The 57671-nt window shown below is 42.9% G+C and carries 50 protein-coding genes, 1 tRNA gene and 1 pseudogene (1 of these 52 running past the window's edge); 22 read left to right on the top strand and 30 right to left on the bottom strand.

The window, feature by feature from the left end:
• Positions 1 to 90: 90 nt before the first annotated feature.
• The 8 genes from I2I13_RS14420 to I2I13_RS14385 all read right to left on the bottom strand — a co-directional run bounded on the left by I2I13_RS14420 (position 91) and on the right by I2I13_RS14385 (position 7200).
• A complete protein-coding gene (locus I2I13_RS14420) occupies positions 91 to 423 on the bottom strand; it encodes a helix-turn-helix domain-containing protein (RefSeq protein WP_195649781.1) in 333 nt (110 codons plus the stop codon).
• Positions 424 to 585: 162 nt separating this feature from the next.
• Entirely contained in the window at positions 586 to 1008 is a 423-nt protein-coding gene (locus I2I13_RS14415; protein ID WP_195649780.1) for a hypothetical protein, read from the bottom strand.
• Positions 983 to 1216: a hypothetical protein gene (locus I2I13_RS14410; RefSeq protein WP_195649779.1), complete on the bottom strand. Its 234-nt coding sequence runs from the start codon at positions 1214 to 1216 to the stop codon at positions 983 to 985. The genes I2I13_RS14415 and I2I13_RS14410 overlap by 26 nt, the downstream gene beginning before the upstream one ends.
• A 276-nt stretch (positions 1217 to 1492) precedes the next feature.
• Complete coding sequence (locus I2I13_RS14405) at positions 1493 to 2134, bottom strand: CatB-related O-acetyltransferase (protein ID WP_195649778.1); 642 nt, start codon at positions 2132 to 2134, stop codon at positions 1493 to 1495.
• Between the two features lie 13 nt (positions 2135 to 2147).
• The gene (locus I2I13_RS14400; protein WP_195649777.1) at positions 2148 to 3440 is read right to left on the bottom strand and encodes an MATE family efflux transporter; all 1293 of its coding nucleotides are present in this window, start codon (positions 3438 to 3440) and stop codon (positions 2148 to 2150) included.
• A gap of 237 nt (positions 3441 to 3677) precedes the next feature.
• Complete coding sequence (locus I2I13_RS14395) at positions 3678 to 4151, bottom strand: DinB family protein (protein WP_195649776.1); 474 nt, start codon at positions 4149 to 4151, stop codon at positions 3678 to 3680.
• Between the two features lie 83 nt (positions 4152 to 4234).
• Entirely contained in the window at positions 4235 to 5068 is an 834-nt protein-coding gene (locus I2I13_RS14390) for a helix-turn-helix domain-containing protein (protein WP_195649775.1), read from the bottom strand.
• Positions 5069 to 5148: 80 nt separating this feature from the next.
• The gene (locus tag I2I13_RS14385) at positions 5149 to 7200 is read right to left on the bottom strand and encodes a 3'-5' exonuclease (RefSeq protein ID WP_195649774.1); all 2052 of its coding nucleotides are present in this window, start codon (positions 7198 to 7200) and stop codon (positions 5149 to 5151) included.
• A gap of 127 nt (positions 7201 to 7327) precedes the next feature.
• Here I2I13_RS14385 and I2I13_RS14380 point away from each other — a divergent pair, with 127 nt between their 5' ends.
• Positions 7328 to 7921, top strand: a complete 594-nt coding sequence (locus I2I13_RS14380; RefSeq protein ID WP_195649773.1) for a phosphoglycerate mutase family protein — start codon at positions 7328 to 7330, stop codon at positions 7919 to 7921.
• A gap of 15 nt (positions 7922 to 7936) precedes the next feature.
• Complete coding sequence (locus I2I13_RS14375; protein ID WP_195649772.1) at positions 7937 to 8239, top strand: TIGR04076 family protein; 303 nt, start codon at positions 7937 to 7939, stop codon at positions 8237 to 8239.
• Positions 8240 to 8270: 31 nt separating this feature from the next.
• Here I2I13_RS14375 and I2I13_RS14370 read toward each other — a convergent pair whose 3' ends face one another.
• Entirely contained in the window at positions 8271 to 9035 is a 765-nt protein-coding gene (locus I2I13_RS14370) for a LuxR C-terminal-related transcriptional regulator (RefSeq protein ID WP_195649771.1), read from the bottom strand.
• Positions 9036 to 9262: 227 nt separating this feature from the next.
• Between I2I13_RS14370 and I2I13_RS14365 the strand changes: the two genes are divergently transcribed.
• The 4 genes from I2I13_RS14365 to I2I13_RS14350 all read left to right on the top strand — a co-directional run bounded on the left by I2I13_RS14365 (position 9263) and on the right by I2I13_RS14350 (position 10824).
• Positions 9263 to 9577 carry a helix-turn-helix domain-containing protein gene (locus I2I13_RS14365; protein ID WP_195649770.1) on the top strand — a complete coding sequence of 105 codons (315 nt, stop codon included), beginning with the start codon at positions 9263 to 9265 and terminating at the stop codon, positions 9575 to 9577.
• The gene (locus I2I13_RS14360; RefSeq protein ID WP_195649769.1) at positions 9564 to 9857 is read left to right on the top strand and encodes a DUF3876 domain-containing protein; all 294 of its coding nucleotides are present in this window, start codon (positions 9564 to 9566) and stop codon (positions 9855 to 9857) included. Before I2I13_RS14365 ends, I2I13_RS14360 begins: the two co-directional genes overlap by 14 nt.
• A 53-nt stretch (positions 9858 to 9910) precedes the next feature.
• On the top strand, positions 9911 to 10204 hold the full coding sequence (locus I2I13_RS14355) for a helix-turn-helix domain-containing protein (RefSeq protein ID WP_004293696.1): 294 nt from the start codon (positions 9911 to 9913) through the stop codon (positions 10202 to 10204).
• 92 nt (positions 10205 to 10296) lie between these two features.
• Positions 10297 to 10824 (top strand): GNAT family N-acetyltransferase, encoded by a 528-nt coding sequence (locus tag I2I13_RS14350; RefSeq protein WP_195649768.1) that lies wholly within the window; start codon positions 10297 to 10299, stop codon positions 10822 to 10824.
• Positions 10825 to 11269: 445 nt separating this feature from the next.
• Here I2I13_RS14350 and I2I13_RS14345 read toward each other — a convergent pair whose 3' ends face one another.
• Positions 11270 to 12490 carry a site-specific integrase gene (locus I2I13_RS14345; RefSeq protein ID WP_195649767.1) on the bottom strand — a complete coding sequence of 407 codons (1221 nt, stop codon included), beginning with the start codon at positions 12488 to 12490 and terminating at the stop codon, positions 11270 to 11272.
• A gap of 242 nt (positions 12491 to 12732) precedes the next feature.
• Positions 12733 to 12805: transfer RNA gene (locus I2I13_RS14340), tRNA-Lys, on the bottom strand.
• A gap of 120 nt (positions 12806 to 12925) precedes the next feature.
• Between I2I13_RS14340 and ettA the strand changes: the two genes are divergently transcribed.
• Both ettA and I2I13_RS14330 read left to right on the top strand, forming a co-directional pair.
• The gene (gene ettA, locus I2I13_RS14335; protein WP_148367308.1) at positions 12926 to 14617 is read left to right on the top strand and encodes an energy-dependent translational throttle protein EttA; all 1692 of its coding nucleotides are present in this window, start codon (positions 12926 to 12928) and stop codon (positions 14615 to 14617) included.
• A 216-nt stretch (positions 14618 to 14833) separates the two neighbouring features.
• On the top strand, positions 14834 to 18130 hold the full coding sequence (locus I2I13_RS14330; RefSeq protein WP_195649766.1) for a TonB-dependent receptor domain-containing protein: 3297 nt from the start codon (positions 14834 to 14836) through the stop codon (positions 18128 to 18130).
• A 175-nt stretch (positions 18131 to 18305) separates the two neighbouring features.
• Here the strand turns inward: I2I13_RS14330 and I2I13_RS14325 are convergent, their stop codons facing one another.
• The 10 genes from I2I13_RS14325 to I2I13_RS14280 all read right to left on the bottom strand — a co-directional run bounded on the left by I2I13_RS14325 (position 18306) and on the right by I2I13_RS14280 (position 31634).
• Complete coding sequence (locus I2I13_RS14325) at positions 18306 to 19406, bottom strand: endonuclease/exonuclease/phosphatase family protein (protein ID WP_195649765.1); 1101 nt, start codon at positions 19404 to 19406, stop codon at positions 18306 to 18308.
• 77 nt (positions 19407 to 19483) lie between these two features.
• On the bottom strand, positions 19484 to 22105 hold the full coding sequence (locus I2I13_RS14320; RefSeq protein ID WP_195649764.1) for an ATP-binding protein: 2622 nt from the start codon (positions 22103 to 22105) through the stop codon (positions 19484 to 19486).
• Positions 22106 to 22125: 20 nt separating this feature from the next.
• Positions 22126 to 23340: a glycosyltransferase family 2 protein gene (locus I2I13_RS14315; RefSeq protein WP_195649763.1), complete on the bottom strand. Its 1215-nt coding sequence runs from the start codon at positions 23338 to 23340 to the stop codon at positions 22126 to 22128.
• A 64-nt stretch (positions 23341 to 23404) separates the two neighbouring features.
• Positions 23405 to 24904 carry a hypothetical protein gene (locus I2I13_RS14310; RefSeq protein WP_195649762.1) on the bottom strand — a complete coding sequence of 500 codons (1500 nt, stop codon included), beginning with the start codon at positions 24902 to 24904 and terminating at the stop codon, positions 23405 to 23407.
• A gap of 13 nt (positions 24905 to 24917) precedes the next feature.
• Positions 24918 to 25772 (bottom strand): glycosyltransferase family A protein, encoded by an 855-nt coding sequence (locus I2I13_RS14305; RefSeq protein ID WP_195649761.1) that lies wholly within the window; start codon positions 25770 to 25772, stop codon positions 24918 to 24920.
• Between the two features lie 14 nt (positions 25773 to 25786).
• The gene (locus I2I13_RS14300; protein WP_195649760.1) at positions 25787 to 26944 is read right to left on the bottom strand and encodes a glycosyltransferase family 4 protein; all 1158 of its coding nucleotides are present in this window, start codon (positions 26942 to 26944) and stop codon (positions 25787 to 25789) included.
• A gap of 39 nt (positions 26945 to 26983) precedes the next feature.
• The gene (locus I2I13_RS14295; protein WP_195649759.1) at positions 26984 to 28111 is read right to left on the bottom strand and encodes a glycosyltransferase family 1 protein; all 1128 of its coding nucleotides are present in this window, start codon (positions 28109 to 28111) and stop codon (positions 26984 to 26986) included.
• A gap of 46 nt (positions 28112 to 28157) precedes the next feature.
• On the bottom strand, positions 28158 to 29069 hold the full coding sequence (locus I2I13_RS14290) for an SP_1767 family glycosyltransferase (protein WP_195649758.1): 912 nt from the start codon (positions 29067 to 29069) through the stop codon (positions 28158 to 28160).
• A gap of 2 nt (positions 29070 to 29071) precedes the next feature.
• On the bottom strand, positions 29072 to 30526 hold the full coding sequence (locus I2I13_RS14285) for a lipopolysaccharide biosynthesis protein (RefSeq protein WP_195649757.1): 1455 nt from the start codon (positions 30524 to 30526) through the stop codon (positions 29072 to 29074).
• Complete coding sequence (locus tag I2I13_RS14280; protein WP_195649756.1) at positions 30519 to 31634, bottom strand: glycosyltransferase family 1 protein; 1116 nt, start codon at positions 31632 to 31634, stop codon at positions 30519 to 30521. Before I2I13_RS14280 ends, I2I13_RS14285 begins: the two co-directional genes overlap by 8 nt.
• Before the next feature lie 570 nt (positions 31635 to 32204).
• Between I2I13_RS14280 and I2I13_RS14275 the strand changes: the two genes are divergently transcribed.
• Both I2I13_RS14275 and I2I13_RS14270 read left to right on the top strand, forming a co-directional pair.
• Positions 32205 to 33269, top strand: coding sequence for a Lin1244/Lin1753 domain-containing protein (locus I2I13_RS14275; RefSeq protein WP_195649755.1), 1065 nt, complete (start codon positions 32205 to 32207; stop codon positions 33267 to 33269).
• Between the two features lie 199 nt (positions 33270 to 33468).
• Positions 33469 to 35264, top strand: a pseudogene (locus tag I2I13_RS14270) (bifunctional DNA primase/helicase).
• A 70-nt stretch (positions 35265 to 35334) separates the two neighbouring features.
• Here the strand turns inward: I2I13_RS14270 and I2I13_RS14265 are convergent.
• Complete coding sequence (locus I2I13_RS14265) at positions 35335 to 35592, bottom strand: DUF4248 domain-containing protein (protein ID WP_004311607.1); 258 nt, start codon at positions 35590 to 35592, stop codon at positions 35335 to 35337.
• Positions 35593 to 35772: 180 nt separating this feature from the next.
• Here I2I13_RS14265 and I2I13_RS14260 point away from each other — a divergent pair, with 180 nt between their 5' ends.
• The 3 genes from I2I13_RS14260 to I2I13_RS14250 all read left to right on the top strand — a co-directional run bounded on the left by I2I13_RS14260 (position 35773) and on the right by I2I13_RS14250 (position 38691).
• Positions 35773 to 37332: an ATP-binding protein gene (locus I2I13_RS14260; RefSeq protein ID WP_195649754.1), complete on the top strand. Its 1560-nt coding sequence runs from the start codon at positions 35773 to 35775 to the stop codon at positions 37330 to 37332.
• Positions 37333 to 37495: 163 nt separating this feature from the next.
• Positions 37496 to 38032, top strand: a complete 537-nt coding sequence (locus I2I13_RS14255; RefSeq protein WP_195649753.1) for a DNA-binding protein — start codon at positions 37496 to 37498, stop codon at positions 38030 to 38032.
• A gap of 212 nt (positions 38033 to 38244) precedes the next feature.
• The gene (locus I2I13_RS14250) at positions 38245 to 38691 is read left to right on the top strand and encodes an N-acetylmuramoyl-L-alanine amidase (RefSeq protein WP_195649790.1); all 447 of its coding nucleotides are present in this window, start codon (positions 38245 to 38247) and stop codon (positions 38689 to 38691) included.
• A gap of 103 nt (positions 38692 to 38794) precedes the next feature.
• On the opposite strand, the gene I2I13_RS14245 is transcribed toward I2I13_RS14250, so the two are convergent.
• The 8 genes from I2I13_RS14245 to I2I13_RS14210 all read right to left on the bottom strand — a co-directional run bounded on the left by I2I13_RS14245 (position 38795) and on the right by I2I13_RS14210 (position 48866).
• Entirely contained in the window at positions 38795 to 39913 is a 1119-nt protein-coding gene (locus tag I2I13_RS14245; protein ID WP_195649752.1) for a glycosyltransferase family 1 protein, read from the bottom strand.
• A 26-nt stretch (positions 39914 to 39939) separates the two neighbouring features.
• Positions 39940 to 41133, bottom strand: coding sequence for a glycosyltransferase family 2 protein (locus I2I13_RS14240; protein ID WP_195649751.1), 1194 nt, complete (start codon positions 41131 to 41133; stop codon positions 39940 to 39942).
• 14 nt (positions 41134 to 41147) lie between these two features.
• Positions 41148 to 42065, bottom strand: coding sequence for a glycosyltransferase family 2 protein (locus I2I13_RS14235; RefSeq protein ID WP_195649750.1), 918 nt, complete (start codon positions 42063 to 42065; stop codon positions 41148 to 41150).
• Complete coding sequence (locus I2I13_RS14230; protein WP_195649749.1) at positions 42062 to 43408, bottom strand: O-antigen ligase; 1347 nt, start codon at positions 43406 to 43408, stop codon at positions 42062 to 42064. The genes I2I13_RS14235 and I2I13_RS14230 overlap by 4 nt, the downstream gene beginning before the upstream one ends.
• Entirely contained in the window at positions 43398 to 45623 is a 2226-nt protein-coding gene (locus I2I13_RS14225) for a hypothetical protein (protein WP_195649748.1), read from the bottom strand. Before I2I13_RS14225 ends, I2I13_RS14230 begins: the two co-directional genes overlap by 11 nt.
• Positions 45624 to 45634: 11 nt before the next feature.
• Entirely contained in the window at positions 45635 to 46381 is a 747-nt protein-coding gene (locus I2I13_RS14220) for a TolC family protein (protein ID WP_195649747.1), read from the bottom strand.
• A 137-nt stretch (positions 46382 to 46518) separates the two neighbouring features.
• Complete coding sequence (locus I2I13_RS14215; protein WP_195649746.1) at positions 46519 to 47748, bottom strand: BamA/TamA family outer membrane protein; 1230 nt, start codon at positions 47746 to 47748, stop codon at positions 46519 to 46521.
• Between the two features lie 107 nt (positions 47749 to 47855).
• Positions 47856 to 48866: an acyltransferase family protein gene (locus I2I13_RS14210; RefSeq protein ID WP_195649745.1), complete on the bottom strand. Its 1011-nt coding sequence runs from the start codon at positions 48864 to 48866 to the stop codon at positions 47856 to 47858.
• Between the two features lie 213 nt (positions 48867 to 49079).
• Between I2I13_RS14210 and I2I13_RS14205 the strand changes: the two genes are divergently transcribed.
• The 9 genes from I2I13_RS14205 to I2I13_RS14165 all read left to right on the top strand — a co-directional run.
• Entirely contained in the window at positions 49080 to 50480 is a 1401-nt protein-coding gene (locus tag I2I13_RS14205) for a C1 family peptidase (protein ID WP_195649744.1), read from the top strand.
• 204 nt (positions 50481 to 50684) lie between these two features.
• The gene (locus I2I13_RS14200; RefSeq protein WP_195649743.1) at positions 50685 to 52034 is read left to right on the top strand and encodes a Na(+)-translocating NADH-quinone reductase subunit A; all 1350 of its coding nucleotides are present in this window, start codon (positions 50685 to 50687) and stop codon (positions 52032 to 52034) included.
• A gap of 121 nt (positions 52035 to 52155) precedes the next feature.
• A complete protein-coding gene (locus tag I2I13_RS14195) occupies positions 52156 to 53328 on the top strand; it encodes an NADH:ubiquinone reductase (Na(+)-transporting) subunit B (protein WP_004306321.1) in 1173 nt (390 codons plus the stop codon).
• A gap of 13 nt (positions 53329 to 53341) precedes the next feature.
• On the top strand, positions 53342 to 54016 hold the full coding sequence (locus tag I2I13_RS14190; protein WP_148367254.1) for a Na(+)-translocating NADH-quinone reductase subunit C: 675 nt from the start codon (positions 53342 to 53344) through the stop codon (positions 54014 to 54016).
• A 21-nt stretch (positions 54017 to 54037) separates the two neighbouring features.
• Positions 54038 to 54679: an NADH:ubiquinone reductase (Na(+)-transporting) subunit D gene (locus I2I13_RS14185; RefSeq protein ID WP_148367252.1), complete on the top strand. Its 642-nt coding sequence runs from the start codon at positions 54038 to 54040 to the stop codon at positions 54677 to 54679.
• A gap of 30 nt (positions 54680 to 54709) precedes the next feature.
• Positions 54710 to 55336, top strand: a complete 627-nt coding sequence (gene nqrE / locus I2I13_RS14180) for an NADH:ubiquinone reductase (Na(+)-transporting) subunit E (protein WP_148367250.1) — start codon at positions 54710 to 54712, stop codon at positions 55334 to 55336.
• 18 nt (positions 55337 to 55354) lie between these two features.
• On the top strand, positions 55355 to 56629 hold the full coding sequence (nqrF, locus tag I2I13_RS14175; protein WP_148367248.1) for an NADH:ubiquinone reductase (Na(+)-transporting) subunit F: 1275 nt from the start codon (positions 55355 to 55357) through the stop codon (positions 56627 to 56629).
• 247 nt (positions 56630 to 56876) lie between these two features.
• Positions 56877 to 57056: a hypothetical protein gene (locus tag I2I13_RS14170; protein ID WP_148367246.1), complete on the top strand. Its 180-nt coding sequence runs from the start codon at positions 56877 to 56879 to the stop codon at positions 57054 to 57056.
• A gap of 4 nt (positions 57057 to 57060) precedes the next feature.
• Positions 57061 to 57671, top strand: partial view of a DEAD/DEAH box helicase gene (locus tag I2I13_RS14165; RefSeq protein ID WP_195649742.1) — the 5' end (the start) only. The gene runs 718 nt beyond the window's last position; only the first 611 of its 1329 coding nucleotides appear in the window; it begins with the start codon at positions 57061 to 57063; its stop codon lies off the right edge, out of view.

Raw genomic sequence — 57671 nt, 5'->3', positions numbered from 1 at the left:
CCGATAGGTGATGCAGTTTGTGCTAAATCGGGGTGGTGGCACAGAGAAATAGCCTGAACACAGGCTTCTTTCCTCTGCTACCTTTTGCTTTCAGGGCTGGTTTGCTAACTGATTGGCTTTTTCAAACTGTTTGTAGGTTTGAGAATCAGCATATTCACGGACGAAAGCCCGAATATCACTTGCTCTGTAGTATGTTTTCCGTCCGATGGTAAAGTAGGGAAGTTTCCCTTTTGCCCGATAGCGTTGTAGGGTTCTGAAAGATGCTTTTAGCAGAAAGGCCAAATCTTGATTATCCAATAGCTTCTCATTTTCATCCAATACGGTATCAGTATTGATTAGGGATTTTAGATCTTGCCCAATTTCGGTGAGTTTCTTTGAAAGTGTTGCCATCCACTTCTCGAAGTTTTCATTGTCTATATACATTTTGCTTCAATTTTTAGTTCAACATTATTATTATCAATCGATTGATGAAGCAAAGTTCTGCAAAACAAGGTTGTAGAAAAAGAGGAGTAGTTACCTACTCCCCGAAAAATGGTTTATAAAACACTATAAATAAGCGACTTGAATAATCATCTTTTCTAATCTTTATTTATTCTTGCGTTTACGGTCTTCTTTGGCAATAGCATTTCGCAAAGCATCTAATGTTTTAGTAAGATTGTACGTCTTCCGATTAAATATCTCATCAACCTTATCATAGATACAACCAAATTTGAGATTGAAAAGCTGCTCGAAGCCACGGGCTAGACAAGCCTCTGAAACGGGCTTTCCATCCTTTCCGGTAATCTCGCCTTGAAGAAACAGCCCAAGCACAATTTCAGCAATACCAATAATTCCCAAGTCTTTTGATTTAGGAATTACATACAGGTCTGATTTAAACTCTGCATGAATGGGTAAATTAAATTTTTCAGGATGTTTGATTTTCAGGTTTAGTAACTCTAATTCTGCTTTAATTAAGGATAATACTTTGTGAATGTATCGATTTTTAGGCGCATTTTTCCCCCTGCCCATGCTGATACAACCCCTTTAAAGGGGCTATCTCAATACGGGTGAGATTCAGTATCCGAAAAATATGAGCGTAATCTTCCGAATTACTAATTGTAACTAATTGCTTCACAAAATCTTCATAAGCATCTTGCATTTCTGTGTTAATAACTTCTTGTGAGGTGTCAGCCAGTAAGATGAAAAACCTCGTTCTTAATAAATCATTCATAGGCATAAAATTTAATTGTGAATAAATTATATATATCAAAGCGTTAGCTTTGTATGCTGAATGATTTCTTGTTTTGTTTGTAGTTCCTCTATTAATTAGAATGATTCAAGGGTTCTTCAGCCTATTGGTCGCAATTCCAGAAATGTTGAATCTCAAGTTATATTTCGAGTTTCTTGTTTCTTACAAATATAATTATCTGGCATGAGTTCTAAAATAGCGAAATGTAGCTATATGGGGAACTGCGACCTACATCAATCCTTGTTAATATCACCTTTATATAGTTCATAATTTATCTTTCTTTGTGGTAAGTAATTCATTTATCTTTCCCTCTGCAATGTATGGCAAACACTGGCGGATCTTATCGTTAGACCAATCCCACCATTTCAGCATTAGTAATTGTTGAATAAGCTCTGCGTCAAAGCGTTTTCGTATTTCTTTGGCAGGAGTGCCGCCCACAATCGTATAGGGCGGGACATCTTTAGTCACTACGGCACGTGCGGCAATAATAGCACCATCACCGATATGAACCCCCGCCATAATCACAGCTTCGTAGCCGATCCATACGTCATTGCCGATCACAATATCGCCTTTATTATCCCATGCAGTAGTAATATTTGACTTCTCCAATTCCCATTCTTCGTAGAATATGGGAAAGGTGTAGGTCGATAACGATTTCAATGTGTGGTTGGCGCAATTGAACAGGAATTTCGCGCCACAGGCGATGGAGCAGAACTTGCCAATGATTAACTTCTCTCGGTGGATGGGGTAATGATAAAGCACATTGTTCTTCTCAAATAGCAAGGGATCAGCTACAAAGTCATTGTAAATAGTATAATCGCCTACCTCTATTTGCGGATCTTTAATCACGGCATTCAGATAGACTGTTTGCTTGTCTCCGGTGCGTGGATATATTTTTGTCATCATAACTTGATTCGTTTTAATAGTGTTTACTTTTCAGATATATAATAGATTGCAGAGCCAGCAGAATCACAAACAGATATTCTGCCGTCAAGTAGAGGGATAAAGATGCTTCTATACAGAAGCTCAGCCAGTAGAGATATACTAAATACACACAGGTGGTTGTCATCTGAAACAGAAAGGTGGTTTTGGTTTTTCCCGTTCCACCGACCGCATTAAGATATACATAACCGGGTAGTGCAAACGTGTAATTCAGTAGCATCACCACGAAAGGAGCAAATGCTAATTCTATCAATAGCTCACTATCTGTATAAAAGCCCACTATCCAACGATTACAGAGCAACGCAACTACTACCAATGGGAAGCCAATAGCATAGCCTAATTTCAGAATCTTGTGACAGATCGGAAAAAGCTCGTTTTTCGCTCCGGCTCCAATAGCATTGCTCACCAATGAACCCGTAGTGACAGCAAAGGAATTGGCTATTACAAAAAAGAGAGCCGATACGCTTCGGGTGATGTTGGAAATAGCTAACTCCGTTTTCCCTAAATGTTCGATTGCCACGAAAAATAGAAACCAAGGGGCTACGCTGATAAAAGCATGGAGCATACTCCACACAGACAGATTCAGGACTTTGACGAGTAACCGTCCATCATACACGGGTTTCAATCCGTATTTGTCTTTGTCAATCTTCACTCCTGTGTAGATACAAAGTACAATTAAGGATCCCATTTCCGCTAAAGATGAAGCGATGGCTGCTCCCGAAATACCTAATCCGAGTGTGAATATTAAGAAGTAGTTCAGCGGGATATTAATCGCCACCGCAGTAATAGCTGATCCCGATAAAGCTTTTGTGTGCGTTATTCCAACGAAGAAAGCCCGGATAGCCAGAAAAGGAAATGAGAATAACAGCCCGAAGCTGCGCCAGTCCAAATAGCGGACTACCGCCTGATAAATCTCCGGTGAGGAAATTAACCGTTTCAATAGATAAGGGGAAACGGCATGAATCAATAGGCAAAGGAAGGCGGCTAATCCCGATAAAAAGAATAGCCCCTGAAAGAAAGTCTTTCCGGTTGTTTTGTAATTCTGTTCCCCCTTTCTGCGGGCAATCATAACTTGGAGTCCAATGCTAAACCCGAACCCTAGCATATAGACTGCCAGATAATAAATTCCGGCAATAGCGGATACTCCTAACTCCACCTCGCCTACGTGACCTAAAAAAAGAGCGTCCGTAATATTGATTAACTGCTCCATGAGGATGCTCATCATCACCGGAAAGTTGATGAGCCATATTTGTTTATATGTATAATTCATTGCTCGACTGCAAAATAGCACGACACGAGCAGACTGCATAATATAGTCTGCCAGCTCGTAAATTCATAAATAAAAGGATATAAAATCTCTGTGGCAAATAAAACGTTATTTGTCAAATAGCTGAATAGCTTTCTTGAAGGGGGCTATTCGCAGGAGCGTAGCTATATACAGAGTTTCATAAGAAGTGAATACTATTTGTTAGTTGATATAGCACAAATGTATGAAAAATTAAGAAATTCAACCTATCAATTCATGAATTTCTTTTATATGCAGGTGCAAATGTCCTAAATATCCCTCTATCATTTCTCTTAATGAAACCTTTGCTCCTGTAAAGTCGCACCAGTAACTATCCAGCCTATTCTTATCTACCGAGTTAATTACTTGGATGATGTGCAGATTGTAACACTTCCACAACTGGATTAAGTTAGCCCAGTCTGCATTCTGATAATCTTGCAGAGCTATCCACAAGTCATTATCCTGTGTATAATCAGGGAAGAAAAGCAGATCTTTGCTATATTGCAACCGAACCATACGTTGATGATTATTGGATGCCGAATCAATCAAATGACCGAGTATCTGCTTGATAGTGCGATTCTGTGTATTTCGCTTTTGTGTGATAATCTCTACGGGTAAACTACTTAATAATTTCTCTTCTGTTTCAATAACCTGTGCAATGCTAGCGGTTATATGTATAAAATTACTTTCTTGCATAACTTTCTAATTTTAAGTACTTCTGCAAAAGTAAGTTCTTTGCCTATCATCCACTTGTAAAAAACTGACTTTATCATAAATGGCTACGCACGAATATGCGGTTTAATAACATTCAGCCTACAATCTTCGGAAAAGAATGTAGAATACGGAGAATGGGAAGATAGATATTGGGTTGGTGAACAGCCTGAAAACTCTCTAAAGTCTTTCACTAAGTGTGAAGGATCATAAAAACCACAAGTATAAGCCAGGTCTACCAATTCCATTCCCGGATTATTTTGCAATAGGTATAATGCCCGCTGAAAACGAACTACCCGATAATATCCTTTAGGGCTCATCCCTACATAACTGGTGAATACCCGTTTGAATTGTCTATATCCCAAACAAGCACTTTCTGCAAGAGCGCTCACTTCGATTTGCGGTTGATTGATTATTTGGCAGATAGTGTGCTGTGTTCTTTGGTAATTACAATTTGCATCAACAAACCGTTGCGTGAAAAAGCGTTCAATCAACTGGATGCAGGCTTCAACGGCTGGTTCGGCAGAAATATTTCGTTTCAGGTCATTCAATTCGATGTCTTCTAAATCTTCTACATCTATATAATGGTTGTAAAGTTCACTCATGGAGCATCGCACAAATGGATTCAGCCCCAAAGGGTGGAATATAACGGCAATCATATCAATGTTGCCTTCTGAAATCAAACTCCCATACGTTGAGAATTGTCCCCTGATAAAATTCTTTGGTTGCAAACCTTTTGATTGGATATTCAGATTCTCTCCTCGATGGAAAACAAGGTGTACGCACCCCGATGGAATAGTCTGTACCATTACTGGCTCTAATACATCGGTCTTTAGTACCCAATAGTATTTAATGTATTGGGAAAGTATAGGTGACGGATATAGAATTTTGCTTTCTTTCATCTCTACTAATTTTATCAGTTGTGCGCATGGCGGTAAATATAGGGGGTAATCTCCGCACGGCAATAAAGTAAGTAGAATATTTAGATGAATGGCGTGTGTTTTGTTCCGCTATATGTCAGCGTTAAACGGTGCATCGCTCTCGTGACCGCCACATATAGCATACTCCGGTCGATCTCTGAATGATAATTTCTATCGTCTGCCTGTGGGATAATCACCTCATCAAACTCTAAACCTTTTGCCATGTGTGCAGAGGTGATAATGATGCCTTGCACAAAAGCGGAGCTTTGGTTTGAAAGAAAATGAATATCATCGGCATACTTTTTCAATTCGTCTGCTATTACTTTGGCTTGCGTTTCCGTTTTGCAAATAATCCCCAGTGATTTATAGGTGGACTTCCGGTAAACGGAAATTAAATCCAGAATACCGGATAGCTCTTCTTTCTCATTTTTATAATGTATCACTTGCGGTTTCTCTCCGTGCCGCGCCACGGGTTCAAGGTCTGTATTCGTCCGTATCTTTTGTGCAAAATCGGTTATCTCATAAGTGGAACGGTAGCTCTTGCACAGCTTCATGACCTCTCCCGTGACCAGTGCTTTTTGAATCATATCCGCATTGGACGAGCCATAAGGATTTACCGACTGGCTGGCATCGCCTAAAACAGTTCTTCGGCACGGGTATAACTTTTGTATCACCTTGTACTGAATAGGAGAATAATCTTGCATTTCATACACCAGCAGATGCTTGACGCTGTTTTTCGTGCCACCTTCCAAAGCGATATACAGGTATGTTAATGGGGCTAAATCCGAATATTCAAGCGTGCGGTTCTTCCGCATTTTAAACATTTCCGGTTTACCCGTCCATGCGAAGAAATCTTTATAGACTTGCAGGTCGTTGTTTCCGGCAAACATTCGTTTTATCTCTTTCTTCAGGAAGTTTCTTGCAGCAGTAGTCACCGTAAAAGCATATTGTACTTTCATCATGTCGAGAATATAATCCGTCATTGCCTCGAACCGCTGGCGCATGGGGTAGCGGTTGAAACGGTGGAATTGCTCTTCGACGAATTCAGCCGGAACGGTGATGTGTTTCGTCAGCTTCACATCTTCCGCCTGGAAGTAGTGGTTTTCGATGTGCAGAATAAAACGATCCAGACTGGCGATGAAGTCGAAAGATGATTTATATTCGATTCGCTCGATAAAGTCCGGTGTTGGTTTTGTCAGCAATTCATTCACTTGCTCAAAGAAGCTCAGGTATTTGTATTTGTGATTCAGCACTTCGGAAAGTATCTGTTCCATGCTGGTTTCGGGTACGGTTTCTTCTCCGAGTTCGGGAAGGACGTTAGAAATATAATCAGCAAAGACTTTATTCGGGGAAATAATCAAGATATCCTGTGAAGAAATGTTACTCTTAAAAGCATAAAGCAAATAAGCTATGCGATGCAAAGCAATAGAGGTTTTACCCGAACCTGCCACTCCCTGAATGATGAGGGTGCGTGCTTCCTCATTACGAATAATCCGGTTTTGCTCCCGTTGAATGGTCGCAACGATGTTCTTCATTTTATCATCCGCATTAGCACTTAGTTCCTTTTGTAGAATATCATCGTGGACGGTCAGCGCACTTTCAATCATAAATTCCATCTTTCCGGTCCGGATTCGATATTGGCGTTTCAGGGAAATATCTCCGTTAATCTCTCCCGATGGTGATTGATAAGATGCTTCACCCAGTTCGTAATCATAGAACATACTTGAAATAGGCGCCCGCCAATCATAAATCAGGGTTGTCTTGCTTTCAGAATCATAGAAAGTATGGATGCCTATATAGATAGGTATCGCCTTACTGCTTCTTTCCCGAAAGTCAATTCGTCCGAAGTAGGGGATGGCTAGTATTTTAGTTAGTCGCTTGCGCTTATCTATTACGCTTTCGCCTATGGCAAAGTGATTTAGAATACTTTCACGCATCGAACGTATCTCGTGCGGATCAATATCTTTATTGCTCCAAAGGTAGTCTTTATACTCTGCCAATGTATCAATATGGTCTTTTACGGATGCATCGGTACTACCGATAGTCCTCCTTAAGAGAGTTATTATCTGCTCCAAATAGACTCTTTCTTGCTTCTCTGTTTGATTGAATACCATAGTAGTTTACTGCTAAATGATGAAAATAGATTCAAAAACGGTGCGCAAAATTACGGCAATCCATCGGGATAGGAAATGGCTATTTATAGCTATATCCCAATAAGTTTTATATCTTTGCACGCTCAAAATGAATGATATGGATATTCTTGAACTTGCCCTACATAATCAGCAAACCGCTTGGAAGATACTGGAACATACCGGTATTATTCCGGCATGGGAACGTATTGGGGCAACCGTTCATTTGGTAGGCTCGCTTAAATCTGGTCTGCTGGCAAAGAGCAAAGATATAGACCTGCATATCTATACTGATACGCTGGATATTGCAGCCAGCTTTTCTGTGATGCAGGAACTTGCCGAACGGATCTCTTTAAAGGAAGTCCAATATAAGAATTTGATTCAGACAGAAGAAGAGTGCATCGAATGGCACGCTACTTATGAAGACGAGGATATGAATACATGGAAGTTCGACATGATTCATATCCGAAAAGGTTCAAAATATGATGGTGTGGTAGAAAAAGTAACTGCTGCCATTATGAACCGTCTTACCCCTGAAATAAAGAAGACAATCCTTCAAATTAAATTCGATGTGCCTGATGGCGTAATGATATCGGGCATAGAAATATACCATGCTGTTTTTACAGGCGGCGTTCGTAGTTATGAAGAACTTGAACAGTATCGCAAAACCAATCCATTGACGAACAGTTTGGATTGGATGCCGTAATGTTAATTATTAGAAATGAAAAAGATTAGAATAACCGCTGTAAGAAAGGTGCAGCATAGCGATTTATCTGCTGTATACGAAAATCCTATTGAACACACTTGTGATATTGAGCAAGGTACAATCTTTATTTCAGTCGATGGGCAGCGACCGGATGGACTGTGTGAAAGCGCATGGGATTCAATGAGTTATTTTGTTACTGAGTTAGCCAATGGGGGTGGTAACTTTTATGATGGTTGGATGAGGAATCCGCACTCAGCAATGATTTCATGTAACGATGGTTTTCGTCCTGTTAGTTTTTATATTGAAGTGATTGAATAATGATGTAAATCAAGGCAAAGACAGCCTTTGGTTAATAGAGGATGCCGAAACTTTCTGCCCGGTTGATGGCTTCGATTACATTATCTACCTGTAGCTTTGCCAATATATTCTTCCGGTGATTGTTTACCGTGTAGATGCTAAGGTTCAGCTTAGAAGCAATTTCCTTGCTCAAAAATCCTTGTCGGATTAGGATCAGTATCTCTTTCTCCCGTTTGGTTAGTTGTTGGTCTGCCGGAACTATTGCCGATGCAAGTATTTCGCCCGTTTTCCGATTGATAACCGTCCGCTTGATTCGCTCCGTAGGCGTTTGATCGGGTGAAAGATCCATCACCCCCATAATCATCCATGCCTTTCCGTTCTTATCCTTCTGAATGACTTGATGACGACTGATTACATTTACATATTCCTGCCGGGCATTCAGCATACGAATTTGGAATATCTGCTGATAATCATTTCTTTGTTCCTGCGGAAGAGAGTAGATAAATTGCCCGTGCTCAAGCTGGTGTTCGATGATTTGCGCCCGGTCGTCTGGGTGAATCCGTTCCTCCAACAAATCCCCCTGTTTTCGGATTGTCTTTATCCACGTAGGGTTATATCCGAATATGTTAGCGAAATTGTCGGATGCAAAATCATACCTCTCTTTGAAAACATCCACCGTGAAGATACAACTTTGGCTCATTTGTGAGAATGCCTGTATGGATGCTCTGCGTTCATTCCACAAATCATAGTCCACATCAAGACTGCTAATCTGCTGTCTTGCCCATAATTCTTCGGGGGTTATCTTATTGGTAGTCATGCGGCAAAGATAAGAGATAAATCTTTTCGTATCTCTATTTTCATTTAACTTTCTATGTAAATGCGCTCAAAAAACGAATATCTCATTAGTCTATTCCAAATGAATTGAGCCAGAGGTAGACAGGATATACCACTTTCAGACAGTTTTGAAAACGGCTCTTGATTCTTCTTTTATTTGCCGATGTAAATAGAATCAATACGTTTTATAAACCATTAAAAATTAAAAGTATGGAAGTAGTAACCATTGAAAAGAGAACTTTTTCGTATGTCTGCGAACGGTTCACCGAGTTTGCCAAACGGGTAGAAAGTTTGTGCAGCACTCATACCCAGAAAGTAGAAAACTGGCTGGATAGTCAGGAAGTATGCCTGTTGTTAGGCTTTAGCAAACGAACGCTGCAATATTACCGAAGTAGTGGACGGCTGGCTTATTCCCAAATTGGGAGTAAAATTTATTATAAGTCTTCCGATATTGAAAGAATTATTATAGACAGTGAAATACAAAATCAATCACCCAAACAAATTACCCCTTATGAAAAGAACTAAAGAAGATTATCCGTCCTTCAACCTGTTTTCCATTGTCGGCACATGGGAAAGCATTAATCTAAATCCTACGGTTATTATCTACCGTAATGATAAAGAGTATCTTCTTTCTATTATATATGTATCGGAAACCACTAAACAAGCTTCTCCCGCTACTTATGAGATACAGCAAGATGGTAGCCAGTATTTTATTACCGCTGCATCCAAACGGCTCTATATAGATTATGATCCGGGAAAAGATGTACTTAGCGTTTCATCGCTGGGTGACTATCTGCGCAACTAACCAGCTATCTAGCAATCTTGAAATCAATATTTCAATAAAACAATCTTTCAAACATGGAATTAATAAATAAAGATACACCACAAGTCAAAGAGTTTATTTCTTCGCTCGATTCAATGCTGAACGGTATTGAATCCATTGTAAAGCATTACAAGCCCCACCTGAACGGGGAACGCTTTCTTTCTAACAATGAAGTTTCCAAGAAACTGAATGTCAGTCTGCGAACCCTGCAAGAGTGGCGAGATACAGGGCTAATCCCCTTTATCCAGATAAAAGGTAAAATCATCTATCGGCAAAGTGATATTGATAAACTGCTCCAAAAGCACTACTTTGAAAGCTGGAAAGAATAACTATCTAAAAAAGTATGATTTCCACTATCTTAAAAGGAAATCTCTTTTATTAAAGTGGAAATTATACCTTTGCATCCCAAACAGTTGAAGTTATGAAGTTTGTAATAGAATCCGGTACACCTGCCGACATTGACGAATTAGAAAAGTTGTATGATGATCTGAATGATTATTTATCAGCTACTACCAATTATCCCGGATGGATAAAAGGCATTTATCCTATCCGAGAAGATGCAGTTACTGGCATAGAAAATAATACTCTTTTTGTTGTCAGGCATGACGGAAAGATAGCTGGCTCTATTATCTTAGACCATCATCCCGATGAAGCCTATAATAATGTAAAGTGGAAAATAGAAGCTGACTACAGCCGTATTTTTGTAATACGCACTTTTGTGGTGCATCCCTCATTCTTGAAAATGGGTATTGGTCGTGCTTTGATGGACTATTCGTCCGAACTAGCTCAACAATCAGGCATAAAATCTATCCGTTTGGATGTGTATGAGAATAACCTTCCGGCAATCTCCCTCTATGAAAAATGTGGTTTTGAATACATTGATACCGTAGATTTAGGCTTTGGCAGTTATGGGCTGGATTGGTTCAAACTGTATGAGAAACTTGTTTAAACTCTATTCAAGTGAAAGACGTTTTCCTCATGCCAGCCCCGAAAATATTGTTTTTCGGAATTTAATTTGAATCATTGACTTTTCCAGTGAAGTATTTAGTCTGTGCAAGTCTTTAGATGAAAATACGCTCGAAATGTAATGAGAGGAAGATTTTCATATAAACCGAAGGCTCGGACTTGAACAGGCTAAATACGGAACTTACCTTTGTCAATGCTTCATATTAAGTTTTGGAAAATTCACAATAAAGGAATAGAAAAAAGCGGTTTTTTTATTCTAAACTGCACTATTATGGTTAAAATAGGTTTTCTAACTGCACTATTTCTGTAAGTTTAAATACCATTTTCTTGTTGAGATGCTGTATTATAAGAATATCCCGTTTTATCATTGTGACAGAACGGGATATTTCTTGTTGATATACTATCAGATTAATAATATTTGATTCTTACTATATAGCCAACTCTGACAAACAGCTATTTACTTTCTGCATATCCTTTAGAATATTCTGATCCAATACCCGTGCATAGTGTTTTGTTACGCTGGTATCTGCATGACCTAACATCTTAGCTACGTTCTCCATACTTACGCCATTCGCTAGGCAAATGCTTGTGGCATAGGAGTGTCGGGCTGAATGTGTGCATAGATTTTTCTGTAATCCGCATACATCTGCAATCTCTTTCAAATAACTGTTCATGCGTTGATTGCTTAATACTGGCAATAGCTTTCCGGTACATTCTGCCACATCCTTATACTTTTCAAGAATAGAAGCAGCCACAGGCAAGACAGGAATATTACACATGATTTTTGTCTTTTGACGGTTCTTCCTTATCCAAAGTTCCCCTTTATTGTCCCTTACTAAGTGTTCAGGAGATAAATCTTTCACGTCACTGAACGCCAAACCTGTAAAAATGCAAAAGACAAAAATGTCCCGTACCTGTTCTACTCGCTTAATAGTAAACTCTTTGGCGAGAATGATTTTAATCTCGTCCATCGTCAGGAATTCAGGATCAGTTTCTTCCAGCTTGAAGCGATAGTAAGCAAACGGATCTTTCTTTATCCAGTCGTTTTCCAAAGCAATGCGGATAATCTTCTTCAAATTCTTTAATCGGGTGATAGCGGAGTTCTGCGCACAACCTTTTTCAATCTTCAAGAAAGCGTCAAACTTAGAAATGAAGTTTGCTTCCAAGTTATTCAGGGGGATATCCGATAGCTGATATTCTTTCTTAATAAATTCCTCCAAATATCGGGTAGTGGTTTCATACCGCTGTACGGTCTTACTAACAAAGTCTTTGCCGATCAACTTACGGCTTTGCTCGTTATGTTCCCTGAATACCTGCAATAGCGTTTTGTTATCTTCATCCACACCATAAAATAACTTTCTCACAAGATCAACGGTGATAACCTTGTCGGAAGTTTCCAGTTCCCTATAAATTTGATGTATGCGTGAACGTGTGATTTCTAAGTAGTGGTTCAGTTCTACCGACATACGGTCTTTACCTTTTGAATTTTCTTTTGCCTGATTCCATAAGTTTACAGGACAGCTTCTTTTGATAGAAATATCTACCATACAGCCGTTTACAGTAATTCTCATGCACACGGGTGCTTCACCGTTCTTTAATAATTTGCCTTTCTTGATGAAGAACAAAACCGAAAATGATTTTCTAGCCATTTTTACATCGTTTTTAGAGTTACAAAACTATGTATTCTCTTCCAAAGTAGTGCTACGCAAAATACTATGAATCAGTGAGAAAGATACAAATTCGTGGGACTTTTTTCGATTAAATTTTAGTCCCACGATTTATCCACCGATAATATGCTTGAAACGGCTATTTTCTGCCACCTGCCAGAAAAAAGAAATCCCCGATAATGCTTGATTATCAGGGATTTGCTTGATTTTTCTTTTGTTTTCAGTGATCCGCCTGGGGCTCGAACCCAGGACCCCAACATTAAAAGTGTTGTGCTCTACCTGCTGAGCTAGCGAATCGGTCCTTCAGTGCTTTCTTTCGAATGCGGGTGCAAAGGTAGAACATTTTTTTATAACTCCAAAAGAATTCAAACATTTTTCTTATCTTTGTGCCATTATCAACAATATATAATCATACATATGGCTGCTGACGATAAAAAAATTATCTTCTCGATGGTGGGAGTGAGCAAGGCTTTCACCCCCAATAAGAATGTGCTGAAAGACATTTACCTGTCGTTTTTCTATGGAGCGAAAATCGGTATTATCGGTTTGAACGGTTCCGGTAAATCAACGTTATTGAAGATCATCGCCGGTTTGGAGAAATCCTATCAGGGAGAAGTGGTGTTCTCTCCGGGATATTCCGTGGGTTACCTGGCACAGGAACCTTATTTAGACAACACAAAGACAGTAAAAGAAGTAGTAATGGAAGGTGTGCAACCCATTGTTGACGCACTGACAGAATACGAAGAAATCAATCAGAAGTTCGGTTTACCGGAGTACTACGAGGATCAGGATAAGATGGATGCTCTTTTTGCCCGTCAGGGCGAACTGCAAGATATCATTGATGCGACTGATGCATGGAATCTGGATAGCAAACTGGAGCGTGCGATGGATGCTCTCCGTTGTCCGCCTGAAGATCAGCCGGTAGAAAACCTGTCCGGAGGTGAACGTCGTCGGGTAGCTTTATGTCGTTTGTTGTTGCAGAAACCGGATGTGCTCTTGCTGGACGAACCTACCAACCACTTGGATGCAGAATCTATCGACTGGTTGGAACAACATCTTCAGCAATATGAAGGTACGGTTATTGCCGTGACGCACGACCGTTACTTCCTCGATCATGTAGCCGGATGGATTCTCGAACTAGACCGTGGTGAAGGTATTCCCTGGAAAGGTAACTACTCTTCCTGGCTGGAACAGAAGACAAAACGCATGGAAATGGAAGAAAAGACCGTCAGCAAACGTCGCAAAACACTGGAACGTGAGTTGGAATGGGTGCGCATGGCTCCGAAAGCCCGTCAGGCAAAGGGTAAGGCACGTCTTAACTCTTATGACAAGTTGCTGAATGAAGACGTGAAAGAGAAAGAAGAAAAACTTGAAATCTTCATTCCGAATGGTCCGCGTCTGGGTAATAAAGTCATTGAAGCGAAACAGGTGGCTAAAGCATACGGCGATAAACTGTTGTTTGACGATTTGAACTTTATGCTTCCTCCTAATGGTATTGTCGGTGTGATCGGTCCCAATGGTGCGGGAAAGACGACACTGTTCCGTCTGATTATGGGATTGGAGACAGTAGATAAAGGAGAATTTGAAGTAGGAGAGACTGTAAAGGTGGCGTATGTAGACCAGCAACACAGAGACATTGATCCGAATAAGAGTGTTTACCAGATAATTTCCGGTGGCAATGAGTTGATCCGCATGGGAGGACGTGACATCAATGCGCGTGCATACCTTTCCCGTTTCAATTTCTCCGGAGGCGATCAGGAAAAACTTTGCGGTGTACTGTCCGGTGGTGAAAGAAACCGTTTACACTTGGCGATGGCTTTGAAAGAAGAAGGCAATGTACTGTTGCTCGATGAGCCTACCAATGATATTGACGTAAACACACTGCGTGCTTTGGAAGAAGGTCTGGAAGATTTTGCCGGCTGTGCCGTAGTTATCTCGCATGACCGTTGGTTCCTCGACCGTATCTGTACACACATTCTGGCTTTTGAAGGAGACTCCAATGTATTCTACTTCGAAGGGTCTTATTCAGAATACGAAGAAAACAAAATGAAACGTTTGGGAAATGAAGAGCCGAAGCGTGTTCGTTATAGAAAGTTAATGACTGACTAGTATAAAGTAATAGATTGAAGCATTTCTAATGCTTTCTGTTTCAAAATAAAAGGCTCTGCAAATATTGTAGAGCCTTTATCATTTTATAAGGTAGTGAAACGTTTATCTCTCTTAAAAAATTGTAGTATAATCGTAATGTAGTTCTAAATATTATTAATTATATTTGTGCACAGTTTTTAAAAGCAAACAATTTATATTAACTAATCAACTACATTTATGTTAAAGAGAATGCGATCTTTCTTAGTGCTAGTAATGTTGTTTATTGCTGTCACGATGAGCGCGCAGGTTACAACAGCCACGATGAGTGGTAAAGTGACCGCACAAGATGAACCAATCATTGGAGCAACAGTCGTTGCGGTTCACGAACCATCAGGCACTCGTTATGGTACAGTGACTAACGTCAGTGGTCAATTTAATCTGCAGGGTATGCGTACCGGCGGCCCTTACAAAGTAGAAATTTCTTATGTTGGTTATCAAACAGCAATTTACAAGGGAATTAATCTTTTATTGGGAGAGAATTATGTTTTAAATGTTTCTTTAAAAGAGAGTTCAGAACTGTTGGACGAAGTAGTAGTGACTGCTTCTAAAGAGAGTAATATGAAGTCTGACAGAGCAGGTGCTGTAACTAACCTTACCAGTGCAAAAATCGCTTCCATTCCTACAGTGAGCCGCAGCATGAATGATATCATGCGTTTATCTCCACAATCCAACACAACATCTAATGGTTTTGCAGCTGGTGGTGGTAACTATCGTCAGTCATTTGTAACAGTGGATGGTGCTTCATTTAATAACGCTTTCGGTATCGGTTCTAACTTACCGGCAGGTGGGGCTCCTATTTCTTTGGATGCACTGGAACAGCTTTCTGTTTCTATCACTCCGTATGATGTCCGTCAGAGTGGTTTTACTGGTGCAGCTATCAATGCTGTTACTAAATCCGGAACAAATGAACTGACAGGTTCTGCTTATACGTTCTTAACAAACAACAATTTGATAGGTGATAGAGTAGGTGATGGTTCAATTGAACTTGAAAAATCTCATCAATATACTTATGGTGCAACTTTAGGTGGTGCTATCATTAAAAATAAGTTATTTTTCTTCGTGAATGGAGAATATGAAGATGACTTGACAGCAGGTCCCGTTGCACGTGCACGTAATAATGATGGTGAGAAATATGGGGAGAACGGTATACATCGTCCTGTTGCTTCCAAAATGGATGAAATTCGTGATTATCTGATTAATACCTATGATTATGATCCGGGAGTATATCAAGGATATAATGTAAAGGTGCCATCATATAAGTTTCTGGCGCGTGTGGATTGGAATATTAATGAGAACAATAAAGTGAACGTTCGTTTCTCTAAAACTAATAATAGATATGACGCTTCTCCATCTTCTTCTGTCAATCCGATGGATGCAACTACAATCTTTCCTGGCGATAAAAACAAAGGTATGTCATCTGGGAAAGGAGCTAGTTCTGATGAGGGTTTATATTTTAGGAATACACGTTATCGTCAGGAACAGAGATTTACATCTATTGCCGCCGAGTGGAATTCAAAATGGGGAGTGTTGAATAACACTCTGCGTGGAACCTATTCATATCAGGATGAGCCTCGTTCTTATGATGGTGGTATCTTCCCAACTACTTATATATTGGAAGATGGTGCAGTATATGCTATGTTTGGTACCGAATTATTTACTGAAGGGAATATTCGTCAAGTGAAGTCATTTACTATTACTGATGAAGCTACTTGGACATGGGGCAAACATAATTTTATGGCTGGTTTACAGTTTGAATCCAATAAAGCTGTAAATGGCTATATGCAAGGTGCAAATGGTGCATATGTTTATAGCTCATGGGATGATTTTGTAACAGGAAAGAAGCCGTTTTCATTTTTGATTACCCACTCTAATTCTGAAGACTTGTCACAGTTTACCTCTAAGATGAAACAGATGCAATACTCTGCATATGTTCAAGATCAATGGAATATCAGTGAGAATTTTAAGTTAACCGCAGGTTTACGCTTTGAATTGCCAGTGTATCCATCTTTAAAAGATAACTATAATGCCGAATATGCCAAGTTGGATTTCGGTGGTCGTAAATTCACTACGGATCAGGTACCGGGCAATTCCTTGTCTGTTTCTCCCCGTATTGGTTTCAATTGGGATATTACAGGGGAACGTAAGTATGTGTTGCGTGGAGGTACAGGCTACTTTGTAGGGCGTATGCCGTTTGTGTGGTTAGTTTCGGCTGTAGGAAATTCAGGTGTAGGGCAGACACAATATGGCTATAATATTAGTGAGAAAGGTTCTACTCCAGGTGCAGTTGCTCCTAATTTCCATACAGATGCGAAAGATATTTTGGAGGATATTTATCAAGGCAACTTTACTCCACAAGTTAGTATTCCTGGCAGTCCTACTATTATTGATAAGGATTTGAAGATGCCTGCTACTTGGAAAACGTCATTAGCTTTTGATACCAAGTTACCAGGTGATATTGATTTTACCTTAGAGGGTATTTACAATCGCGACTTTAATCCGGCTGTTATTTCCAATGCTAATATTTATGCTGATGGAACAAAAACAATTAGCAAAAATGACATACGTACTGCTTATAAGAGCTATAATGCTGGTACAGGTGCTTATTTGATTGAAAATGGTGGTTCAAAAGCATACTATCTGTCGTTAACTGCTCAATTGCATAAGAATTTCGATTTTGGTTTGGATGCTTCATTCGCTTATACTTATTCTCGCGCACGTTCTTATGGTGACGGCATTGGTGACCAAGTAACTTCTGCATATAGAACCAATACTTATGCTGTCAATGGTATTAATGACCATGAATTGGGTTATGGTACTTATGTGGCACCTCACCGTATAATTGCATCATTAGGTTATTCAAAAGCTTATGCTAAACACTTTAGGTCAAGTGTTTCATTTATTTATGAGGGCGCTCCATTAGGATATGCAGGTGGAAGCTATTCTTATTCCCGCTATTCATATACTTACACTAAAAATATAGTAGGTGATGGTGGTGCTAATAATTTGCTGTATGTTCCTGCTACTAAAGATGAATTGACATTTAAAGATGTAACCTCAAAGACTGGTGAAGTGACTTATTCAGCTGAACAGCAGAAAGAAGATTTCTGGAACTTTGTTCAACAGGACAAATATTTGAAAAAACGTTTAGGCAAATATGCAGAGCGTGGTGGTGCAGTGATGCCTTGGCATCATCAGTTGGATTTCAAATTTAATCAAGATTTCTATATGATGATAGGTGGTAAGAAGAATCTATTGCAGTTTGGTATAGATATTCAGAATCTGGCTAACCTACTAAATAAGGACTGGGGATTGTATAAGACTGTAAATTCTATTACTCCGTTAGCAGATAATGGTGATGGAACATTTACCATGCAAAAAGCTAGTGGTCAAATATTAAACTCCACATATAAGAATTATGCAAGTACAGCTTCTACTTATCGTGTGATGTTTAGTTTGCGTTATATCTTCAATTAATATACTATTATTGAAGTTCTTAATATAAAAAAGCTGTCTCGTGAAAACGAGGCAGCTTTTTTTATTATCAGTAATTGATTATATACTTAGGGACATATTACAGAATATTCATAATTATATAGTAATCCCTTATCAACTTAGTTTTTAATATAACAGGTTAAAGCAGGAAGATAAATTATAACTTCACCCTCATCACCACCGGATTATGATCGCTATAATTAAGATCCGGAGAGAAGTAATCCGTACTATTCAGTTCCGGTGAATGGAGAATATAGTCGATTCTTAACAGATGCTTGAAAAACTTGAAAGTATACATATACCCATGACCGCTCGTCTGAAAACCATCCTGCAACTTATCACCTTTTACAGTGTGATAAACATACGAAGACGGCAGAGAGTTAAAGTCACCGCAGACGATAGTAGGATAGGGGGAGGCAGTTATCAGTTGCTTTAGGATATCAGCTTGTGCGGCACGTTTCCGGAAATTCTCATGCAATCCGTCAATCAATCCCAAAGCAGCACGTTCCACCCTTTGAGAATCATCCGTGCGGAGTCCCTTTTCCAGCTTGCGCTTGTTCTGGCTCACTTCCGTTGTTTGGAGATGATTGTTGAACAGGCGGATAGTACGGCCATTAATCTCAATATCACACCAGAGACTGCAATTTTTCGAATCAGGATAGACGATAAGATTCTCCTCCTTGATGGGGTAGCGGCTGAAAACAGCCAGCTGCAACAAATGTTTTCCCTCGGGAGAAATAGGAATAAAATGATACGGCCAATCAGAAAGAACCGCAGCTATACTGTCTACACCAAACTCATCGTTAATGCCAAACTCCTGAAAACAGAGAATATCTGCTTGCAGATTTCTCATGTAAGAGGCTATCTCTTTGCATGAATAACCGGTATGCTCATGATTAAAAGCATCAACGTTGTAAGTAGCAACAGTTAGAATACCAGGAGTATACGCGTTCATTTTGACCATTGGAGCCGAAGCCGGGCTGAAAAAAGGAGATTGAATCACACAACTAATATAGCTCCAGTTACTAAATATAGCAATCAGAGGGATGAAAACCCAACACCGCCAACGGATCGTCCAGTAAATGACAGAAGCAAGATTAGCCAACAAAAGTATCGGTAATATCAAACCGATGAAAGGCATAAATTTGAAACTATCCGGTGCGGTATTACCTACGAAGGCGCCCGCAATGGTAACTCCTGCCAAAATACTGGTCAGCACGATGGATATGTAATAAAACAGTCTGTAAAAGGCTTTCATCTAATCTGAATTATTGGGTGATTATATCACTATTAAATCGTTTTCTATATAATATGTACTCTACAATATGTGCCCTTTTACGGAGGCGACAGCCATTTATGAATCATAGCTTTCAGCTTATCATCCGCTATCGGTTTAGCTATAAAATCGTTGCATCCGGCCTCCTTCGCCGCTTTCCGGTCCTGCTCATAGGCAAAGGCACTTTGAGCAATGATAGGCACAGTGGCAGACAGCTCCCGAATGATCTTCGTAGCCTCCAATCCATCCAAATTCGGCATCTTGATATCCATCAGGATAAGATCGGGTTTCACCTCATCGAACATCGTGACAACCTCCATTCCGTCATGTGCACGTATAATCCGGTGCTCCTTACCTAAGATAGCCTCCAATAAATCAAAGTTACTGTCCGTATCTTCGGCAACCAAAATACAGGCATGCCGTGTATTTACAGCACTGCTCATACCTCCGCTCGTCTCATCACCATTCTTTTTCTCCGAATCTACGCTCACAGATTCTGCAACCGTATACGGCAAAGTAAATGTAAACGTCGTTCCCTTACCAAATTCGGAGCTGACGGAAATCTTGCCCCCGAGACGCTCAACGATAGATTTACAGATAGATAATCCCAATCCAGTGCCCTGTGCATGATTGTTCAGCTTGGCAAAACGTTCGAACACACGTCCCACTTTCTCCGGTTCAATTCCCGTTCCTGTATCCGTTACGTGGAAAACAATCTGGTTATCCACCAGCTTGTAACCATAACAGATACTTCCTTCTTTCGTAAACTTAACAGCATTCCCAATCAGATTCGAAATCACCTGGAACACCCGGTTCTTGTCCGTTTCAATCACCAGACTCTCGTCCGAAGGCTCATAGACAAGACTCACTCCCTGCGGAGTACGGAATATATGCGCATCGTGCACTTCCCGGCAGAGATTATGTAGACTGGCAGGTCCGAAAGAAAACTCAATAGTCCCCGATTCAATCTTCGAGAGATCGAGAATCTCGTTGATGAGTTGCAAAAGACGCTCGTTGTTCGCGTTTACGATGTTGTAGTACGTCTTTCGTTCTTCCGCATCATCACTTTCGGCAATGAGATGCGAGAACCCCACAATAGCATTCAGCGGAGTACGTATCTCATGACTCATATTGGCAAGGAAAGCCGATTTCAAACTATCAGACATTTCCGCTTTTTCCTTCGAAGACAGTAGCTCCCGCTTCATCATTTCCAGTTCCGTGACATCCCATTCGATACTGACGATCATAGGCGAAGACAATTCGTCTCCGTCCACCCGGATCTTCCGCTTGTCGAGGATAATCAGGTTTCCGTTCCGGTCCTTTCCTTCCACCGTCCAGTGCATACCTTTTCCGCTGGTGGCCACTTGAATATCCTCCTGTCTCTTCTTCTCGGCCACGATAGGCGGATAGAAATCGAAGTCATTCTTGCCGACAGGATCGTTCTTGTAAAGATCACGGTTGTAAGCCTCCCGATTCCGGTAAATGTACCGGAAATCATTATTGATCTCCTTTACAACAATCCCCGCGGGGAGATTGTTGATCGTCGTATCCATGATTTGGTTCAGCCGTTTGATTTGGGCCTCATACCGGATCCGTTCGGAAATATCATGGGCAAACGACCAGTAACTCTCTTCACCGGAATCATTGGTAACGTTGTACATTGTACATTCGTAAGCCAATATCTCTCTATTGATTTTCGACGGATGGTGAGCCATAAAGTTACTGCTGCCACCATGTATGACATCTTTGCAGCGTTTGTCCCAAGCCTCTTGCGTAGGCATATCTGCGGCGATGTTGTAGATTTTCAACTGACTGATATCCTCACTTTCGGGAATACCATGATTGTGCAGGAAACGACGGTTGGCGAAGATGATCGTGCCATCGGGCTTGGCGGCAAAGATACTTTCTTTGGCATTGTTGATAGCGTGCGTCAGCGTGTTGATGTCATTTCGGCGATGCTGTATGTCCGTGATGTTCTGAATATACCCTTCGATGTTGAAACTACCGTCGGAGCACTCTTCACGCAGATAAGTCTGGATACGCATATAGAAGATTTCCCCGTTCAGACGCACGCGATAGCTGATGCTCTCCATGTTGAGTTCCTTCCCGTTCATGCGACACCATTCCCTGAAACTCTGACGGTCTTCTTCTACAATCAGCTCCACATATTTTTCAATGGCGAGATTCTGCACACTTTCCTCACACAAAACGCCTGTATAACCCAAATAATGGAAAACGTTCTGATTCGTATTATATGTCCATTGTCCTATCTGGGCAACCTTCTGGATGGCCCTTAGAGTAAGATTCGCCTGCTCCAACTGACGTTTCACGTTACTTCTTTGCGTGATGTCACGATATTGGCAAAGCACCATGCCGTCATACGGAAACATGAGACATTTGAAGTAGAAAATTTCGTCATTCAGTACCAGCTTGAAGTTCTTGCTGATGCTTCGCTGCTCTTCGAGTACAATCTGAAAGATGGGTATCACCCTCTCTCTTGTATATTCCGGTAAAAGCTCAAATACATTTTTTCCTAAAAGTATATCCTCTTGCAGAAACCATAGATCACAATGAGGCTCAATGTCTACGCAGACGCCATGCCTGTCAACCAATAGCATTGTATCTGCCGTCAGTTTCAATATTCTTTGTGCGTTATTCGCATCATGTAATATTCTGTCCATGTCTGTTTTTTTATTTGTTCTTACTTTTCGGCACGCCTCGCCTTCTCCCAAGCTCCGCTTCCTTTTTTCTTCTTGAGATAGCGAATGCCTTTCAGCACATTGATATTCATGAATAAAAAGTAGTAGGGGATAAAGAGCAACTTGTTTTTTATCTGTTTCGTAGATAGGTAATATCCCCCATATCCTAACCCGTAAAAAAGAACCTGCATGGCAAGCAGCACTCCGTAAAAGATCGTGGAACCGCCTAACAGCAGAATCGCAATATTCAGTGGGAGGAGGGCAAACAACAGGAACGGAGTAATAGACCATCGCAATACCCGGTGCGACGTATATTGAAAGCTAAGTATTCCGTAACGGAAAGGATTCAGCAACGGACGAAGCCGCCAGATAGACTGCAATCCTCCCGCAGCAATGCGCACTTTCCGTTTTTCTTCTTCTCGCATATCTGCCGAACCACTTTCGATGGCATAAGCATTCGTACAATAAGCGATGGTGTAACCTTTCATTGTGATCCGGAGTGAAAGAATAAAATCGTCGAGCAACGTATCCGGCTCCATCGCTTCGAATAGCTCGTTACGCACGGCAAACAGTTCGCCTGCTGCTCCTACGGCAGAGTAGAGTCGTGCATCAAGTGCTTTCAGGGTTGATTCATATTTCCAGTAAATACCTTCACCACCGGCAGCCGCCCCGTCTTTGGTTTGCACGGCAATCCGTTTTTCACCAGCCACGCAGCCCACTTTCGGATCCTGAAAAGCAAGCACGATTTCCCGTATGGCCTCCCGGTTCACCATCGTGTTGGCATCCGTAAAGACAACGAGCGGAGTGTCCACTAACGTCATTCCACGTGTCATTGCAGCCGTCTTACCTTGCCGGAGCGGTTGGAAATATACGGTCGCTTTTCCCTGCCAACGGGTCTGCAGTCGTTCGTTCGTACCGTCATCGCTTCCGTCCGTCACCCATACGATGTGCAGCTTGTCCGCAGGATAATCCAGCTCAAGACTGTTTTCCATCTTTTCGTCCACTACATCTTCTTCGTTGAATGCCGTAATGAAGAGGGTAACTTCCGGCAGATCTGCGTCCGATGTCGGCAACGAACGCTTCACAGGCTTCACGAAAAGCTCTTTCAACTTGACAAGAATATAAAGCACAATTCCGTAGCCCAAATAGGTGTAGAACACAACGAACAGGGCAAGCCAGAAAATAATTTCAAGACAAAGGGAAATGGTTTCGTTCATAGCTATATTTATTTATTTTTCTTGTATCGTTTACATTCAGCTCTCATTAGCCTCTTATTTCATCTTATTCGGCTCGTTTCTTCAACTCCGTCTTTTTATCCGATTCTTTCAGCATATTCACAAAGTAGTTGGCGTCCGCTTTGGCAGAAGCATCTGTCGGATTCGCTTCATATCGTTTCACGAAATTCTCGGCGTGTTCCGCCAGGTATTTCCGGCAGTCGATGTTTAGCATAAAAATATCTTTATGGTCACCATAAGAGAGTCCTGTAACATCTTCATTTGATTCTATGCTTTCAATGTCCTCCATTTTAAGTCCCAGAATATTTACAGTCACAGAAGGATAATAGAAAGGAGCGGAATCCTCCCCATTCAGATTTAGCGTCAGTTTCCACGTGTGCGTATCTGTTTGTTGGATTTCCGGTTTGCTGTGTAGGCGGTAATAATAATACTCATAATATTCCTCTTGGTTGGTAAACCACATTGAGTCGTCACCATCCCGTCCGTATATATCGTTGAGCCATTTCAGGAAGTCCACCCAGCCGGTATCTGTATTATGAGCACCTATAGAGATAGCTGCCCGGTCTTCTTTCGGGAGCTCCAGTTCCTTGAGAATAGCCGCCTTAATCATATCCGGATTTGTTAGCCCGCTACCCTGGGGTGGGTCATAGAAAGCTCTTTCGATCACTACTTGTTCAATATCTCTTTTCTCCTGAAATGGATAGAGTTTTGTTGCTCCACTTTGTGCACACAGTGTTCTGATTTTATCATATCTCAAAGCCGCTTTGATATAATTTTTGTCTCCATTAGGTTCTGCCAGCATTTTACAAATTCGATTATTCAGTTTCTCACGTATCATGCTTTGAGCAACAGGAAATTGTGCCAGTAACTTATCTTCTGTTTTATCTTCGTCAGGTAGATTCAAGTCATGGAAAGCAATACTTACTCCGTAGTTCATCATTTCCTGCAAGTTGCCCCATACTAACATTGTTTTTTTATAAAAGCGAAAATAATCTCTTGTATATCCATTTTGTACCCATGTTTTTGTGTTCATTAAATCATCATCGGCAGCCACGGTAGTTCCAAAAGAGAAGCGCACTTCCTGTCCGGTACCATTGGTGGTAGCTAATGTTTTTCCCAATGAATAATAATCAGGAGGCAAATCACCGTTTTGCAGATGAGCCAGATCACAGTAGTAAATATAAGATAAGGGTTTCCCATGAATGGCAGCCCATGTATACGAAAAGGCTGAATGCATACAGTCGTCCTGTGTCATAAGAAACAGCCAATCTTTGTTATATTTCAATGTTGGTATTTCCGTATACAGATATCCTACCTGTCTGTCTGCTTTCAAATGAATGGTTATTTCTATTTCTTTATCGGTTGTTTCATTACCGAAAGGGTATATGAATTCCGTTTCGCAGATAACATCCCGCCTCTTTCCATTATCCTTATTTTCATCCCCATCTTTATCTCCTTGATATAGATTCAATTTGCGTACACAGCCCGACATAATCAGGCTAAGAATTAAAAATAAAACGATACCGATATTGAGATTCTTGCACATAGGCTTTCCTTTCTTACTTCTTTTTTACGAGATTACTCTCCTCATCCTTATATTCCTTTTTCTTGGTAAAAAGTCCTCCGATTCCTTTCAATCTGCTGACGACACGTACCTTGAAACTATTGAACAGAGTTCCGTCGGCTCCTACCGTCCCATACCCCGTCACAGCACGCGCACATCTTTTCCGTACAAATGCAATCTTTCCAAATTGCTTGAGCTGCAAAGCCAGATACCCGTCTTCGCCGCGGATAATATCCGTACGGATTCCCGTTTTCCTCGCATACTCCGTCCGGTAAGCAAATACCAATCCTCGCACACTAAGCTCCGGACGCTTGAAAGACTGCAACCATAAATGCAAGTCGCGTGCAGCCTCATAGATTTTCAGCCCCATCCAAGAATGATCCTTGTCGGGAATATAACTCCAAAGCGAGCTGACAGCCACTACACCCGGCTTTTCGAGTGCATCCACCATTGTTTCCACATACTTTGCCGGATACATCGTGTCAGAATCAATATTGATATGATATTTTCCACGGGCATGGTTCAGTCCGCAAAGACGGGCAAAACCACAACTATGTTGCGTTTCCGTGAAATAGGGCACACCGCAAGCCTCGTAAATCTCCGCTGTGCGATCCTTCGATTCGTTGTCCACACCAATGATTTCTACAGGATATTTACATTGCATCTCGCTCAACGACCAGAGACAGGCGAGCAGATGTTTTTCCTCATTGTATCCGATGAGCGATACAGTGACAAGCGGTTCGTTACTCTGCAATCCGGCCAGATTGCGGCGTACTTCCTCGATAACGGCTTGCGGAGCTTCCGCAAAAGGTTTCTCATATACCTGTAAATACTTAGAATACCACTCCATAGATATTGAATACTTTATTTGTTTTCATTAACCGGGATAATCAGACTTTCAAATAGTTGTTTCCATTGTTCGGCAATATTTTCTATCCGGAAACGCTGGACGTCCATACGCGCCTGCTGTCCCATTTTCTTGCGTATATCTTCATTTTCTATTAAATAAGATATTTTCTCTGCCAACTGTTTGATATTCCCATCTTCTACCAGCAGCCCGTCTTTTCCGTCGCTGATAATATCCCGCGGACCACAGGGGCAGGTGAATGATACGGGCGGTACACCACATGCCATTGCTTCTATAATAACCATTCCAAACCCTTCGAAACGTGATGAAAGGGCAAAAATTGAACTTTCACAGTACTTGTCAACAATATTGGAAACTGTAGGTTCCAATATACAACTGGCAGTAATTCCTAAAAAGTCAATCTGCTGTTGCAGTTGCTCACGCATACCGTCTCCGTAGATACGTAATATCCAGTCCGGATGTTTTTGGGCAACAAGTTGCCAGGCTGGTATCAGGCGGTCGAATCCTTTCTGTGGAACATATCGTCCTACTGCTATAACCTGCTTATGACTATCGTCAGACATTTGATCGGGAAAAAAAGGAAGAGGGTTATGAATCACTTCAACATTATCCAGTTCTGTCCATTCCCGGGCATCCTCGTGGCTCAATACGATGAAACGTTTTAACTGGCGAAGTTGCCGATATAATTGAGCTCTCCAATAATTGCTTACGATTGTCCGTAAGAATGCGGGCAGGCGATTATTGCTGAAATCTCGGTAATTAGATTTGTTAAAGTGTATTTCACCCAGTTTCGCGCTACCATCCGTCATACGGTTGATGAAATTGATGTCACGGCGGAGCAGAGAGATAGTAATGTCCGGACGAATCTGGTGCAGACATTCGTTGAGTTTCTTTTTAAAACATCCTTGTTTAGCAATATATTTAGGCAGCTTCTTATAGAATGACATTCCGTTTAATTCATCATAATCAATATCGAGTTGATGAATAATGATGGACGGATGCAGTTCATAGTACGGTTTCCTGCCCTTTCCGTCCGTAAGGATGATATGTATTTCATAACCAAATACTTCGGCAAAATAATTAGCTTTCAGTGTTAATACCCGTTCCATACCGCTAGGGTAGTAGAGGGCGGGGATGCAGTAGGCTATTTTCATGTTTATCAGAATATTGTTTGTTATTAATTGTGTTTTGTTTTATTTATCTTTGGTTTTTATGGCATCGATCACTTTCTGCATCTGCGCCTTCCATGATAGCGGGCAGACCGATTCGCGTATCTCGCCAGACGTTATTTTCAGGGTCTTCCGGAAGTCGATCAGTCCCTGAATATCCACCGGAGATTCGTCGGGCGCCACTTTCCATACATACGGCATGTGGTCGAAGTCCTCGTCGATTTCCGAGTAAGTGAACGCGAATCCGCGTGCGGCATACTCACGGTTTTTCAACGTTTTGATATACGTAATTCCGCTGCGGTGACGTCCCAGGCTGCCAATGGCAAAATCTGCTTTTTCGAACATCGCATCCAGTTCGTCGCCATGCAAAGGACCGTGCAGAAGAACATACGGTTCGAGATGGTTGTCACGGACAACAGGCAAGATCCCCGCCCGTTCCCGTTCGCCGGACAGCGGGCCTACAATATGGAAATATACTTTATATTCCGGATTGCTGCGGTAATAATCTGCCAATCCGCGCACAAGGCGGTCGAAGCCGTGCCAGTAGTGCACTTCCGCCACTCCGATCAAGTGCAACTCTTTCGAAGTGTCATTCTGCTGTTTCTTCATCGGAATCGCTTCAAAATCAATTCCGTTGGAGATGCGTATGGTGTTTCCGCCAAATATTTCTTCCGCATTGGAGAAAGTGACAATACCGTCCAGAGCCTTTGCGAGCTTGTGACGGAAACAGCGGTCGATGGCCAGATGAAATTTCATGGAACGGGTGACGTACTCCTGATCGTAAGGATAAGTAGGAATTTCCATCACCACTTTTGCGCCTGTACGTTTCAACGACTTCACCAGTCGGAGGGTGAACGGACTGGCATTATGAAAAGAGCGCATATATACAAAGTCGATTCCTTCGCGGCGTGCATAGTCGACAATAGGAGAGTAGTAGACACGTTTCCAAATCTTTGCGGCAAAGCCCGTGCCGAAATCGGCGATCACTTCGTCATCCACCATCCAACGCCGTTCGCCATAAGAGGTCACATCATAATGACACAAGCGAACATCCACTCCACAATCTTTGAGGGCTTTCACCTGATAACGTATCTTCTTACTAATTCCATTGGCCTCATTGAAGCCGTGAAATATAAGGAAAAGAGCTTTCATTCTTTTTTTCAGTATTCAATAATTGTTTATTCTGTTTTTTTCTTTCTCAAACGATTTGGGCGATGATTTGTTTCCGGTATTCTTCTCCGGCATCCGCCACTTCGCTGCCAATGGCAGTTTCGTTGACATATTTTCGTTCCAGTTTCACTTTTTTATGGGCTCCCATCCGCCACCATTCATACTCTACGTCCACATGACCAACGTCGATGGCCTGATAGCCGGCTTTAAACAAATCGTAGGCCAACACAGTGGCTGCGGGGCCGAGGGCAATCAGAAACAAGGCTTCTTTTTCCACTTTGCAGGCCTCCCGCTTGATGTCTTCCAGACGTTCGAATGCATTTCTGGGCGGACAAAGAATACGCCGGATGCTCCGGGCATTATCGAAAAGATCGTTGCCCACTCCGAGCCGGCTTTTCTCCCCTTCGATGAAGACGATGTTCCGGTTGTCCCAAATGCCTTTCATGTCGTGAAACCATCGGGCGGAATCTTCTTTGCGGGCGAAATCCATATACGGACGGGTGACGAATGTATTATAATATTTTCGTCCCGCTACCAGCAAACGGTCCCACCACGAACCGTACAGATAAAAATGAGTTCTCCAGAACCGGCGACTTTTGCGATTGTAGCGATACAAATCGCGGAATGCGTCGGAGATGCAGACAATATGTCCTTCTTCGTGACTTTGCAGCACTTCGGTCAGTCTTTTAGCCAATAACGGATCACCTTTCTGGAAACGGATTTCCTTTTCCGGACTGGTGAGCAACACTTCACCGTCGCCAAAACGGCTGACAGAGCAACGGTCGTCGATGATTTTGCGTATCGTTTCGTCAATGGAAGCTACTTGCGGTGTGATTTTTTTCTTTTTCCGCAAGACGATGTACCAAAAATTGTACCATTCCACAGTGCTACCATATTTTATTTTATAACGTAGCGTTATGAAAATGTCGCGTATATTCATAGCTATAGACTTTTTTTTCTTAACGACCGCACTTTACCGATAATGTCATACTCATGCGTCATCTGTATATAAATGCCAAAGATAATAAAACTAACGATACCTTTAGCAATAATTGTCACAAAAATGTTCATCCCTTCCAGCGCATACTGCATTGGAAGGAGGGCTGATGCTATCAAAATGCTAATCACCAACGGAGAAATAAGCTGACGGATGAACGGCCAGGCACTTTGCCGGAAGGTCACCCGGTACATCTGCCAATAACACTGTATGAAGTTGATGGTGAATGTCACCACAATGCAACTGGCCACTGCCGTCAGGGTTCCGAAATGGAAGATGCCGAGCAAGATGCCCGCCACGTTGAAAGCGGATGAAAACACTCCGCACACAAACAAACTCCGTGTGTCGCCTGCCGCCTGAAAGATGGAGCCGGACGAAGAGAGTATAATCTGAATCCCTACGGAGAGCGACAGTATCCGGAATACGGGTACGGACGGCATCCACTGATCGCCGAAAATAATAAGCGTCACTTCCTCTGCCGTGAAGAAAAGCAGCACACTAAGCGGCAGGCCGATAAAGGCAAGGAAACGGACGATACGTTCGTAGGAACTCAACAGTTTTCCCTTGTTATTCTGGAAATCGCTGAAAATAGGGTGCATCACCGGAGTGATTACCTGTGTGATATTCTGCAAAGGCAGCATCATCAAACGGTAAGATTTTTCGTAATATCCCAGATCGGACATACTCATATATTTACCAATCAGCAGTTTGTCCAGATTGCGGCTGAAATAATTGATGACGTTGAACAGGAATTGATAGGCGGAGTAGGAAAATATCTTCCGGAGTACCGTCAGTCCGAGTGTGAAACGCAGCCGTTGCGGGTAACGCTGAAAGGAAATCACGAAGATCAGTACACTGGATACAATTGGATTGATAATCAATGCGTACAATCCCGCTCCGCAGAGGGCGGCGGTTACCGCGGCTGCACCTGCCGAAATCTGGATGATGAAGCTACGGATGGCAATGAATTTAAATTCTTTGTTCCGGTAGAACATGGCTCCCGGCACGATGGTGGCGGAGGCGAAGAACAGGTTGACGGACAGCAGTTGGCACAGGATGCGCAGGGTGTCGCTTTGGTAATAATCGGCGATGATCCACGAAGAAGCGAAAAACAGGATGCTGATTCCGATGCCCGTCCATATGGTAAATGAGAAAATGTCCGACAAATCCTCTTTAGTCAGCGATTTGTGCTGCACGATGGCGGGAGACACTCCCATGTCGGTGAGAAGATTGAAGAAGGCGATGATTACGGTGGCAACAGCTACGATGCCGAAGTCGTCCGGTGATAGCAGACGGGCCAGAATTCCCGCCACAACAAGGGATATGACGACGCCACTGTATTTGGCCAGCGCTGTGTAAAATACCCCCGAAAATAATTGACTTTTAATGTTATTAGCCATTGATTGCTTGTTTATATGTTTGTGCGTATGCTTGTCCCACTTTGCGGATGCTCATGTTTTCCATACCGTATGCGTAATTCACCTCCCCTTGTCCCCATGCGGCAAGCCTGCGGGCTTCTTCGAGTGCCCGCAGGATGTCTTTCTTGTCGTCGGGATCGAAAGTCGGGTTACCGGTTTCGGAAAGCAGTTCGCCGATGTTTCCCACCTTGGGACCCACTACGACTTTGTGGTAGAGGAAGGCGAGGGGGACATTGCCTGAGTTCAGTATGTCTTTCCGCTGGATGAATATCACGTCTGAAGCAGCCATATAGTAGGGCAGATCGCAGTTGTCTATCAGTTCGTCGTTGGCTCCCGCCTGTAGTTTATACATACGGTTGAGCAGCGGTATGAGCAGATAGTATGCGGCTTTTGAAATCCATCGTTTGATGAAACTCCTGCCATAGCTGTTGCGTCTCGAAAAGGGGTAGAGGCGTGGAGCCAGCAGCATCTTGCGCCCCTCTTTCCAGGCACGGAAAGCTCCGAGCACCATGCGTATTTCTTCACGGTTGCGGAATTTTCCGAAAGCCGTGACGATGAATGCGTCTTGCGAGAGGTTGAGATACTGACGTGCACGCTCTACGCTGATATCTTCTTTGTAGGTATATTGGTAAATATGATGAGGAATGACAACATTCCGGCTGTCAGGATACTTCGTGAGAAATTCGTCCCGGCTAAACCGTCCCATGTGTACAACGATATCACTCTGCGATTCGATAATGTCATAAGCCCGGCTGATGATTCCGTTTGCGTAATGCGGACGGACATTGTGGCGTGTGTAGACAAAGCGCGCTCCCCCGGAACGAAAAAAACTAATTCGCTCTTCCAGACGCCTGATGATATCGGGATCGTTGCATGTCCATCCCACCACTTCTTCCGGCCACTGGAAATGTATGATGTCATAATGCCTATCTGAGTCCCAAAACTCTTTTGTAGAACATCGCACGTCAATGCCAGCCATCCTGATCGCATCGCACAAAATGGGGACGAACAAATTGTCCGTATCCCCGTTTTCTCTAAAGACAATGAGTGCTTTTACCGATGGATTGCTTGTGTCTTCACTCTCATTCATGTTTTTTCCTTTGGTTTTGAACAGCTACGCTGTGCTGCAAAGGTAATAAAAGATCTGATATTTATATCTTTTTCAGGACTTAAATTCATACTTTGTCGTTATTCTGTTGATGAGAAAATATATCAGTCTGTTTTATCATGTCATTAAGTTTCTCCGTGTAAGGGATTTTATGCTCTTCCATGTAATGTAGGCAGAAGTTACATGCGTATAAATACTTATTCATGCTGATGTGACTTGTGCTGTTTTTATACCTGTAAAAAGTGGATTCGTTAATGCCGATATGAACACACAAATCCCCGATGGTGAGATGACATGTATTAAGGAGCTCATTTATTAAAAAGATTCTATTTTTACACTGTTCTTCTACAAACTTAATTTCCTTGATCTCAGCTAATGTGTAATTACGATGTTCTTTCATTTCTTTTATAGTTTTATGTTTGAATATGTTGCAAATATCCGATAAAAAAAGAATACGTTGTCTCGCAAAAATGCGAGAGATGGAATAAAAAAGTTTCCACACCTTTGCAAACGGATTCTTTTATGTTGAATTTTAAATACTTAGCTGTTATAATGAAAAAAGACCAATATTTTAATTTGGAGGTAAATTTATTGAATGAAGATAATATTGCCGTTATGATGTCGGAATTGGATGCTGCGGAAGCGGTCGGGATTTATGTGATGTTGCTGCTGCATCTCCGGACAAAAGATAATTATGAATCATCCTGTCAGCCCTTTTTGCTAAAGGCGTTTGCCCGGCGTTATGATGTGGATCCGGAAATGCTGAAGCGGGTGCTGTATGAATTCAATCTTTTCGAGGTAGATGACGAACGGAAAACGTTTCGTTCTCCCTACCTCGACAGGGTGATGAAAAGGCTTGAAGAAAAGTGGAGATTGAATGCTGAAAACGGCAAAAAAGGAGGTCGCCCGAAGAAGTCTGCCCGGAGCGCTGAAACGCCCGCCGGCAAGGGGCAAAAACCGAACGAAACCCAAGAGAAGAGAGTAGAAGAGAACAAGGGTATTTCTTCTGTTGTAAACAACAGCAGCAATACCGGTGCGATGCCGCAGGTTGCTGCTGTTGGTGCTGGTGGTGGAAATGGAAGTTCTCCGGTGGCTTCTGCTATCGTTGATGCCGGGGTGGAGATTCGTCCGTCAACTCCTGCAACTACCGGAGGCGGGATGCGGATTCGTCCGATAGATGAAGAGAGTCAGCGTCCGTTGCAGCCCGTGGAATCTTGGGAAAACTTGGTCGACCAACTTGCTGCCTCCGAGTCGTACATGGAACTGGCAGGCCAACACTCCGGTCTGGGACGCCTTTTTATCGATCATCAGCCGCAGATCATCAGGCTGTTCAAAGATCATGTCCGTCTTTATGGCAAGACTGCCGAACTACTTTTCCCGGAAGATGTGAGACGGTATTTCTCTAATTATATTGCTGCCGGATCTACCAGTTGCCGTGTGTTGCGGGAAGCATTGGTGGCAGGAATCAGAGAGAAAAACGACCGGAATGACGGGCGTTTTGAAAACAGGATCGATGGGCAACGGAGCTATCTGGGGCACCCCATTCCGAATGACGCGCCACCACGACCGGATGCGTCGGCAGTATGGGACGATGTGAAAAAGAAATGGGGACATTGAGTCCGCACTTCATTTGCATTGTGCCCGCACCTCGTTCCATCTGTACCCACGTTTCACTGATATGATGCCCGCACTTCACCGATGTTTAGCCCACTTCCCGGACTTGACAAGTCCGGGGGTAATGATAATTAATTTCCGAATGGTGCTATTGCACTTTTTCGGTCAACCGTTTGAAACAATTTAAAGAAGAAAGAAAATTATGAGAAATTTTGCCAGTTATGATGTCGACATTCGCGGAAAATCGAGCGGTGTCCTCAAGACGATTTGTAAAAAATGTCTTCCTACCCGGAAGAACAAGCGCGACCGTTCACTGCGTGTCAACGTCGATACGGGACATTGCCACTGTTACCATTGTGGGGCCGACTTCTACGTCCCCGATGAGAATGATGAACGTGAAAAGGCCGAACGTGCGGCAGCCCGCAAACGTCGTGCGGCAGCCATTCCACAGCATTTCCAGCGTCCGGTGTTCGATGCCTCGAAAACCACGCTTTCCGAAGACACGGAGCGGTGGTTGGTGGAGACGCGTTGCATCCCGCAGTCCGTCATAGCAGCCCTGCGCATCACCGAACAGGAAGAATTCATGCCGCAATCCGGCAAAAAGGAACGTTGCATCTGCTTCAACTATTTTGAAGGGGAGCAACTGATAAACACCAAATTTCGCGCCCTCCCGAAACTCTTCAAAATGGTGCAAGGGGCCGAACTGATTCCCTACAACATTGATTCCATCGTAGGGCAAACCTCCTGCATCATCCACGAGGGCGAACTGGATGCCGCCTCTTCCATCGCCGCCGGATTTAAAAGCGTCATCTCCGTGCCGGCCGGAGCCAACTCGAACCTCTCTTGGCTCGACCGTTTTATGGAAACTCACTTCGAGGACCTGAAAGAAATCATCATCGCCGTAGATGCCGACTCTGCCGGGCTCAAGCTGCGTGACGAGCTCATCAACCGTCTGGGAGCCGAGCGTTGCCGGGTGGTCACCTACGGGCCGGAATGCAAGGATGCCAACGAACATCTTTGTAAATATGGAATCCAAAGTCTCCGCATCGCCATCGAACAAGCGGCAGAAGTGCCTCTTGAGGGAATCTTCACCGCTACCGATTTGCATGCCGATCTGCGTGCTCTTTTCGACAATGGCTTCGGTCCCGGTGCTGATACGGGTTGGGAAGAGATGGATAATATTTGTACCTACGAGCGCCGTCGTCTCCTCATTGTGACCGGAGTGCCCGGTGATGGAAAATCCGAATGGATTGATGAATTGGTGTTGCGCGTCATCAATGGAAGATTGCTTTCTTCAGCCCGGAAAATAACCCTATTGCCTATCATCTCCGAAAACTGATAGAGAAACTTACCGGCCGTCGTTTCCAGAATGGTTGTGGCATGACGGAGGGGCTTTTGATACGTTCGGAGGAATATCTGACTGAAAACGTTTCTCACATTGCTTTGAATGGCAATGTGACGCCCGACCGTGTGCTTGCCAAAGCTCGTGAACTGGTTGTCCGCCGGGGATGTCGCATCATTGTGATCGACCCGCTCAACCGTCTTGACCACAATCCTCTGCCGGGACAAACGGAAACGCAGTATCTTTCTAATTTACTGAATAAATTCTCGGAATTTGCAACGCAATATAACTGTCTGGTGGTGGTCGTTGCCCATCCCCGCAAAATGAACCGCAACCTCGTAACGAACACGACTCCCCGTGTGGAAATGTATGACATCAGCGGTTCTGCCGATTTTTACAACAAAGCCGACTACGGAATCGTAGTGGAACGGGACAAGGATGCGGGTGTCACCCGTGTGTATGTCGATAAGGTGAAATTCAAACATCTGGGCACGGGCGGAGTAGTCAGCTTTATCTACGACCCCGTGAACGGGCGTTACCTGCCTTGCCAAGAATCACACGATCCCGCCGTCCCTGTGGAAAAACGTATCTCCAACACGGTGTACGACAGTTCCTGCTGGCTACCGGAAAAAGATTTACTAGGTGATAAATGGTAGATGATAAATGATAGATGATAGATGATAAATGATAGTTCTGCCATCTATCATTTATCACCTATCAGCTAATTTAAGGTTCTTGGAGTACTTCGACGATGAGTCTTACTTGTGCGGGAGTGTAGTATCTGCTACGTGGATTCATGCCGGTGGCTAGGAGTCGTTCTTTTAATCCGGGTGCAGCTTCAATCCATTCGTTGAATCGGTCTACTGCGCTTTGTTGCAGGATATTGGGGAGGTACAACAGGGCGAGTTCGCCTTTCCCATAGGTGCGGTATTGGAATGTTTTTTCTTCTTCTTGTTCGGGGAGAATCTTGTTTTTTGTTTTCATTTATAGTTGTGCTTTTGGGTTACTGTATTTGAAGTAAAGTTACTCATTTTTAGTGGGATAGGCAAATTTTGAGAGCAGATGTTGGGGTGTATTCATGAAAGAATTGATAATAATAGAATACCGATTCTTGAAACTTATTGTATCTTTGTTTATGTTTCACGTTAAAAGCATAGAAAGAAGATGGAAGGAACATTCAGACGTTATCCGATAGGGATACAGAGTTTCGAGAGGCTATGCAATGATAATTGTGTGTATATTGATAAGACAGAGTTGATTTATCATTTGGCTAATTCGGTGAAGGCTTGTTTTCTTAGCCGCCCCCGACGCTTTGGAAAGAGTCTGTTAGTTTCCACTCTTGAAGCCTATTTCTCCGGTAAAAGAGACCTGTTTAAAGGCCTGATGATGGAACAGCTGGAGAAAGACTGGACGGTTTATCCCGTGTTGCATATTGATTTCAGTATCAGTAAGTATCTGAATGCGGGAATGCTGCGCTCTGCTATCAACAATCGCCTGGTGGAATGGGAACGGATTTACGGATGCGACACGAGCGAAGACACTTTCAGTCTTCGCCTGAAAGGTATTATAAAACGTGCTTACGAGCAGAGCGGGCGTCAGGTTGTGTTACTTGTAGACGAATATGATTCTCCTATGTTGGATAGTAATGACAATGAGGAGTTGCAAGCTGAAATACGTGGCATCATGCGCGACTTTTTCAGTCCGTTGAAAGCACAAGGGAAATATCTTCGTTTTCTCTTTTTGACCGGTATCAGTAAATTTAGTCAGATGAGCATCTTAAGTGAATTGAACAATCTTCAGAACATCAGTATGCAAGATGCTTATAGCACCATTTGCGGTATAACGGAAAATGAATTGCGTACACAGTTGGAAGAAGATATAAGAAGCATGGCCGAGGCGAACAGTGAAACGTATGATGAAGCCTGTATACATTTGAAGCAACAGTATGATGGGTATCATTTCAGTGAAAATAGTGAGGACATTTACAATCCGTTTAGCTTGTTTAATGCATTTGCGCAGAAAAGTTATGAGAATTTCTGGTTCTCTACCGGCACTCCCACTTTCCTGATAGACATCTTGCAGCAAAGCGATTTCGATATCCGTCAACTGGATGGCATTTCAGCTACTGCCGAGCAGTTTGATGCACCCACTAATGTTATTACAGACCCGCTTCCGGTGCTTTACCAAAGCGGTTATCTCACTATCAAAGAGTATGATCGGGATTTTCAGATCTATACGTTGGCTTATCCTAACAAAGAAGTTCGGAAAGGCTTTATCGAATCATTAATGCCGGTTTATGTACATTTGCCTGCTCGCGAGAATACATTTTATGTAGTATCGTTTATCAAAGACTTACGGGTCGGCAATCTGGAACAATGTATGGAGCGGATCAAATCTTTTTTCGCCTCTATCCCCAATGATATGAATAACAAGGAGGAGAAACACTATCAGACCATCTTTTATCTGTTGTTTCGGCTGATGGGGCAATATGTGGATGCAGAAGTAAAGAGCGCTGTTGGCAGGGCTGATGTCGTGATAAAGATGCAGGATGCTATCTATGTGTTCGAATTCAAAGTAGACGGTACTCCTGAAGAAGCATTGGCGCAGATCAATAGTAAGCAGTATGCGATTCCTTATCAGGCAGATCATCGAAAAGTCGTTAAAGTGGGAGTTAATTTCGACAGTAGTATGCGAACTATTGGAGAATGGATTATTGAAAACTAGGGAATAATCCTACATATTCCGGTATAATTCGGTGTAATCAGTTTTAATCCGGCATAAGCTGGTGTAGTCCGTTATAATCCGGCGGTCGCTGTTCTGTTGTCGTATCTTTGTTTCACTAACAGAAAGGGAGAATGTACTTCTTTTCGTAGAAACAACATTAAATATGGCAACAGTCACAGTTGTGCGCTACAAGCGCAGAAAACGAATTGGTGATGAGAAATCGCCGATGGTATTCGCCCTCAAACCCAAGTCGGGTGAGGCGAAAATCTATTCCATTGAGTTATTGGCACGAGAAATCGAAACGATTGGTTCGCTTTCGGTGGAAGATGTGTCGCACGTTATGAAATCCTTTGTCCGTGCGATGAAGAAAGTCCTGGTAGCAGGTAATAAAGTGAAAGTGGACGGGTTGGGTATCTTTTACACCACGCTGACCTGTCCCGGTGTGGAAGCGGAAAAGGATTGTAGTGTGAGAAACATCACTCGTGTCAATCTTCGTTTCAAAGTCGATAATTCCTTGCGGCTTGCCAATGATAGCACGGCAACCACTCGTGGCGGGGAGAATAATATGATTTTTGAATTGCTTACCGACAAGAAGAATGCCGCAGGGGGAACTGGCGGCGGTTCCGATGATTCCGGCAAGGGGGATGGCGGCTCCGGTGATGGCGGAGGTAGCGGAGAAGCTCCGGATCCGGCCGCTTAATAATTCTTTGCAGTGATGTACCCTCTCCAAACATAGACAATGTGCTTTTTCGGGAAGTTTGTGCACGACTTTCCGGAAGGGTTGAAAAAAACGTGAATAATAACCAGTAAAATGCAAAACAATGATTGACAAAATCTTAGAAGTTGTATTGGAAGTGCTGTTTTTCTTTCGCAGAAAGAGAAAAGCGAAAAGAGTGAAAGGACAGGTTGATGATGAGGAAGATTAACCTGATTGTGATCCACTGTTCCGCCACAAGGGCGGACAGGGATTTCACTGAAGACGATTTGGAAGTCTGCCATCGCCGGCGTGGTTTCAACGGGACGGGTTATCATTTTTATATCCGCAAAAATGGAGATATAAAGACCACCCGTGAGATTGAACGAATCGGTGCGCACGCAAAAGGACACAACCGGAACAGTATTGGCATCTGTTATGAGGGCGGACTTGACTGCCACGGTCATCCTGCCGATACCCGTACCGAATGGCAGGTTCATTCAATGCACGTACTGATTCTTACGCTCTTGCGTGATTATCCCGGCTGCCGGGTGTGCGGACATCGGGATTTGAGCCCCGATCTGAATGGAAACGGAGAGATTGAGCCCGAAGAGTGGATTAAGGCATGTCCGTGTTTCGAGGTGAAAGCCGAGTGGAATGGTTAGATAAAATCACCTTCGCTACAACTATCTGTGGCGAAGGTGATTTCGTTAAAAAGGGAAGTTTTGACACATTCTCTTTTTGATTTAGTTATTGCTTTTTGGTTTTTTACTTGGCAAATTCTTTATATATTTTCAGCAGCGATTCTGCCGTATTCCGCCATGAAAACAACTGGCTGCGTTGTATGCCATATTCCACTTGTTGCTGATAGAGTGTCTGGTCATTCTCCAGTTGCAGTATTTTTTCTGTAATATCATTGGAGTTGAACGGATCTGTCAGTAAAGCTCCCTCGCCTGCAATTTCGGGCATGGCTGATGTGTTTCCCGCAATGATGGGCGTTCCGCAAGCCATTGCCTCCAGCATCGGGATGCCGAAACTCTCGCGAAGCGATGGATAAAGGAATGCGAATGCACCGCAATAGAGTGCTGCAAGGTCGGTATTCGCAATATATCCCGGAGCGTGGATATAACTTTTGATTTCTGTAATATTTTCTTCTTCCAATATCCGGTCGATAACATCTCCCTTGAGGTCGGCAATGAGCAATGGCAACTTTTGGGTGGATTGTTTCAGATAGTCGCTATATGCTTTCAGCACTCTGGGAGTGTTCTTCTTAGGGTCGGTGTTTCCCAGAAAAAACAGATAATTGTCTGCATCAATATATTTTCGGGTGATCTCCGGAGCTTTGGGTTGTACATGGAAATGACTATTGAAACCGTTGTACACGGCTACTAATTGTTCTTCCGGCAGATGTAACGCTTCAAGAATTCGTTCACGCTCAAATTGCGAGACAGTGATAATCTTTTCACAGCTGGCAAGTACACGTGGAACTACCATCCGGCGGTAATACCAGCCCATTTCCTGATACCAGGTGAAGCTGGAAGAATGACGTTTTTCTAAATAAATAATGTCGTGTAGTGTCAGTATTAATGGTACGGGACATTGCAATGGGGCAGTGTTGCTTGTGCAGTGCAACAAATCGGGCATGATTTTTTTTACTGCGCGGGGAAGAGCCACTTGCTCCCAAAGGGGGTAAGTGGGGCATTTTAGTTCGATAATATGCATATTTTCCGATTCTTCCATGCATCTGTCTTCGCCAGAAGTAACGAAGATGAAATATTCGTTCTCATGGTCTATTTTTTGCAATTCCCGGATACTTTCAAGAGCAACGAAATCCATTCCGTGTTTATTAGTGCGGAAAATCCGTTGGGCTTCAATAGCGATTTTCATTGTTGTTTTCTTGTTATGTTTGATTTCTATTTATGGTATTCGCCATGCTCCGTATGGATAAACTTTTTATTGGCTCCTTTCAATTTAAATAAATTACCGATCATAGTAACAGCCAGCATAGGCATTTGGGTGATTGCTTTCCCTACCTGTTTGGTAAATAGTCTGCCGCCCGGTACGGGTAGCATCATGGCCGCTACTTGTGCAGCCGACAATATCCACCATTTGATGGCTATCATCCATTCGTTGCTGCCATTGCATAGGCTCAATATAAGGCCGGTAACGGTAAAGACGAAAGTCAGTCCGAAAACTCCTGCCAACTGAATCAATCGTGGCGGAAGCATCCATTGGCATATCTTGTCGCAATAGTCGAAATTTCCTTGTAAGAATGCTTTGGGTAAGTGAGGCAGCGAAGCACGGAGTGCGCCGAATTGTGCAGCTATCCAGCGTTTGCGCTGGTTGCTGATGGCTTCTTTCTTTTGTGTTTTTTCGTCAAACACAAGCAGGTCGGGCAGATAAACGGTATAGATGCGTTGTTGCAGGAGCATCGCTTCCAATTCTTTGTCTTCACCTGCCGTCTGGAGATATTTCACATTCTGATGAAACCATTCTGCTTCGAATGCCATTCCTGAACCGGATAGTCCGGCAGAAAGTCCTACTGCGTTATGTCCGCTGCGGAAGAAACCATTGTTTATTTCTTCGCTGGCGCTGTCAAGCACGGAAATGTCTGTGTTCAGATTCTTTCCTGTCCGGTGTGCCTGTACGGATTTTATGCCGCTGTCAAAAACGCGGTTGATGGTAGACAGGAAATCGGGCGTAGTCATGTTGTCGGCATCCATGATGACTATAATGTCGAATGCATTTGTATCAATGGAATCCATGGCCATTGCCAGTGCTTTGGCTTTCGAACTTTCCTTGTAATTTGCCATCAACAGGCGGATGGGAAGGGCTGCCAGAGCGTCGTTTGTTTCCGGTCGCATCTGATCGGAAATGACTATGATCTCATAGAGTTCCTTCGGATAGTCCTGTTCAAGAAAACTCTGTATGGAAGCAACAATCACGCGGTCTTCCTTGTAGGCGGGAAAGAGCACGACGATGCGTCGGAGCGTACGGGCTTCGGGGTATTGGGGAGCCCGGTAAAACTTGGAGGCAATAGCGTATAGCAATAGGTAGCATACGCAAAACACCAGGGGAATGTAGAGAATCCAGTCAATAATGTTCATAGTATCTAGAGTTTTTATGCGTTTTTACTGTTATTATTTGATGAGGACATGAATAGCCCTGTGCAGACCCCATAATAGGTGGCACAAAATAGGTCGAAACGGCCTTTGAAGGCGAATGACAGACTGTTTTTACCGGCTGCAATGGTGCTCTGGTAAAGTACGGACATCAATCGTTCCATGCCTTTCATATTACGGCGGGCATAGAGCAGGCGATTTCGTGTCAGGAAATAGGTGCGTAGTTTGCTTAGTTGCCCGGTGCTTTGACTTTCTTTATGAAAAACAGTGCAACGCGGCTCATACCATAGTTCGTATCCGGCACGGGTCATGCTTGTACTCCAATCGAGTTCTTCGTAGTAAAGGAAGAAGATTTCCGGCATCATTCCGATTTTTTCAATCACTTCGCGTTTGATAATCATGGCTGCCCCGTGTAGATAGGGGGTAGGATGGGGGGTATCGTAGCTTCCGTCATCGGGACAGTCGAAGCCCAGCATATTGTTGCGCAATGTTATCTTTGTCAGCGGGGTAAATCCTGCAAACTGTATGTGTTGCGGTGGAAAGGCGAAACGTATTTTAGGTGACACGCCTCCGATTTCCGGACGACTTTCCAGTCGTTCTACCAAGTAGGCGATTTCATCGGATTCGATATAGGTATCGTTATTGATAAGGAAAATGTATTTGCCTTTTGCTGCACGGATTCCAATGTTGTTGCCACCGGAAAAACCTCCGTTCTCATTGCTGCGGATGCTGATAACCGTTGGATATAATTCGTGTATTTTGGCTGCTTCATCTTCGCGTGAAGCATTGTCTACCACTATGATTTCATAGCTCACGGACTTCAGCTTTTTGTGCAGTGATTCTATCAGTTCACAGGTGTCTTTGAACCCGTTGTAACAGATGGTAATAAATGATATGTCGGGACTACTGTTTGTCATTCTTGTTCGTTGATTTCGTTATTAGATAACTGCCGTTCTTTTTCTTCGCTTTCTTCACTTTCTTCACTTTCTTCTTTCTCTTCACTGATACGCTTGTCGATATGTGGAGCCGCAAAACAGAGTGCAAAGCCTATGTATACGGGCAACTGGTTGGGATACTGCATAATGTCGTTGACATAGGTGGCGATAAAAAATCCGGCATCCATACAGAGCCATGCCGCGATAAGTCCGCGCAGACCTTTATTGCGTACTTTAAACATGAGTATCCAGGAGCACCAGGCAAAGAGAATACCGTGTATGGAAAGGTAGAGTATCAGTCCGACGATTCCCGTTTCTACCCATACGCTGACTAGCCACGAGTCGGGCGGGTAGGGCATCTGCTCTCGCGAATCGAAGTTGCCGGCTTTGGAGAGTCCAATGCCGTAGCCTAACGGTTTCTTTGCCATCAATTCTTTCATCCTTTGCCGGTTTTCGACACGCACCTGATAGGAAGCGTCTTCGGATGGATGGAAAGAGGAGCGCATTTTGTGGATATATTGGTTTCCGCTTCCGATATTGGTATAACTGAAAAACACGAAAACACTGATGGATATGAATATACCTGCCAATAACGCTTTCCAGTTTTTGGCAATGACGGTTATCATTAACATTCCTCCCATGATGACTCCCATAGCTGCACGGGTTCCCGAAATACCCATTCCGTAAAGTCCCCCGACGGCGATGCAGAGGAAGTAAATGCGGAGCCATTTGGACTTCACAAAAAAGGCGGAGATGGCAAAGACCACAGCGGACATAGCAGCGTGTACTCCGTAGTTTGCTGCATCGGAGAAGCAGGAGAAATAGCGGATGCCCGACCAGATGATGTGTGTACGCCATCCGCCCAGCACGTGCAGGAAATAGAGGTCTTTGGAACTGAAACCATAGTTTTTCTGCCAGTAACCTTTTATTGTAAAGATAAGGACGAATACCGACCAGATGATTAATAGCAGCTCGATGTCTTTTTTAGTGCGGACGACAAGCGGAACAACAAAGGCGCATATTAAAGGTATCAGCGCATAAGGGGTAAGGTTGATGTTCCATGCTGCCAGCACGTTGTTGGGATTCAGAATCTCAAGGAGATAGAAACACAACCAGGCTGTGAACATATAGGTCATGACGTTTTGACCTGCTTTCCAGTTGGTTTGCTCATCGTTGCTAAGTTGTATCAAACAGATGGTAGTGAATAACAAGATAATTATCATAGAGAATAACCCTACCTTGATATTTACTAACATACCTGCTGCCACCAACACAAATTGTAAAGCAAGCAGGATATGGAAAGTTACTATCTTATTATTCGTCATCGTCTTCTTCTTCAGTCTCTTTTGCTTTTCTGCTTAGATTGAATTTGATTTTTTCTGTAAGTGACAATTGGCTGAAACGATAGCTGGCTCTACGCAATAAGGTGTATGGCGGAAGTTGTCCTGTGAAGTCTTCCACTGCTTCACGCTTGGCGTTGGTCAGGCACACGCGGAACGGAACATCATTTTTACCCATTTGTGTCATGAGTTGCTCGCAAAGTTGTTTGTCGATGGTTTTCCATCCGCGGTCTGCCGGACTGACCAGAATGTTGACATTAGCGTCGTTCAACAGTGCAGTCGGGATATTGCTTGACGACAATGGCGGATAGGCAACGATCAGTATGTCTTCTCCTTGCAAGGTGTAAAAATCAGTAATGTTTTTTGCTAACAGATATTGAGTGGAATCTGTGTTGAAATCTTCTCCGTACGTGATGAATCTTGTATTTAACATCCGGCTTTGCATATATCCGCAGATCAGGTTTCCAACGATGTCCTCACCGGAGTTTTCGCTGGTACTGAACAGGTTGATGATAAACACGCCGGGTGATTTCCGTTTCGTTAGGAAGCGGAGTATGGAGTTGCTCAACTCTTTGATAGAAAGTTGGACGTAGGTTTTGGTTAGTCCGCCATAACGGGAGGAAGAGGGGGTGGGAACGGCTCCTATAACCTTAAATCCGGTCACTCGTTTGGTGCGGTTTGCATCACGCAGCGTTCTGTCAAGAATTTCAATTAGTAATAGTAAGGCGATGATTATTAGGAAACTACCTATACAAGCGGCAATGACAATTTGCTTGCGGTTGGTCGAGTTGGATGCAATTGGATAGGTAGGTTCATTGAGTACTTTCAATGTGGCAGAAGTCATTTCCAGATTTTTCTTTCTCAACAGAGCTTCGTTGTAGCTCTGCAACACGGTCAGGTAACTACGTTCCGTGAAGTTGATGGAGCGTTCCTTTTGCTTGATGGTGGTACCCACGGGGGCAAAAAATACGTAACGGTCGTTCAATTCCTGACGGGCATTTTGCACAATTAGTAGTTCGGCCTTAGCTTTTTCAAACAACAAAGTTTGTTCCAGCCATTGGTCGATGATATTGGTCCGGCTGGCACCTTCTTTGGTGTATTTATGACTTACGTAGGAGGTGGTTAAATCATTCAATTCTTGTTTAAGTTCGTTCAAACGTTTTTTGTCACCTGTCATAGATTCGGTATCTTTTTGCTTGGAGTCGCTCATCGCTTCCACTTCCGAGATTTTACTGGTGATATTGGATGCTTCTCTTAATTTGTCTACAAATTCCATGTTCTTGAGCACTTGCTTGGCATTGCTGTCCATGTGCTTTTCCAGTTCTTCGAGCATCGATTTGGTACTGTTGTATGCAAAAAGCGCATCTTGTTCCCGCAGCTCGAATTCTTTACTGATGGCCGCGATTTCTTTGGTCTCATCCAGATAGTTGATGATACGTTTTTCTACATTGTACTTGGTCAGGTCGTCTTCCTCCGAGTTAAGTTTTTTGCCGATGCGTTTCAACTCTTCCTCAAAGTATTTGATGACTTTGTCTGTTTCTCCGTAACGGATACGGCGGTATTCTTCCACAAACTCATCCATCAGGATGCTTACTGTGTTGTAGGCTATGCCGGGATCTCCGGAAGTATAACTGATGTCCAGCAAATCACTCGTGAGCCGGCGTTGCACTTTGATGTTTTTCAAAGCATTGTAGCTGTAGAATGGGTGATTGTAGTAGAACATTTCATAGATATAGTTACCTTTTTTCGGACGCATATATGCTTCCAGATTGGCAACTGTTTTATCTTCGCTCGATTTGTCGATCAGCTTTAATATTTCCGGTCCATGCGGACTGTTTATTAAGTGGTTGTAGGTGTAATTGTAGCTGGATGGAGTGATTCCGTCATTGTCGTTATCCGGATTTCCCTGGATAAGTACACGGGCAAATAATCGCAGGAATACTCTTTTCAGAGTGCTCTCGGCTTGCATGATACTAATCAGGTTGTCCATCGAATTTTGTACTGTCGCCCAGTCTGTGCGTTTATCGCTCTCCAAGTTATATCCCGAAGCTACTCCGGTATAAAGTGTTGCTTTCACATCGTATCCACCCCGCATGTGGCGTGTGTAGTAGAAAACGAGTAATGTGAAGATAGCAGTCCCTACCAGTATCAGCCAGCGGTGGCGAAAGAGGGTTCGTATGATAGAAATGATGAAGTTCATATCTTATTCTTTTATTTTCGTATTAGAGGAGTACGCGAAATAACCTCGAGTATCATCAAGCTTTTGGTCAATTCAAACTTGCTATTCTCATATGCTTCACGTGCAGTGGACTGTCTTTCTTTATCTACGGCCAAATCGGAAGATTCTATGGTTCCGTTGGCAAAATTCTTTTCAGAAATTTCATATTGCACATTAGCAAGTACCAAACTTTCACTTCTCATTTTAAGTACTCTTATCTGTGAGGTAGCCATCGCATACATCTCAATAATATTCTTCTTGATTTCGTCGTACTTCACTTCCCGTTCCAATTCTGCACTGCGTAATGTAAGCCTTTGTCGGCTGACTCGCCCTTTGAGGTCGAATAGGTCATCTAAAGGGATGCTTAGCCCTGCACCTACCGTGTAACCATTCTGTGCCTGGGTGGAGTAGGTGAGGTATGGAGCGACTGCCACGTCCGTAAAAGTGGACTCATTGCCGAACATTCCATATTGATAGCTTCCCCGTAAACTGAAGAAACCTAGAAATGACCATTTCTCTTTTTGGAGTAATTTGCGCTCGATTCTCGCTTTTACGTCCGCCATCTCATAAATAGGGCTGTTCTTGGCGTTTTCGAATAAAACGGATAGTGGGGGGAGAATTATTTTACTATAATCTTCTTCATTTAGTTGAGAATAGTCAGACACTTCTTGTGCAACTACACGGGTGGTAGAGATGAATAGAAGTAATAGCCCCGAAAAAAAACATATAAATTGCTTCATAAAAAAATCCTATTATTTGCTCTTGCTGTGTTATAGCTTGCGCAAATATAAGGATTAATTTCATTTATGTACAGTCTTTTATTATCTATTTTGCAGTCTTGCGTGTAAATTGTGCACAGATCGTTGCTAAAACGGTATTAGAAGGCTTCTGTCATGTTGAAGTAGAACAGATTCTGCTTGTTCACCATGTCCCTTCCGAAGTCGAGACGTACATTCATACGGGGTTGAACTTCAATGCGTAATCCCAGTCCGAGGTTGGGAAGCACACCTTCTATCTTGCCCGGAGTGGGGCCCATGAATCCGCATCCTCCCCAGGCTACATATCCTATATGACTTAACATCTTTTTCACCCAAGTGCTTTTGTCCGTATTTATCATCTGGCGGTATTCGGCCATCATGACATGCGAGGACTTGTCGCGAAACTGTCCCATGTAGTAACCGCGAAGATCGAAGGGGGTTCCGCTAAGTACATATTTTGTTAGGGGCACATTTCCGAATGCGTTTTTGCTTTGCACTGTCCAGGCTATCACCTTGCGGCGGCCTACTGTTTTGTATTGACGATAGTCGATTTCCAAACGGTAAAAGTTATTATCGCTTCCGAATACTTTATTATACATCATTCCCCGGAAGTCGAGGTAGGTTCCGTTATATGCATTTGCGGGAATATCACGTGTGTCATACGTCAGCAGGAAACCGAGTCCGGAGCTGAAATTTTCGTATCCGCTTTCTGTACCTCCTGCCGCCATATACGAGGGTTCATTAACCATTCCGGCAGCCGGCCTGGTAATTTTATCATAGTTCAAATCGACTTGGGGACCTGCAAAAATGTTGCTTTCTCCCAGACGGAACAGGAACCAGGGGTTTACTTGGATGCCACTGTAACGGTATTCGCTGGTATCTTCTCCACGTTCATAATCTTTATTAGTGGAATAGCCGATGCCATAAAAGTTCTCGATCGTATTTTTATAAGAAAAAGTTCCGAAGATACGGAAGCGGTCTCCTTTAAAAAAAAGTTGTGGTTTTGTCATCAAGTTCAGCCCACCTTTGAACATCAAGGCAATGGCCACTGGCACTACCGAACGTCGTTGGGTGGTATCACTCGGATTCATCCGGAACGTCATCAAGGCACTACCGCCTACCAATACACCGAAGTCCGGTGTGTAGCTGGGACCACCTAATATGTTATAGTGCAAATTTCGTTTTGCTACACGCTGGCGGCGCAACTCGTGCTTTGAAAGGGCAGGAATGGTATCTGACGGGATGTCTTCAATATCTACATCGCTCTTTACTGCCGTACTGTTAGCCGCGGCTGACATCATATTGATGGATGGAAGCATCATCAATATTCCTATTATATATTTCTTCATAATTTCTCTGTGAGGAATTTGACTGCAAAGAAAACTCTTTTATTTTGATTAGTTTTGAAGTTCTTAGATAATAAATCTAAAAAAGTCATTCTAAGGGCAAATAAAGGCTATTTTGGTATGCGGATTTTCCCTAACAGTAGAGGGATATGCTTCTTGCAGAATATAATGAGTGGATAATTGATTGCTGTAATAAGTAGACTTATAATAAAGGCTATGAATGTAGAGTAGGTAATATTATCGATATGCAGGTATTTTTCTATAGCAAAATTGAATACACCTATGAACATCCAATGTATACCTAAAATAACCATTGTTCCTATTGATACATTATAATTTATGGTGGATGTAATTTGATTGAGTATAAATCCGATTCCAAGAATCATACAGCTTCCGGTGAATCCCAGGAGGTAGAAATTTACCATTTCGGGCAGTGTTGTATAGTTACTGGTGTATCCCATCGAAAAAAATGTGGCAAATGAAACAATGGACAAAAGCAGCCAGATGATACTTTGATGCAAGGAATTTGCGATGTTTTTTATTTTTGTCCGTTTCAATGTTTGTCCTGTATAAAAGAATATTTGCAATGCGAAAAACCCATGTGTGGTATAGGTGCCATAAATGGAGTTTTGGTTGAGCCAATAACAAATGAGTATGGAGACTAGGCTGCTGATACCTGCCGTCAACCAGTATAATGATTGTTTTCTTTGTATAATGTAGGAGTATATTTTTATCATAAACAGGCAATATATAAACCATGTGGGACCGTTAATGGGGTCTGATGACAGTGATTGAATGAGGGGGTGTATGATGCTATTGTGTATATTGATGACTTGATGAGGTACTATAAGTTCTCTAACAAACCAATACGGGTAAAAAATGAATTGATAGATGAGATAGGGGAGCAGCAAAGTCTTGAGATCCTTATATAATTCTTCTTTTATTGTTCCTTTAGGGTTGTATAAGTAACCGGATATAAGAAAGAAAAGTGGCATGTGGAAGGAATAAATGATCGTGTGCGTCTCTGATTGCATCGGTACATGTCCCCAAATAACTAGGAATATAGCTATTGACTTACTCCAGTCAATCCAATTATATCGTACAGTTTTTACGCTTGTCATTTTGTTGTGTTTTAATTTTGCGTGCAAATATACGATTATTTATTCTAATTGCAGGTTTTTCTATAATAAGTTATTATTGTTTGCTAAAAAACATTATTCGTTTTTTAGGAGTTTGTTTGCATATATCTAAGAATTCAATAACCTTTGCAAAAGAGTAATATGTTTCATCTATTATAAGAAGGTGAAATATGACAACATTTTAATATCAAATCAATGAATAAACAGATTTTATCAATTTTTGTTTTCTGTGCTTTTTCTTATTCTACACAAGCGCAAGAAGTGAAAGGTGGCATCAGCGACTCCATGATGCAACAAATCAAGCAGAGTTACGCAAACACTCCTGCCGACAAGGCTATCCGCAACGCTATCGGCAGCAACGACATCCGTAAACTGGCTCTCAACCAGGATAACCTGAAGGGGATGGATACACATTTCTCCATCAAAGTGCCTTCCAAAGGTATTACCGATCAGAAATCTTCCGGCCGTTGCTGGCTTTTCACTGGTCTGAATGTGATGCGTGCCAAAGCGATTGCCAAACATAACCTCGGCTCGTTCGAATTCTCGCAAACTTATCCTTTCTTCTTCGATCAGCTGGAGAAAGCTAATCTCTTTCTACAAGGTATTATCGACACCAGCAGTAAGCCGATGGACGATAAAATGGTGGAATGGCTCTTCCGCAATCCTTTGAGTGACGGTGGAACATTCACCGGTGTAGCCGATATCGTCAGTAAATACGGGCTTGTTCCCAAAGATGTGATGCCGGAAACCAATAGCAGTGAAAATACCTCCCGCATGGCAGGTCTGATCGCCCTGAAACTTCGTGAGCAGGGGCTTCAACTCCGTGATCTCGCTGCGCAAGGTGCCAAACCTGCTGCCCTTGAGAAAACAAAAACAGAAATGTTGAGCACCATCTATCGCATGTTAGTGCTGAATCTCGGTGTTCCTCCCACTGAATTTACCTGGACTGAATGCAACGCTAAAGGCGAGCCTGTATCTACCGAAACTTACACTCCGCTTTCTTTCCTGAAGAAGTATGGTGACGAAAAACTGATTGACAATTATGTCATGTTAATGAACGATCCGAGCCGTGAATATTATAAATGTTATGAGATAGACTACGACCGCCACCGTTACGACGGCAAAAACTGGACGTATGTCAATCTCCCCATCGAGGACATCAAAGAAATGGCTATTTCTTCTCTCAGGGATAGCACAATGATGTATTTTTCTTGCGATGTAGGTAAATTCCTAAACTCCGATCGTGGTTTACTGGATGTCAAAAACTACGATTACGAATCCCTTATGGGTACTTCTTTTGGCATGAACAAGAAGCAACGCATCCAAAGTTTCGCCAGTGGCTCCAGTCACGCCATGACTCTTATGGCCGTCGATCTTGACAAAAACGGAAAACCGACGAAATGGATGGTTGAAAATAGTTGGGGAGCAACCTCCGGTTATCAAGGACATCTCATCATGACGGATGACTGGTTTGATGAATATATGTTCCGTCTGGTAGTAGAAACGAAATACGCATCGAAAAAAGCTCTTGAGGTGTTGAAACAGAAACCTATTCGACTTCCTGCCTGGGACCCTATGTTTGCCGGAGAGGAATAACCACTTTGCATAGACCTGTATGCCGCGAGGTCTCCAATTTTTCTTTGGTTCTTTCTTTTGCTTCAAAGAGGCAAAAGAAAGAACGTGCACGAACACGAAAGGAATTACGGATATTTTTCCGTAATTCCTTTCTTTTTTCCTCCCGAATCCCAATCTTATTTATTACTTTTGCGGCAAATTTATGAAACCATTATTTTATCTAGCATGGCAAATGTAATAAAGTTACGTAAAGGCCTTGACATAAACCTGAAAGGTAAAGCTGCTGAAACGTACGCAACAGTAAAAGAACCGGGGTTCTACGCACTCGTACCCGATGACTTTCCTGGAGTGACGCCTAAGGTAGTCGTGAAAGAGCAGGAGTATGTAATGGCTGGTGGACCCTTGTTTATCGACAAGTATCATCCTGAAGTGAAATTTGTTTCGCCGGTGAGCGGCGTGGTGACGAGTGTTGAACGTGGTGCTCGTCGTAAGGTGTTGAACATCGTAGTGGAAGCTGCTGCAGAGCAGGACTATGAAGATTTTGGAAAAAAGAATGTTGCTTCGATGGATGCTGAAGCTGTGAGAACCGCTTTGTTGGAAGCCGGACTTTTCGCGTTTATCAAACAGCGCCCTTATGACATCATTGCTGATCCGACGGTCACTCCGAAAGGAATCTTTGTATCCGCATTCGACACTAATCCGTTAGCTCCGGATTTTGAGTTTGCCCTCAAAGGTGAAGAAACAAACTTCCAGACAGGACTTGATGCTCTTGCCAAACTGGCAAAAACCTATCTGAATATCAGTGTGAAACAGAACGCTGCTGCACTGACACAGGCTAAGAATGTTACAATCACCGCTTTCGACGGACCGAACCCTGCGGGTAATGTAGGTGTTCAGATCAACCATCTCGATCCCGTATCCAAGGGAGAAACGGTATGGACTATTGATCCGCAAGCCGTAATCTTCATTGGCCGCCTTTTCAATACAGGTCGTGTAGATTTCACCCGTACAATAGCTGTGACAGGTTCCGAAGTGTTGAAACCTGCATACTGCAAACTCCGGGTAGGCGCATTGCTCACCAACGTGTTTGCCGGTAATGTAACAAAAGACAAAGACTTACGCTATATCAGCGGTAATGTGCTGACAGGAAAGCAAGTATCTCCGAACGGATTCTTGGGAGCATTCCACAGCCAACTGACTGTGATCCCCGAAGGTGACGACATTCACGAAATGCTCGGATGGATCATGCCGCGCTTCAACCAGTTCAGTGCCAACCATTCTTATTTCAGCTGGTTGATGGGTAAGAAGGAATATACGCTGGATGCCCGCATCAAAGGTGGCGAACGTCACATGATTATGTCGGGTGAATACGATAGGGTATTCCCGATGGATATCCTGCCCGAATATCTGATTAAAGCAATCATCGCCGGTGACATCGACCGTATGGAAGCACTTGGCATCTATGAAGTGGCTCCTGAAGATTTCGCTCTTTGCGAATTCGTCTGCTCTTCGAAGATGGAACTGCAACGCATCGTTCGTGCCGGACTTGATATGCTCCGTTCGGAAATGGCATAGGAGAATTAAGAATTAAAAATTAAAAATTAAAAAATGATAGTTGAGACTTTATGAAATTGTCTTCTGGTAAACACAGCGTAGCTATTTCTCAATTCTCAATTTTCAATTCTCAATTTAATAAATGAAAGCGTTAAGAAATTATCTCGATAAGATAAAGCCGAACTTTGAAGAGGGCGGCAAATTCCACGCATTCCAGTCGGTGTTTGACGGCTTCGAAACATTCCTGTTCGTGCCCAACAAGACTGCGAAAACGGGAACGCACATACATGACGCAATTGATAGCAAGCGCATCATGTCGATTGTGGTTATTTCGTTGGTACCGGCTTTGCTGTTCGGTATGTATAACGTAGGTTACCAGCATTTCACTCACACGGGTGCTACTGGCAGCTTTATCGAAATGTTTGCATACGGATTCCTGGCAGTACTGCCTAAAATTATCGTATCTTATGTAGTAGGTTTGGGTATTGAGTTCGTGGTAGCTCAATGGAAGAAAGAAGAAATACAGGAAGGATTCCTCGTTTCCGGTATCTTGATCCCGATGATCGTTCCGGTTGACTGTCCGCTGTGGATTCTTGCCGTAGCTACTGCATTCTCTGTTATCTTTGCAAAAGAAGTATTCGGTGGTACAGGTATGAACGTATTCAACGTTGCGTTGATTACGCGTGCATTCCTGTTTTTCGCATATCCGACTAAGATGTCCGGTGATGCCGTTTGGGTATCAGGCGACAGTATTTTCGGTCTGGGACAAAGCGTAGACGGACTTACCGTTGCCACTCCGCTGGGACAAGCTGCTACATCTGGTAGTGTTCCTGCATTCAACATGGATATGATTACAGGTCTGATTCCGGGTTCTATCGGTGAAACCAGCGTGATCGCTATTCTGATTGGTGCGGTTATCTTGCTTTGGACAGGCGTTGCTAGTTGGAAGACAATGATTTCCGTATTTGTCGGTGGTGCATTTATGGCATGGGTATTCAACTCAATCGGCATGGAAAACAACACAATGGCTCAAATGCCTTGGTACGAACACCTCGTTCTCGGTGGTTTCTGCTTCGGTGCCGTATTTATGGCTACTGACCCTGTGACTTCCGCTCGTACGGAAAGAGGTAAATATATCTTCGGATTCCTGATCGGTGTGATGGCTATCGTTATCCGCGTACTGAATCCGGGTTATCCGGAAGGTATGATGCTTGCCATCCTGCTGATGAACATCTTCGCTCCGCTGATCGACTACTGTGTAGTACAGGGTAACATCAGCCGTCGCGAAAAACGCGCTATCAAGTCTAACCAATAAATACCGAAAGAAAATGAATACGAATAGTAATAGTTATACTATCATTTATGCTTCGGTAATGGTTATTATCGTAGCATTCCTGCTGGCATTCGTTAGTTCTTCATTGAAATCTACACAAGATAAGAATGTGCAGTTGGACACTAAGAAACAGATACTCGCTGCATTGAACATTAAAAATGTGGAAGATGCGGATGCTGAATATAAGAAATATGTGAAAGGGGACATGCTGATGAACGTAGACGGTACGCTGACTGAAAATACAGGTGAATTTGCTACCAACTACGAGAAAGAAGCGAAAGAACAACAACGTCTGCACGTGTTTGTATGCGAAGTGGACGGTCAGACCAAATATGTGGTTCCTGTTTATGGTGCCGGTCTTTGGGGAGCTATCTGGGGATATGTTGCACTGAACGAGGATAAAGATACCGTTTACGGTACTTATTTCTCACACGCTAGTGAAACTCCGGGGTTGGGTGCTGAAATTGCAACCGAACATTTCCAGAATGAATTCGTTGGAAAGAAGACTTTGGAGGATGGCTCTATTGCTCTTGGAGTTGTGAAGAATGGCAAGGTGGAAAAACCTGAATATCAGGTGGACGGTATCTCTGGTGGTACAATCACTTCTGTAGGTGTAGATGCCATGCTGAAGACTTGCCTGAATAGTTACTTGAGTTTTTTAACTAAATAATAAGGAGGAGAAAGATAGAATATGGGACAACTGTTTTCAAAGAGAAATAAAGAAGTATTCTCTGCTCCGTTGGGAATTGATAACCCGGTAACCGTACAGGTGCTCGGTATCTGTTCTGCACTTGCTGTCACTGCAAAACTGGAGCCTGCTATTGTAATGGGACTTTCAGTAACAGTGATTACTGCATTTGCTAACGTCGTTATTTCATTGTTGCGCAAAACCATTCCTAACCGTATCCGTATTATCGTTCAGTTGGTAGTGGTAGCCGCTTTGGTAACTATTGTAAGTGAAGTTCTGAAAGCGTATGCTTATGATGTAAGTGTTCAGCTTTCTGTATATGTAGGTTTGATTATCACTAACTGTATCCTGATGGGGCGTCTGGAAGCATTTGCCATGCAGAATGGTCCTTGGGAGTCTTTCTTGGACGGTGTAGGTAATGGTTTGGGATATGCCAAAATTTTGATAATCGTCGCTTTCTTCCGCGAACTGCTTGGCTCGGGAACATTGCTCGGTTTCAATATCCTGAACTATGAGCCTATCCGGAATATCGGATACGTAAATAACGGTTTGATGTTGATGCCGCCGATGGCATTGATTATCGTAGCTTGCATTATATGGTATCAACGTGCACGTCACAAAGAACTGCAAGAAGAAAGTAATTAATTCTTCATTCTTAATTCTTAATTAAAAGATATGGAACATTTATTAAGTTTATTCGTCCGCTCTATCTTTGTGGACAATATGATATTCGCATTCTTCCTGGGTATGTGCTCATACCTGGCTGTTTCGAAGAATGTGAAGACTGCCGTAGGACTGGGTATTGCTGTGACTTTCGTGTTACTGGTAACGCTTCCGGTGAACTACTTGTTGCAAACCAAAGTGCTGGCTGCTAATGCTATCATTGAAGGTGTCGACCTTAGTTTCTTGAGCTTTATTCTTTTCATTGCCGTTATTGCCGGTATCGTGCAGTTGGTGGAGATGGTGGTAGAGCGTTTCAGTCCGTCGCTGTATGCTTCACTGGGTATCTTCCTGCCGTTGATTGCCGTTAACTGTGCTATCATGGGTGCTTCTCTGTTTATGCAGCAACGTATCAATCTCGCTCCAAGCGATCCGAAATACATTGGAGATATCTGGGATGCTCTCTCTTATGCATTGGGTTCCGGTATCGGTTGGTTACTGGCTATCGTAGGTCTGGCTGCTATCCGCGAGAAAATGGCTTACTCTGACGTACCTGCTCCGTTGAAAGGATTGGGGATCACATTTATCACAGTAGGTCTGATGGCAATCGCATTTATGTGTTTCTCTGGTTTGAACATCTAAAAAGAAAGGAATAAGACAATGGATATGAATTTAATATTAGCGAGCATTGGGGTATTCCTTGTGGTTATTCTGTTGCTTGTTGTAATCTTGTTGGTTGCCAAAAATTTCTTGGTGCCATCAGGAGACGTGAAACTGACAATCAACGGCGAAAAGGAATTGGAAGTGGCTTCCGGTTCTACTTTGCTCAATACGCTGTCTGTAAACGGAGTATTCCTGTCATCTGCTTGTGGTGGTAAGGGTTCTTGCGGACAGTGCAAATGCCAGGTACTCGAAGGTGGTGGAGAAATCCTGCCTTCTGAAGTTCCTCACTTCAGCCGTAAACAGCAACAAGACCACTGGCGTCTGGGCTGTCAGGTGAAAGTGAAAAGTGATATGGCTATCAAGATCGACGAATCTATCTTGGGTGTGAAGGAGTGGGAGTGCGAAGTAATCTCCAACAAGAACGTGGCTACGTTTATCAAAGAGTTTATCGTTGCTTTGCCTAAAGGCGAACACATGGACTTTATCCCGGGCTCTTACGCACAAATCAAGATTCCTAAATTCTCAATGGATTATGACAAGGACATTGATAAAAAATTGATCGGTGACGAATATCTGCCTGCATGGGAGAAATTCGGTTTGATGGGACTGAAATGTAAGAATGACGAAGAAACAATTCGTGCTTACTCTATGGCCAACTATCCTGCCGAAGGTGACCGTATCATGTTGACAGTACGTATCGCTACTCCGCCGTTCAAACCGAAAGAACAGGGTCCTGGATTTATGGACGTAATGCCGGGTATCGCTTCTTCTTATATTTTTACCCTGAAACCAGGTGATAAGGTAATAATGAGCGGTCCTTACGGAGACTTCCACCCGATTCTGGATTCTAACAAGGAAATGATGTGGATTGGTGGTGGTGCCGGTATGGCTCCGTTGCGTGCACAAATCATGCACTTGACCAAGACGCTGCACGTTACTGATCGTAAGATGTCATACTTCTACGGTGCTCGTGCATTGAATGAAGTGTTCTATCTGGAAGATTTCCTGCAGATCGAAAAGGATTTCCCGAACTTTACTTTCCATCTGGCACTCGACCGTCCGGATCCTGCTGCTGATGCTGCAGGCGTGAAGTATACTCCGGGATTCGTTCACAACGTAATCTACGAAACTTACCTGAAGAATCACGAAGCTCCTGAAGATATTGAATACTATATGTGTGGTCCTGGCCCGATGTCGAAAGCTGTTGAGAAGATGCTTGACGATCTTGGCGTTCCGGCACAGAACCTGATGTTCGATAACTTCGGAGGATAATTCGCGGAAGAGAACAATCGGTCGGTAAAATGACCGGAAAGAATATATAAAACAGAGCGGGAAATCTGAAAAGCAGTAGTGCTTCTTGGATTTCCCGCTTCTTTTTTAGGGTATTCCATGATGTCTTTCCGCTATGTTTTCTATCTATTTTATGTCTGTTTAAAAGATAGTTCTCCTTTTTTATCTGTACTTATCTATTATATTCGTATATTTGGCTACACAATAGAATTTTTAAACACAATAGGTTATGGAATATCATCGTATATCTTTCATCCACAATGATACAGAGTATTCATTTGTTAAAGCAATGAGTTCGAACTTAACGGGATATGCATTAGTAACAGCTTGTAGGACAGAAGTAACCATTTACATGAAAGAGAACAACCTGAAAGGTTATTATATATTGACCGGCATGGCTAAAGTTTAATTGTATGAAAAATGAAATTATACAGTCGGCTCTCCGCAATTTGAAGATTAAAGAGCTGAATCCGATGCAGGAAGCATCACTTGAACAAGCTACCGGAAGAAAAGACGTTATACTGTTGTCACCGACAGGATCGGGCAAGACATTGGCCTATCTGTTGCCTTTGCTTCTTACCCTAAAACCGAATGATGACAGCGTGCAGGTGCTGATTCTGGTTCCTTCACGTGAGTTGGCATTACAAATTGACTCTGTGTTCAAAGCAATGGGGACTCCCTGGAAAACCTGTTGTTGTTATGGTGGACATCCTATCGCTGAAGAAAAGAAGAGTATAGTGGGTAATCATCCTGCTATCATCATCGGTACTCCGGGACGTATCACCGACCATCTGTCGAAAGGAAATTTCAATCCTGAAACCATTGAGACTTTAATTATCGATGAATTTGACAAATCTTTGGAGTTTGGTTTCCATGATGAAATGGCAGAGATTATCACGCAGCTTCCGGGATTAAAAAAACGTATATTACTTTCGGCTACCGATGCTGAAGAGATTCCTGAATTTACAGGATTGAACCGCACGGTGAAGTTGGATTTTCTTTCGGACGCTTCTGAAGAACAGGG

This window comes from Bacteroides sp. D55t1_190419_B8 (assembly GCF_015558905.1).
Taxonomy (GTDB): Bacteria; Bacteroidota; Bacteroidia; order Bacteroidales; family Bacteroidaceae; genus Bacteroides; species Bacteroides vicugnae.
The sequence above is the reverse complement of the archived record's forward strand: the minus strand, read 5'-3'. Positions and strand labels throughout refer to the sequence as shown.

Bases quoted from the DNA above. Each gene is read 5' to 3' on its own strand.
- I2I13_RS14420 (WP_195649781.1), bottom strand. From the start codon at position 423: ATGTATATAGACAATGAAAACTTCGAGAAGTGGATGGCAACACTTTCA.
- I2I13_RS14415 (WP_195649780.1), bottom strand. From the start codon at position 1,008: ATGGGCAGGGGGAAAAATGCGCCTAAAAATCGATACATTCACAAAGTA.
- I2I13_RS14410 (WP_195649779.1), bottom strand. From the start codon at position 1,216: ATGCCTATGAATGATTTATTAAGAACGAGGTTTTTCATCTTACTGGCT.
- I2I13_RS14405 (WP_195649778.1), bottom strand. From the start codon at position 2,134: ATGATGACAAAAATATATCCACGCACCGGAGACAAGCAAACAGTCTAT.
- I2I13_RS14400 (WP_195649777.1), bottom strand. From the start codon at position 3,440: ATGAATTATACATATAAACAAATATGGCTCATCAACTTTCCGGTGATG.
- I2I13_RS14395 (WP_195649776.1), bottom strand. From the start codon at position 4,151: ATGCAAGAAAGTAATTTTATACATATAACCGCTAGCATTGCACAGGTT.
- I2I13_RS14390 (WP_195649775.1), bottom strand. From the start codon at position 5,068: ATGAAAGAAAGCAAAATTCTATATCCGTCACCTATACTTTCCCAATAC.
- I2I13_RS14385 (WP_195649774.1), bottom strand. From the start codon at position 7,200: ATGGTATTCAATCAAACAGAGAAGCAAGAAAGAGTCTATTTGGAGCAG.
- I2I13_RS14380 (WP_195649773.1), top strand. From the start codon at position 7,328: ATGAATGATATGGATATTCTTGAACTTGCCCTACATAATCAGCAAACC.
- I2I13_RS14375 (WP_195649772.1), top strand. From the start codon at position 7,937: ATGAAAAAGATTAGAATAACCGCTGTAAGAAAGGTGCAGCATAGCGAT.
- I2I13_RS14370 (WP_195649771.1), bottom strand. From the start codon at position 9,035: ATGACTACCAATAAGATAACCCCCGAAGAATTATGGGCAAGACAGCAG.
- I2I13_RS14365 (WP_195649770.1), top strand. From the start codon at position 9,263: ATGGAAGTAGTAACCATTGAAAAGAGAACTTTTTCGTATGTCTGCGAA.
- I2I13_RS14360 (WP_195649769.1), top strand. From the start codon at position 9,564: ATGAAAAGAACTAAAGAAGATTATCCGTCCTTCAACCTGTTTTCCATT.
- I2I13_RS14355 (WP_004293696.1), top strand. From the start codon at position 9,911: ATGGAATTAATAAATAAAGATACACCACAAGTCAAAGAGTTTATTTCT.
- I2I13_RS14350 (WP_195649768.1), top strand. From the start codon at position 10,297: ATGAAGTTTGTAATAGAATCCGGTACACCTGCCGACATTGACGAATTA.
- I2I13_RS14345 (WP_195649767.1), bottom strand. From the start codon at position 12,490: ATGGCTAGAAAATCATTTTCGGTTTTGTTCTTCATCAAGAAAGGCAAA.
- ettA (WP_148367308.1), top strand. From the start codon at position 12,926: ATGGCTGCTGACGATAAAAAAATTATCTTCTCGATGGTGGGAGTGAGC.
- I2I13_RS14330 (WP_195649766.1), top strand. From the start codon at position 14,834: ATGTTAAAGAGAATGCGATCTTTCTTAGTGCTAGTAATGTTGTTTATT.
- I2I13_RS14325 (WP_195649765.1), bottom strand. From the start codon at position 19,406: ATGAAAGCCTTTTACAGACTGTTTTATTACATATCCATCGTGCTGACC.
- I2I13_RS14320 (WP_195649764.1), bottom strand. From the start codon at position 22,105: ATGGACAGAATATTACATGATGCGAATAACGCACAAAGAATATTGAAA.
- I2I13_RS14315 (WP_195649763.1), bottom strand. From the start codon at position 23,340: ATGAACGAAACCATTTCCCTTTGTCTTGAAATTATTTTCTGGCTTGCC.
- I2I13_RS14310 (WP_195649762.1), bottom strand. From the start codon at position 24,904: ATGTGCAAGAATCTCAATATCGGTATCGTTTTATTTTTAATTCTTAGC.
- I2I13_RS14305 (WP_195649761.1), bottom strand. From the start codon at position 25,772: ATGGAGTGGTATTCTAAGTATTTACAGGTATATGAGAAACCTTTTGCG.
- I2I13_RS14300 (WP_195649760.1), bottom strand. From the start codon at position 26,944: ATGAAAATAGCCTACTGCATCCCCGCCCTCTACTACCCTAGCGGTATG.
- I2I13_RS14295 (WP_195649759.1), bottom strand. From the start codon at position 28,111: ATGAAAGCTCTTTTCCTTATATTTCACGGCTTCAATGAGGCCAATGGA.
- I2I13_RS14290 (WP_195649758.1), bottom strand. From the start codon at position 29,069: ATGAATATACGCGACATTTTCATAACGCTACGTTATAAAATAAAATAT.
- I2I13_RS14285 (WP_195649757.1), bottom strand. From the start codon at position 30,526: ATGGCTAATAACATTAAAAGTCAATTATTTTCGGGGGTATTTTACACA.
- I2I13_RS14280 (WP_195649756.1), bottom strand. From the start codon at position 31,634: ATGAATGAGAGTGAAGACACAAGCAATCCATCGGTAAAAGCACTCATT.
- I2I13_RS14275 (WP_195649755.1), top strand. From the start codon at position 32,205: ATGAAAAAAGACCAATATTTTAATTTGGAGGTAAATTTATTGAATGAA.
- I2I13_RS14265 (WP_004311607.1), bottom strand. From the start codon at position 35,592: ATGAAAACAAAAAACAAGATTCTCCCCGAACAAGAAGAAGAAAAAACA.
- I2I13_RS14260 (WP_195649754.1), top strand. From the start codon at position 35,773: ATGGAAGGAACATTCAGACGTTATCCGATAGGGATACAGAGTTTCGAG.
- I2I13_RS14255 (WP_195649753.1), top strand. From the start codon at position 37,496: ATGGCAACAGTCACAGTTGTGCGCTACAAGCGCAGAAAACGAATTGGT.
- I2I13_RS14250 (WP_195649790.1), top strand. From the start codon at position 38,245: ATGAGGAAGATTAACCTGATTGTGATCCACTGTTCCGCCACAAGGGCG.
- I2I13_RS14245 (WP_195649752.1), bottom strand. From the start codon at position 39,913: ATGAAAATCGCTATTGAAGCCCAACGGATTTTCCGCACTAATAAACAC.
- I2I13_RS14240 (WP_195649751.1), bottom strand. From the start codon at position 41,133: ATGAACATTATTGACTGGATTCTCTACATTCCCCTGGTGTTTTGCGTA.
- I2I13_RS14235 (WP_195649750.1), bottom strand. From the start codon at position 42,065: ATGACAAACAGTAGTCCCGACATATCATTTATTACCATCTGTTACAAC.
- I2I13_RS14230 (WP_195649749.1), bottom strand. From the start codon at position 43,408: ATGACGAATAATAAGATAGTAACTTTCCATATCCTGCTTGCTTTACAA.
- I2I13_RS14225 (WP_195649748.1), bottom strand. From the start codon at position 45,623: ATGAACTTCATCATTTCTATCATACGAACCCTCTTTCGCCACCGCTGG.
- I2I13_RS14220 (WP_195649747.1), bottom strand. From the start codon at position 46,381: ATGAAGCAATTTATATGTTTTTTTTCGGGGCTATTACTTCTATTCATC.
- I2I13_RS14215 (WP_195649746.1), bottom strand. From the start codon at position 47,748: ATGAAGAAATATATAATAGGAATATTGATGATGCTTCCATCCATCAAT.
- I2I13_RS14210 (WP_195649745.1), bottom strand. From the start codon at position 48,866: ATGACAAGCGTAAAAACTGTACGATATAATTGGATTGACTGGAGTAAG.
- I2I13_RS14205 (WP_195649744.1), top strand. From the start codon at position 49,080: ATGAATAAACAGATTTTATCAATTTTTGTTTTCTGTGCTTTTTCTTAT.
- I2I13_RS14200 (WP_195649743.1), top strand. From the start codon at position 50,685: ATGGCAAATGTAATAAAGTTACGTAAAGGCCTTGACATAAACCTGAAA.
- I2I13_RS14195 (WP_004306321.1), top strand. From the start codon at position 52,156: ATGAAAGCGTTAAGAAATTATCTCGATAAGATAAAGCCGAACTTTGAA.
- I2I13_RS14190 (WP_148367254.1), top strand. From the start codon at position 53,342: ATGAATACGAATAGTAATAGTTATACTATCATTTATGCTTCGGTAATG.
- I2I13_RS14185 (WP_148367252.1), top strand. From the start codon at position 54,038: ATGGGACAACTGTTTTCAAAGAGAAATAAAGAAGTATTCTCTGCTCCG.
- nqrE (WP_148367250.1), top strand. From the start codon at position 54,710: ATGGAACATTTATTAAGTTTATTCGTCCGCTCTATCTTTGTGGACAAT.
- nqrF (WP_148367248.1), top strand. From the start codon at position 55,355: ATGGATATGAATTTAATATTAGCGAGCATTGGGGTATTCCTTGTGGTT.
- I2I13_RS14170 (WP_148367246.1), top strand. From the start codon at position 56,877: ATGGAATATCATCGTATATCTTTCATCCACAATGATACAGAGTATTCA.